Raw genomic sequence first — 45,732 nt, 5'->3', positions numbered from 1 at the left:
AGTTTATTGGCTTAGTACAGCGAGCACTCTCAACTCAAAAACCGGTAACTGTTGCATTTACAGCGCATTGTCGTGTGCGATAACTCAGTTTGAGCACAGTGATACAACACCTAATCACCAAAAAATAGTCTATCAATGGATGCCTTTATGCGAGCAATTTAAGTATTTTCATATTTCTTTGAGACAAACTTCTGATATCAATTCAAAAAGCAGTGGGTGTCATTGATTTGAATAAGCCTATCAATGGATACCTTTATCCGAGTAATTTAAGTATTTTCATATTTCTTTGAGACAAATTTTTGATATCAATTCAAAAAGAAGTGGGTGTCATTGATTTGAATAATTGATTTGAATACTGTCTTAGGTATAGAAGCCACTACTTTGTTGAACGGAGAGGTGGTCGGTAATCGTTACAACAACTTGGTAAAATGCGGTGTTAACTGAGTAGTGAACACCGCTTGGTCAGCTATAAGCTACGGAAATTGAGGTTCAGCCTCTCGTTTGAGAGCTAGTGGTAAAGACACAGTAAACTGGCTGCCAACCCCTTCTTGACTTTGCACTTCAATCTTTCCTTGATGTTCTTTAACTATCGCATGAGTCACAGCCAAGCCCATCCCAGTACCCTCACCTACGGGTTTGGTTGTAAAAAATGGGTCAAATAGCCTAGGGATAACATCAGGGTCGATACCGATCCCATTATCACTAATGCTCAATACAATATTCTCCTCGTGGCCTAGGGCCAGCAATACTTCTATGGCTTTATGCGGTTTATGGCTCATCTCTACCGCATATTTTGCGTTAGCTAATAGGTTAATAATTGCTTGTTTTATTGCACCGTCTTTACATAAAATTGCAGGGACCTCTTCCACTGCAATGGTTAATTCCAACCCCTTTAACTGGCCATTGAGTAGACGAAGAGTGTCTTCAACTATTGGTTTGAGAGGGGCTTTAGCAAAGCTATCGTTGTTTGAGCGGGAAAAGTTCATTAAATCACCCACTATGGTTTTTATGCGCTCACAGCCATGTAAGGTATCATCGATTAGCTCAGGTAAATCCTCTGCCAGATCTCCTAAATTTTTGCTAACATATATGTCGTTAAGCTTCATAGCCAAGGTGTCACTAGTTAACTGCGCTTGTGTCGACACTTTCACCGTGTCAATTAACTCCAATAACACTGGCACGTAATAATGAAGCGCCTCTAGATTTCCTGCAACATAGGCCAACGGATTATTCAGTTCATGTGCTACACCTGACGAGAGAGTACCGAGTGTCGCCATTCTGTCGTTATTAATAAGAACTGCCTGTTGATTTTTCAACTGCTCAAGTTGGCGCTCAAGTGTTTGATTAGCAAGATATAAAGCACGAGTTTTCTCTTCAAGCAAAGACTCAACTTCGTCCCGCGCCCGCTTTTCTCTTAGATACGCCTTTTTATATTCATTATCCTCCTGCATAGGTCAATCCAGATGCAGGATTAATGTGCAATGCTCAGCGCCATTATGCATGCATTGAGGGTGCTCGATTGATAGTTTACGACTGTAATGCTGAGCAGCACCATGCAGCAACCCTTCCGCACAAAAGCATAGCTTCCGTTTCGAGCAATATTCTAGTATGAGTGTCTTATCGTCCTCTTTTACAACATTAATTGACGGCAGGTTAGGTTCATCATAGAGCTTTTTCACTTCCATATGGATCACACTATCAATAGATAAAACTAGCTCCTCAAATGACTCAAACTTAGCCGCGATCCCTTTATGCTTTTCAGCTAGAAAACCAAATAGTGACTGGCCAAATATAGCTAAGACCTCAGTTAAAGGTTTACCCAGCTTAGCCGCCACTCCCTGAGCCAGCGCAAATAACTCTTCATCAGGGTAAGACGTAGGTGAAACATATACTCTCCCCGTTGGTGCGTAAGCTTCTAATAATTCGTCCCATGCCTGCATGCCAAGCGCTTCAATTACTAACTCTTCAAGACCCCTAAATATTACACCTCGCATCATATTCTCCTGAAATCAACCTGCGATGCCGTAATTTCGCAACGAGTTATAATACCAATTGAATTAATTTTCGAATCAATTTGAAGGATGAAATAGCATATTGGCGTCGTTAGAAATTTCTCATTTAGAACGACTAAATAGCAAAATTTTTTGCCTAGCTACTTGCCTAGCTACTAAAACTATTTCTGTGCTTCAAATAGCGCATTTACTTAATACATTTGGTATAACAAGCTCTTGAAATACTTAACTTGTTCAGTTATCAGCTAAGTGTAGAACAATTTTCGCAAAGTGATAGACATTCTATTGAGAACCAGGTGCTTGCTCATCAGGCTTTGATTCTTCAGCCTCAGTTTCATCTAACTCAATCAGCTCAAGCATATCCATGTCGAGAAAGTGATCTAGCTCCTCATTACGCTCAAATATCTTCTCTTTAATATCTCGGTAGTGATCGTCAACAATGCCCGCTAAATTCTTCTCCATCCAGGTCTCAACTGAATCCGAGTGTTTGAAAGCTTCAGGATTTTCTTCAACATCTTCTAAGATAGATAACCACATATTAAGCTGGGTTTTAACAGGCGCCTCTTTGGATTGCTCAAGCACGTCGTTCATCCAACCAACACCTTGGGTCTCATACGCTTTTATAAGTTGCTTATATAGCCGGCTTCTTTCATTATCGTCGGCAGGCTTCCCTTCATATCTTACGTATTCCTGATTATCTGTTTTAAAATACTCAGTATTTTCGGCCTTGTAATTCAGTTTGCTCAGTCGTGAAAACAGGTTATTTGGCTCATCGATATCAACCTCGCTCAACATTTCCATAAAGCTAGTTCTATCACTAGCCTTGACTAAAGTTGCCATATCCAATATCCCTTTACTGGTATCAAAGTCTGCATTAGAGAGAGTTGCATTGAGTTCAAGTAACTCTCCATCTGAGAATTTGTTACCAACGACAAACTGTGCAAAATCATTAAGTAGCTGATTATTCATATTGCCGAAAGCATTTACACCTTCAAAAAAGTCCAAATCTCTCACACTTAAATCAAAATCAGTGTGACCGTCTTTGTCAAGTAAGTAAGGGGGTAAGTTTGGTTCAGCAAACACTTTATTGTCGGCCTGCTCCATCAGTTTTGACATGGTTTTTACTGTGTCTTGCAATACTTCATCTGACATATTGCTGAGCTTATTTATCAGCTCGGTAGAGTAATCATCCTTTTTTTTACCGAATAAGTTGATGGACAACGATTTGACAATAAAATCGGTAAGCTCTCCAAGTTCTTCATCCGAAAGTCTACTGGCGACATCTAAAAGCGCGTCTGTTGGTTTAAAGTGAGCAAATTCAAACTGTTGCTTTTCATCTAACCGATCGAATATCGCCAAAAATTCATCTATTTTTTCACGTCCTTCAAAATCGCCATAGGTGTCTCTATAGATATGACCATTTTCATCCGTGCCGATATGTTCTCGATTAATTCCATAATGGGTTAAGCCCAGCATTCCAAGCTCCAGCCCACGTATTAACTGCTTATTATAGGTGACTGGTGATTGTGTGTAAGAAAAATCAATAGTTAATTCATTGTCTGAACTAGGTAATTGATTGGGCTCATCGTCGGCCCTATTTGTCGCAACTTCTCTGACCTTTTCATGTAGTTTTTCTGACGATGTTGAGTTTACAACATTGCCGTTATTCATTTGATATGGTGGTCTTATATTCATAACCTATATCCTTGTTACAAATTCAATTTACCGCGGAGTTATTAAACGTTATCGACCCACATAGAATAAACTTTACCCAATTTTGCTCCTTGTTTTAGCCTTATCTAGTGTAGCTCGCCAAAATATCAAACCTACTGACGCTATCTTCAAAGTGTCGCGCTTTAACCGCTTCATATTCAGCGTCACTGAAGAAGGATTCCATTGAAGCTTGATCAGGAAAATATATTGTAAAAAGTCGATTTGCTTGACACCGCCCCTCGGTTAGCAAGGTTTCTGCAATGTGGAAATCGTTACTAAATCCACCGCCATATTGTTTTAAGATTGGCTTCATCGCTTTACGATATTTGGCATATCCCTCGCTGTTATGAATTTCCATCGCCACTAACATCTCATACATAATTTAGCCCTTTTAAAGAAATTACTATCTTAACATTGCTCATATAGCTCCAGCGGCAAGCCATCAGGGTCACTGAAGAAGGTAAACCGTTTTCCCGTAAATTCATCGATTCGAACAGGCTCCACAGCAACTTGATGCCGCAAAAGGTGCGCAATACAAGTTTCAATATCTGACACGCTAAATGCTAAATGTCTCAGTCCTTGCGCCTCTGGATATGATGGTCGTTTTGGCGAGTTAGGAAAAGAAAACAACTCAATCTGCCCCCCATCTGGCAACGCAAGATCTAATTTAAAAGACGCTTTATCTTTTCGATAGCTTTCATTGAGTATACGTAAACCAAGTACTTCGGTATAAAATACCTTTGATCTTTGGTAGTCAGAACAAATAACTGCGACGTGATGTATCCCAGATAATTTCAAGCATTTCTCCTAACTAATTTTATGTCTTTCAAATAAAAAAGCGGCAATATGCATTGCCGCTTCACACACTCAAGTAGGAACTTGGAATACACACTGTAAAACCAAGCCTTTTTTCGTTACAGGCGAATGCCACCGTCAATTTCGACGACACGTCCCGTAAAGAAATCGTTTTCAATAATGTATTTTGCTGTATGAGCAATCTCTTGTGCTTCGCCAAGACGCCCAACTGGCTTCATTTTCACCAAGCGCTCTTTTGCTTCAGGCTTCATTGCATCGGTCATTTTGGTGCGGATCACACCGGGCGCAATTGCGCCTACACGAATACCAAAGCGGCCTAACTCTTTAGCCCAGCTGGTAGTCATTGCTACAACGCCTGACTTGGCCGCCGAATAATTGGTTTGTCCCATATTACCAGCTCGTGCAACACTCGACATATTAATAATCACGCCGCCGTTACCCGCTTCAACCATTTTGACAGCAGCTTCGCGACCACAAAGGAAAACACCGGTTAGATTCACATCAATAACGGATTGAAATTGCGACAGCGACATTTTATCGATGACTTGCCCGTCTTTCGCTTTAAGTAGCAAACCGTCACGTAAAATACCAGCGTTATTGATTAACACTGAAATCCCGCCAAAGTCATTCACGATGGCATTAAACACATTTTCTACATCAGATTCTTGACTTACATTGGCAACATAAGTTTTAACTTCTGTGTTAAATTGCGCCAGTTCACTTTTCGCTTCTGCAAGTACATCTTCTTGCATATCTATTAGCGCAAGGTTAGCACCTTGCTTTGCCATTTCAGTTGCCATTGCAAGGCCTAACCCCTGCGCACCACCGGTGATCACAACTGTTTTATTGTTAATATCCATAGTGTCCTATTTCTCTGAATAAAGCTTAAAAATCGCACTAAAGTCTTCACTGCCTTTACCTTGATTCTGCATCAAGTTATACAGATTCTTAGCCAGCGCCCCCATCGGAGTTGCCGAGTTGGTTTGCTGCGCGGACTGCATCGCAAGGCCCAGATCTTTAGCCATTAAGTCAACCATAAAGCCTGGTTTATAACCGTTCGAAGAAGGCACATTTTCTAGTACATCAGGACATGGGTTGTAGAGCTCAAGCGTCCAGTTACGACCTGAGCTATTTAGCATAATTTCGCTCAATACTTTGGGATCTAAGCCATGGTCAACACCCATTTGCAGTGCTTCACTTGTGCCTGCCATAAGTATTGATAGCAGCATATTGTTACATATCTTAGCGACTTGTCCCGCGCCAATATCACCAGCATGGAAGATATTCTTACCCATATTGGTTAGTACCACGTGAGCACGTTCAAAGTCAGCCTTGTTACCACCCACAATAAACGTTAACGTGCCCGCTGCTGCGCCTGCAACACCACCAGAAACGGGGGCATCGACAAATGCAATTCCCGACTCAGCTAACTTGTTCCCAACAAACTGAGCTGATTCAGCATCAATGGTGGAACAATCAATCACTTGTGTATTTTTACCAAGATAATTAATTAACCCATCATCGCCGGTATACACCGCACGAACATGCTTCCCTGCAGGCAACATGCTGATCACATAATCGGCTTCGCGACATACATCGCTCACAACGGTCGCTTTCGTCGCGCCACTTGCTTCTAGCGTCGCAACAGCCTCAGGGTTTAAATCGAATACACATACTTGGTGGCCGGCCTTCAATAGGTTAATGGCCATTGGCCCACCCATATTACCTAAACCGATAAATCCTACTTGTGCCATGTCAGTCACTCCTTATAGGTCACGTAATGGGTGATTATTATCATCCCAACGAGGTGCGAAAAAGCTATCGAGCGCGTCTTGTGTTACTTCAGCCACAGACTTAAAGCGCCAGTTCGGTTGGCCGTCTTTATCAATCAGCAAGGCGCGAACACCTTCTTGAAACTCACCAAACTCCCCAGCTCTTACCGACATCCCTAACTCTTGTTTAAAGCAGTCTTTGAGCGTTTTGCCGTTACTGCGCTTGAGTTGCGCTTTCACAAGGGCTGCGCTTAATGGTGAGCCATGTTTTAATGCAGCTTGCGCTTTTGCAAGCCATTTATTGTCAGTGCTATCCATACTCAGGATAAAATCAACTTGCTCAGATAAAGTGCTAATCTCATCAAGCGCTTCGAATGACTTGATCAGTGGTTTAATTTCACTTTTTGGCGGCGTATGTGATGCTTCATCTAACGACAACAACAGTTGAGTTAACTTCTCATGGTTTAAAACATTGGTTTTACCCCAATTCACTTCAACTAAGTTTTGTAACAGTAAGCTCAACTTTTCTGAGTCCATAAAATGATCGGCGAGGCCGACCAGCTTGGCATCTGCAGCGTTAATGTTTGCAGCTGTGAGTCCCAAGAATAGTCCAACGCCTTTTGGCATTTTATTGAGAAAATAGCTACCACCAACATCAGGGTATAAGCCAATGGTGATCTCTGGCATAGCGATACGTGACGTTTCCGTCATCACTTTATGGCTGGCACCAGCTGTTAAACCCAGTCCACCACCCATAATGATGCCATTCCCCCAAAGAAGAATTGGCTTATCATAGTTATGGATTTGATAATCTAACCGATACTCTTCGCTGAAAAAGGTTTCTATTAACGCGTTACTGGTATCTGATGACATTTCGCGATATAAACTCACTACATCGCCGCCTGCACAAAACGCCTTTTCTCCTGCACCTTTTAACACGACCATTGCGATTTGCGGGTCGTTTGCCCAAGCTGCTAGTTGTGGCTCGAGCAAACGGATCATATCGAGGTTTAATGCATTCAATGCTTTTGGCGCATTAAGTGTTGCTAAGGCTATTTTCATCCCGTTATGGCAAGTGGCCTGCTCGAATATAACCGGCGCCTCTTCATGATTTATTAGCTCAAACTCAACCATTAGCCGTTCACCCAATTTGCTTTACGCTTTTCTAAGAATGCGTTCACACCTTCTTTCTGGTCTTGCGTATCGAATAGTGTTACAAACAACTCGCGCTCAAGCGGCAGTGCACTATTAATTGTGCCAGTACGGCCTTTTTGAATAAGTGCCTTACAAGCAGTCACTGCAACAGGGCTTTGATCTTCTACTTTTTTAGCAAGTTCAAGCGCCGCTTCCAGTGCTTTCCCCTGCTCGACCACTTCTTCAACTAAGCCAATTTGCTGTGCTTTATCGGCTTTTAAGCGTTCACCGCATAAAATCATACGTTTTGCCCAGCCTTCGCCTACAAGCCACGACAAGTTTTGTGTCCCGCCAGCACAAGGTAACAAACCGACTTTCGCTTCAGGAAGTGCCATTTGTGCTTGTGCTTCAGCGATGCGAATATCGCATGCCAGCGCCACTTCTAAGCCGCCACCCATAGCAAAACCATTGATGGCAGCAATAGATACGCCTCTAAAGTCGCTTAATGTTTCAAATGCCTCACCAAACACTTGAGACATATCCGCAGCGACTCCTTTGTCGCCGTCAGCAAATACGTTTAGATCGGCACCGGCTGAAAAGAACTTTTCACCCTCGCCTGTGATCACTAAGGAATAGATTTCTTTATCTGCGTTTAATTCGATTACTAAATTTTTAAGTGCAGTTAATGTGTCTTTAGTCCACGTATTCGCGGGTGGATTTGACATCGTAACAACGGCTGTGTGGCCTTGTTTTTCGAGTTTTAATTGTGCAGTCATGATGCTCTCCTTATAGGACGCTAGCAGCGCCTTCAGCTAAGATCCGACGTGCAATAATTACACGCATGATTTCGTTTGTACCTTCAAGGATCTGATGAACACGTACGTCACGTAAGTGGCGCTCAAGTGGATACTCTTTGATATACCCATAACCACCATGAATTTGCAGGGCATCATCACACACTTTAGTGCCAACATCTGTGGCGAAGCGTTTTGCCATTGCACAGTAAGTGGTTTTTTCCGGGTCATTACTATCCAGTTTAAATGCCGCAAGTCGAACCATTTGGCGCGCAGCCACAAGCTCAGTGTTCATATCTGCGATTTTAAATTGTAGTGCTTGGAACGCCGCTAAAGGCTTACCAAACTGAGAACGCTCTTGCATATACTGTTTGGCGGTATTGAGAGCTTGTTGCGCCGTCCCCAGTGAACAAGTCGCAATATTAATACGACCACCATCAAGGCCTTGCATGGCAAATTTGAAACCTTCGCCTTCCTGACCTAACAGGTTAGCCGCTGGGATACGAACGTTTTCAAGTGTAATAAGGCGTGTAGGTTGGGCGTTCCACCCCATTTTCTCTTCAGCTTTACCATAAATAACGCCGTCAGCATCTGCGGGTACAACAAAGGCTGAAATGCCTTTAGGGCCTGCTTCACCAGTTCTTGCCATTACCACCAAGACGTCAGTTTCACCGGCGCCCGAAATAAACATTTTGGAGCCAGACAATACGTACTCATCGCCTTCTTTTACAGCTTTTGTTTTCAGCGATGCGGCATCTGAGCCAGAACCTGGTTCAGTTAAGCAGTAAGAAGCCAGTAGCTCACCTGTTACTAACTGATCCATATATTTTGCTTTGGTTTCGTCCGTTGCAAAGCTCGCTATCATCCACGTTGCCATATTATGGATAGTTAACATGGCAGTAGTCGCTGTACATCCCATTGAAAGTTGTTCAAAAATAATACTTGAGTCAAGGCGAGATAAACCCAGACCACCTGCCTCTTCTGGCGTATATAGACCGCAAAAACCAAGCTCACCTGCTTTTTGAATTACGTCTTTTGGAAAAATGTGCTCTTGATCCCATTTTGCTGCATGTGGAGCAAGCTCGCTCATTGCAAATTGGTACGCCATATCGGCAAATGCTTGTTGATCTTCGTTTAGGTTAAAGTCCACGCTAGACCTCTCTTGCTGTTCTGACACCCTGAATATGTGTCGGTCATTCTTATCGTTCTGGTAAAAAAATAGCGTGCTCCCCCTGCAGAGCACGCTATACAATATGAGTTATCTTAGGTTGATACTCATATTTGGACCACTAACTGCCTCGTCGTCAAACCAACGCGAGGTAATCGTTTTTGTTTCTGTATAGAAGCGCACGCCTTGCTTACCATAGGTGTGTTGGTCGCCATAAAATGAATTCTTCCAACCCGTGAATGAAAAGAATGGCAATGGCACAGGAATAGGAATATTAATACCAACTTGACCCACTTCGATTTCACGCTGGAACTTACGTGCAGCACCACCACTTGCAGTAAATAACGACGTACCGTTGCCGTAAGGGTTGTTATTAATCAGCGCAATTGCTTCATCTAAGCTATCAACAAATACGCAGCAAAGCACGGGGCCAAAAATTTCTTCTTTGTAAATATCCATCTCTGTTGTGACGTTTGAAAACAGTGTTGGACCTACCCAGTTGCCACTTTCATAGCCCTCAACGGTAAAGTCAGAACCGTCTAGCAAACACGTTGCGCCTTGCTGCTTACCGCTGTCAATCAGTGATAAAATGCGCGCTTTTGCCTGCGGCGTAGTTTGCGGACCATAAGCGGCCTCGGGGTCATCCCAAACACCTGGACGCACCTTTGCCATCGCGTCTTTCAACTCTTCTACCCACTGCTGTGATTGACCCACAAAAACGGCAACTGAGATCCCCATACAGCGCTGGCCACCCGCGCCTACCGAAGAGCCAACCAAATTATTGATCACTTGTTCTTTTTTCGCATCAGGCATGATAACCATATGGTTTTTTGCACCAACACACGCTTGAACGCGTTTGAGATTTTGCGTACCTTTGCTGTAAATGTACTGACCAACACCACAAGAACCCACGAAAGAAATCGCGCGAATTTCCGGCGCTTCAAGGATTTGGTCAACCTGCTCCTTACTACCGTGTACTACCTGTAGTACGCCTTTTGGCGCACCAGCTTCTTCAAACAATTCAACCAAGCGCATTGGCGTTAGTGGATCTTGCTCTGATGGCTTAAGTACAAAGGTGTTACCACATACAATTGCCATTGGGAACATCCACAGCGGGATCATCGCAGGGAAGTTAAATGGCGTAATACCTGCACAAACGCCTAGCGGCTGGGTGTATGAATAGGTGTCGATGTTACGGGCAACGTTTTCGACCGTCTCACCCATCATCATTGAAGGGGCATTGCACGCTTGCTCAACCACTTCAATACCGCGCCATACATCGCCTTTCGCATCTTCGAAAGTTTTGCCTAGTTCATGGCAGATAATAGTTGCGATTTCTTCTTGGTGTTCTTTAAGAAGCGCCGCATAACGCATCATAATTCTTGCGCGTTCCGTTACCGGAACATTACGCCACGTTTTAAATGCTTCTTGAGCAGAATGGATTGCCGCTTGTACTTCTTCGTTAGTAGCACAAGGCACTTTCGCGAGTACTTCTTGGTTGGCTGGATTAACAACGTCTAACCATTTGTCAGACTGAGACTGTGAAAATTCACCGTTGATGTATAAAGGTACTTGGTGCATGAAGCACTCCTCCCCATAAAACGAGTTTATGCGCTGCGTAAGTGATTAGAATTATGGAAAACGCAGCGCCCCTTGAACGAAATAAATTGCAGTAACTTACACTTCCACCGCAAGCGCAACGGCTTCACCACCGCCGATACAAAGCGATGCAACGCCTTTTGATAAACCGCGGTTTTTTAGAGCATGGATGAGTGTAACTAGAATACGTGCACCGCTTGCACCGATTGGGTGACCAAGTGCACAAGCACCACCGTTAACATTAACTTTGCTGCTATCAAGCTGCATTTCATTAATAGCTAGCATAGTCACCATGGCAAATGCTTCATTGATTTCCCAAAGATCAACGTCAGCGGTTGACCAACCTGCTTTTTCAAGCAACTTGTTCATCGCACCGACTGGCGCAACGGTAAATTCTGCTGGCGCCTGTGAATGAGTCGCATGAGCAACGATCTTACAAAGCGGTGTTAAACCGTGTTTTTTCGCTTCTGATTCACTCATTAAAATCAGTGCTGCTGCACCATCTGAAATCGATGACGAGTTAGCCGCTGTGATTGTGCCGTCTTTTTTAAATGCTGGGCGAAGTGATGGAATTTTGTCTGGACGGGCATTACCTGGTTGCTCGTCAATTTGCACTTCAACATCCCCTTTGCGTGTGCTTATCACATGAGGAGCAATCTCGTTGGTAAAGCTACCATTATCAATTGCGGCGTTTGCTTTACTTAGCGAGCCAAGTGCAAATTCGTCCATGTGTTCACGAGTTATGCCATATTGGTCTGCTGTATCTTGCGCAAAACAACCCATCGCTTTGTTGTCATAGGCATCTTCTAAACCATCAGCCATCATGTGATCTTTGATTTCGCCATGACCCATGCGCATTCCACCACGGGCCTTTGGAATAAAGTAAGGTGAATTTGTCATGCTTTCCATTCCACCAGCAATAGCAGAACTAATACTGCCAGAGCGAATAAGGTCATGGGCAAACATCGCAGCTTTTAGACCCGAGCCGCACACTTTATTGATTGTTGTCGCACCAGTTGAACGTGCTAACCCTGCATGTAGCATCGCTTGACGCGCTGGGGCTTGACCAAGACCTGCGGGTAGTACGCAACCCATGATCACTTCGCCTATACTCGCGTCGCTAAGACCTGTTTCATTCATTACTGCTTTAATAGCAGTTGCACCTAAGTCTGTGGCGGTAGCGCCAGATAGGCTTCCCATGAAGCCACCCATTGGTGTACGCTTAGCAGCGACGATGACAACAGCTTCGTTACTCATTGCAAAACTCCTGTTTACAAGCCATGCTTTGGCTCATTAAAATTTAACTCTGTATTCGAGCATACATAATATTTACGTTTACGCCAACGTAAATCTAAAATCAAGGCAAATGAGATCGGTGTAAGTGTAAAGATTAGTTGCACAGATTTATTGCCAACGCTTATTCTGTCTAGCACCAATGAAGGTTTGATGACATTCAAAACAACATATGCCAATGCTTTTATAAGACTAAAGCAGGATCTGGTATTCTTACTTTACCTTTACGTAAACTTCACTTATATTGGTCTAATCAGTGACGTTGTAAGTGTAAATAAAAATGCAAGAAATAAATGAACCTACCTATTCAATCAGCGAGTTAGCTAAGGAATTTGATATTACTACTCGCAGTATTCGTTTTTACGAAGACCAAGGGTTGCTTTCTCCTAAGCGCCAAGGACAAACACGTATCTACTCTAAACGTGACAAAGTTCGCTTAAAACTGATTCTTCGCGGAAAACGCCTTGGCTTTACACTTGCTGAAACTGGCCGCTTATTTGAGCTTTACGACGCCGACAAATCGAGTGAAAAGCAGCTTAAAACCATGTTGCAACTCATAGAAGAGAAAAAAGCCGATCTCAGCCAACAAATGGACGACATCAAGGTTGTCTTAATGGAATTGGTGACGGCTGAACGCCGTTGTCGCGATACCTTACATGAGCTCGAAAAATAAACTCTCACAACAGGATGAATACCGATGAGCACAGTATCTTTATATAAAGAATTAAACTTTGGACTAGGTGAAACAGCAGACATGATCCGTGATCATGTGAATAGTTTCGCTACCAGTGAAATAGCCCCGCTTGCTGAAAAAACAGACCAAGAAAACGCATTTCCAAATCAAATGTGGCCAAAGTTTGGTGAAATGGGCCTACTTGGGATCACCGTCGCTGAAGAATTTGGCGGCTCAAACATGGGCTATCTTGAACACGTCATTGCAATGGAAGAGATAAGCCGTGCGAGTGCATCCATTGGCTTAAGCTACGGGGCACATTCAAACCTATGTGTGAACCAAATTAACCGTAACGGCAACCAAGCGCAAAAAGAAAAATACCTTCCAAAACTTATCAGCGGTGAACATATTGGCGCGCTGGCAATGAGTGAGCCCAATGCAGGTTCAGACGTTGTCTCAATGAAGCTACGTGCTGAAAAGCAAGGTGACAAGTTCATCCTAAACGGCAATAAAATGTGGATCACCAATGGGCCAGATGCCGACGTTTTTGTTATTTATGCGAAAACCGATGTCAATGCGGGCCCTCGCGGGATCACCGCCTTTATCGTTGAAAAAAGCTTCCCCGGTTTTTCAACGGCACAAAAGTTAGACAAGCTTGGTATGCGCGGTTCAAACACCTGTGAGCTGGTATTCGAAAACTGCGAAGTACCTGCAGAAAACATCCTTGGCGAATACAACGAAGGCGTTAAGGTACTCATGAGTGGCCTAGACTACGAGCGTGTGGTATTGGCTGGTGGCCCGCTTGGTATCATGCAAGCTTGTATGGATGTGGTAGTGCCTTATATCCATGAGCGTCAACAATTTAACCAATCCATCGGTGAGTTCCAGTTGGTGCAAGGTAAAATTGCTGACATGTACACACAAATGAACGCTGCGCGTTCATACGTTTATACCGTTGCAAAAGCCTGTGACCGTGGCGAAACCACGCGTAAAGACGCAGCTGGGGCCATTTTATATGCCGCAGAACTTGCAACCAAACTTGCACTTGATGCCATTCAATTACTAGGCGGAAACGGCTATATCAATGAATATCCAACAGGACGCCTACTACGCGATGCCAAGCTGTACGAAATTGGCGCTGGTACGTCGGAGATCCGTCGTATGCTTATCGGACGTGAGCTATTCAACGAAAGTCGCTAGGAGTGCTACATGACGGTACTAAATTCTGCGGTCAATCCGCATGATCCCCAATTTAAGGCAAACAGCGATGCGATGGCATCGCTGGTTGCTGACCTTAAAGACAAAGTCTCCATACTGAGCCAAGGTGGTGGTGAAGCGCTGATTGCCCGTCACCAAAGCCGTGGTAAGTTATTTGTCCGTGACCGTATTGAAACCTTACTCGATGAGGGGTCACCATTTTTAGAAATTGGCCAATTCGCCGCATTCGGCGTTTATGAACAAGATATTCCTTGTGCAGGTGTGGTCGCTGGGATCGGGCGCGTCAAGGGTGTTGAATGCATGATTGTCGCAAACGATGCAACGGTAAAAGGGGGAACCTACTTCCCTATTACCGTAAAAAAACACCTAAGAGCACAAGAGATCGCTGAGCGTTGCCATCTTCCTTGTATCTATTTAGTCGATTCTGGTGGCGCAAACCTGCCAGAGCAAGACGAAGTATTCCCAGACAAGCTACATTTTGGTCGAATTTTCTACAACCAAGCCCGTATGTCTGCTAAAGGGATCCCACAAATCGCTGTGGTAATGGGTTTATGCACCGCAGGTGGCGCTTATGTACCAGCGATGGCCGATGAAAGTATCATCGTTAAAGAGCAAGGCACGATATTCTTAGCAGGCCCCCCGCTCGTGAAAGCGGCTACCGGGGAAGAAGTGAGTGCGGAAGAATTAGGTGGTGCAGATGTTCACTGTAAAACCTCTGGCGTAGCAGACCATTACGCCGAAAATGACGAGCACGCGCTCTCTATCGCAAGACAATGTGTATCGCGCCTTAATCATCAGCGCCCTACTCGCCCGATCCTGCAAGATGCCAAACCGCCCCGTTATGACATTCATGAGGTCTATGGCATTGTTGGCACCGACCTGAAAAAGCCTTTCGATGTACGTGAAGTGATTGCGCGTATCGTCGACGACTCTCAGTTTGATGAATTTAAACGCTACTTCGGCGAAACACTGGTTACTGGCTTTGCTGAAATTTACGGCCATCCAGTGGGGATCGTCGCAAATAACGGTATTCTCTTTTCTGAATCTGCGCAAAAAGGGGCACACTTTATTCAGCTATGTGCTCAGCGCAATATCCCCTTGTTGTTTTTGCAGAACATTACTGGATTTATGGTTGGTCAAAAATACGAAGCGGAAGGTATCGCCAAGCATGGAGCAAAAATGGTTACGGCTGTTTCCTGTGCTGATGTGCCTAAGTTTACGGTATTGATTGGCGGCTCATACGGCGCGGGTAACTACGGCATGTGTGGCAGAGCGTACGAACCAACCATGATGTGGATGTGGCCAAATGCACGGATCTCCGTCATGGGTGGTGAACAAGCTGCTGGTGTATTAACACAGGTTAAACAAGACGGTTTAGCGCGTAAAGGGCTTAGCATGAGTGACGCCGAAGTCAGCGAATTTAAAAAGCCAATTATTGAGCAGTACGAAAAACAAGGCCACCCATATTATGCGAGCGCGAGACTTTGGGACGATGGTGTTATCGACCCTGCAGATACGCGCACGGTACTTGGCCTTGCTTTAGAGGCTGCGAGCAATGCACCGCAAAAAGAGTCTAAATTTGGCGTCTTCAGAATGTAAGGAGCACTTATGCCTGTCACTTTAACGATAACAAAAAGCAAAGTGGCGATTTTAGAGCTAAGTCGCCCAGAAAAACATAATGCCTTCAATGCGGAGGTGATTGCCGAGCTGATTAAAAATATAGAATATGCCAGTGACCTCGATATCAGGGCCCTGGTATTAAAAACCGAAGGCAAACACTTTTCAGCAGGGGCAGACCTGACGTGGATGAAGTCCATGGCAGATAACGACTATGACGAAAACGTCGCTGACTCTTTAGAGCTTGCTAAATTAATGCAAGTGCTTGCTACTTGCCCTCATCCAACACTCTGTTTAGTGCAAGGAGCGGCTTTTGGAGGCGCACTCGGGTTAATCGCCTGTTGCGATATCGCCATCGCAGAGCACAACTCCAAATTCTGTTTAAGCGAAGTCAAGCTTGGCCTTATTCCGGCTGTTATTAGTCCTTATGTCATTAAAGCTATTGGTGAGCGCCAAGCACGACGTTACTTTTTAACCGCCGAAGTATTCGATGGAGAGAAGGCGCTTAAAATGGGCTTAATCCATGAATTAAGCGACGATTTAGCAAAAAGCGAAGCGGATTTTCTCGATACCTTGCTTAACAATGGTCCTGCTGCTGTGAAAAGTGCCAAAGCACTTATCGATGAAGTGGCGGGAACCACAATCGACGACACATTGATAAAGCATACAGCAAAACGCATCGCTGAAATTAGAGTAAGCGAAGAAGGCCAAGAAGGTCTGAGTGCTTTTTTCGATAAACGTGCCCCACGCTGGCAAACTGCCGCGAGCGAATAGGAGTCAATATGCTAACTAAAATTCTAGTCGCAAACCGTGGTGAAATTGCCTGCCGTGTAATGCGCACCGCAAAGAAAATGGGCCTAACCACTGTCGCGGTTTACTCTGATGCTGATGCCAATGCGATGCACGTTAAGGCCGCGGATGAAGCCTACCACATTGGCCCTGCGCCAAGTAAAGAGTCTTACCTTGTTGCAGAAAAAATCCTTGAAGTTGCAAAATCAGCCGGTGTTGACTGCATCCACCCAGGTTACGGTTTCTTATCTGAAAATGAAGTGTTTGCCAAAGCGTGTGAAGCGGAAAATATTGCGTTTATTGGTCCACTGGCAAGCTCAATTGAAGCGATGGGTTCAAAAACCCGTGCTAAGGAAATCATGCATGACGCCAACGTGCCCTTAGTACCTGGGTACTACGGCGACAAACAAGCAGATGATTTCTTGCAAGCAGAAGCAGAAAAAATCGGCTTCCCGGTACTTATCAAAGCCGCTTATGGCGGTGGTGGTAAAGGGATGCGCGTGGTGCGTGACAGTAGCGAGTTTTTATCTGCGCTGCATGGTGCTAAGCGTGAAGCTACTGCCAGCTTTGGCAATGACTTAGTATTGCTTGAGCGTTTTGTTGATAAGCCGCGTCACGTTGAAGTACAAGTTTTTGCCGATAGTCACGGTAACTGTGTTTATCTCGGTGATAGAGATTGTTCACTGCAACGTCGCCACCAAAAAGTAATTGAAGAAGCGCCCGCGCCTGGTTTGAGTGATGACATGCGCAAAGCAATGGGCGAAGCAGCTGTAAGATGTGCGCAAGCGATTAATTATCGCGGTGCAGGCACAGTGGAGTTTTTACTCTGTGGCGATGAGTTCTTTTTTATGGAGATGAACACTCGCCTGCAAGTCGAGCACCCAGTGACAGAAATGGTAACCGGCCTCGATTTGGTTGAATGGCAACTTATGGTAGCTGCAGGTGAGCCACTACCGCTTACTCAAGAGCAGGTTTCGTTATCTGGTCATAGCTTTGAAGCGCGCATTTACGCCGAAGATCCTGAAGAAAACTTTATGCCGTTTTCTGGTGTACTTTCACATCTTAGCTTTCCTGATGCCGAAGATGGCGTAAGAATTGACACGGGCGTACAACAAGGTGATGAGATCAGTCCATTTTACGACCCTATGATTGCAAAGCTCATCGTGCATGGTAAAAACCGTGAACAAGCGTTATTAAAGTTAAAGTCGAGTTTAGAACAAGTGCACCTGTGTGGATTGAAATCCAACATTGCATTTTTACACCACTTAGCTGGCCACCCCACTTTTACGGCAGGAGCGCCTGATACCCACTTTATCGACACGCAAACAGACGTACTAACTCAATCGAATACGCCGCTGGATAAAATGGTGTTATTAGCCAGTGCAGCCTACCTTAGCCACCAACAACCATGTAAAAACACGGTGTGGGGAAACCTAGGCTTTAGGCTTAACCAAACCGCGAAAGTGGATTTACCATTTGCAGATCATGAAGCTTGTGCCTATCAATCTCAAGGTGGTTGGAAGGTTTCGTTTAACGAGCAAATTCACCAAGTTGAATGTGAATTAAATGGACACCAGTTAACAGTGGTGATTGATGGTGCACGGTTACGCGCCAGTGCCATTGTTACCGAAACCGCAATCACTATTATGTATGGCCCGTATCAACATACCGTTGAACTTAAGTCAAAGCATTACATTAGCGATCATGAGCACGAAGCCGCACCGCTGGCAGCGCCATTGAACGGCACTGTGGTTAAACACTTATTAGCCATTGGTACCCAAGTCAATAAAGGTGATGCCGTCGTGATAATCGAAGCCATGAAGATGGAATATACCCTAAATGCACCATTTGATGGCACGCTAACTTCATACTGCTTTGCAGAAGGCGAGCTGGTCAGTCATGGCGATATGCTGGCGATTGTTGAGGAGCAAGACTAATGTCTCAGTATCCGGCTAAGGTCAAAATTGTAGAAGTCGGCGCCCGTGACGGCTTGCAAAATGAGGTCAGTGTTGCCACAGAAGCCAAAATCTCGCTGGTCAATGCATTAAAAAACGCAGGCCTCAAGCACATAGAAGCAGGCGCGTTTGTGTCACCCAAATGGGTGCCACAAATGGCCGATTCTGCAGAGGTAATACAAGGCTTTGAGCGTAGTGATGGCGTTGAAATAAGCGCCTTAACGCCAAACCTTAAAGGCGCAGAGCTTGCACTCGAAAATCAGGTCGACGAATTTGCCATTTTCACTGCAGCCAGTGAGGCATTTACTCAAAAAAACATCAACTGCACGATTGAACAAAGTATTGAACGCTTTCGTCCCGTTGTTGAGCTTGCTCAAAAAAACAACATAAAAGTAAGAGGTTATGTAAGTTGTGTGGTTGGTTGCCCCTATCAAGGTGAAGTACAACCAGAGCAAGTTTTAGCAGTATGTAAACAATTGTTGTCACTTGGTTGTTATGAAATCAGCCTAGGGGATACCATAGGTGTTGGTACACCTAAAAAAGTCCATCAACTGCTGACGCTATTATTGCAACATATACCAGCAGACAAGCTTGCAGTGCATTTCCATGATACCTACGGGCAAGCGTTAACCAACATACATACCGCCTTACAAATGGGGATCGCGACAGTAGATAGTGCAGTTGCAGGTCTTGGTGGTTGTCCTTACGCTAAAGGTGCGTCAGGAAATGTTGCCACTGAGGATGTGGTTTACTTGCTACAAGGACTTGGCATTGAGTGTGGAATTGATTTAGAAAGGCTAGCAAAAGCAGGATGGGCGATTTGTGATGCGCTAAACAAAACACCAAGCAGTAAAGTGTCGTTAGCGCTCAAGCAAACTTGTCAATCTTAAAACAATAACATTATTAGGAGTGGGCTTATGGCCGGTTTCGATAAAGTCGTATCAAGCTACCGTGAAGCGATGGCAGGTCTGAAAGACGGTGATACTATCATTGCAGGTGGCTTTGGTTTATGCGGTATTCCGGAGGGCTTAATTGCAGAAATTAAGCGCATGCAAACAAAAGAACTTACCGTAGTTTCTAACAATTGTGGTGTTGACGACTTTGGTCTGGGGATTTTGCTAAAAGATCGTCAGATTAAGAAGATAATTGCCTCTTATGTTGGTGAAAATGCCCTGTTTGAACAGCAGCTTCTTGACGGCGTTATTGACGTTGAATTGACGCCACAAGGGACGCTTGCAGAGAAGATGCGCGCCGGTGGTGCTGGGATCCCAGCTTTTTACACGGCAACAGGGTACGGTACTCCCGTTGCTGAGGGTAAAGAAGTAAAAGAATTTGATGGCCGTCCATATATCTTGGAAGAGTCAATTACTGGCGAATTTGCCATTGTTAAAGCGTGGAAAGCAGACCGATACGGCAACTTAGTATTCCGCCACACGGCAATGAACTTTAACCCTATGGCTGCAACCGCAGGAAAAATCACGGTAGCAGAAGTAGAAGAAATTGTGGAGCCAGGTGAACTTGAACCAAGCCAAATCCACACCCCAGGTATTTATGTCAATCGCGTGATCAAAGGTGACTTTGAAAAGCGTATTGAACGTGTCACAACGCGCAAATAGGAGGCAGTCATGGGTTTAAATCGTGAACAAATTGCAATGCGCGTGGCGCAAGAGCTAGAAGACGGCTACTACGTTAACTTAGGCATTGGTATTCCTACCTTAGTCGCTAACTATGTTCCCAACGGCATTGAAGTGATGCTGCAATCGGAAAATGGCCTACTCGGTATGGGTCCCTACCCTACTGAAGACCAAGTAGACGCTGATATGATCAATGCGGGTAAAGAAACCGTGACAGCAGCGACAGGTGCAGCTATTTTTAATAGTGCGGAAAGCTTTGCCATGATCCGTGGTGGTCATGTAGACTTGACGGTACTAGGTGCATTTGAAGTTGATCAACAAGGCAATATCGCGTCTTGGATGATCCCGAAAAAATTAATCAAAGGCATGGGTGGTGCGATGGATTTAGTTGCTGGTGCACGCAACATCATAGTGACCATGACCCATGCTAGTAAACACGGTGATTCAAAACTATTGGAGTCATGCACACTGCCACTTACAGGCGTGAATTGTGTGAAGAAAATCGTAACCGATTTAGCTGTGTTAGAAGTAAAAGACGGCGCATTCCATTTGCTAGAACGCGCACCGGGTGTTAGTGTTGATGAAATAATCAGCAAAACTGCGGGTAAGCTCATCGTTGATGGTGAGATCCCAGAAATGCAGTTTGAAGCGTAATAAAGCACACCTGTACGTTTAAATGTACCGACCTCATTCCCAGTGCCAAAGGCGCTGAGTTACCCAAAACCCCTCGCAAGAGGGGTTTTTTTTAGATATCTTTAAACAACCCCATATTCTACACTGCGAAGTGTGTCCAGTTGATGAATGTGATGATTTTTAAATAAAAAATTCAGTAGCCATTTACTTTTCCCACTTAACCCCTAAACTAATAGACATAAGTGATAAGCTGGCTTTGATAAGTAATACCTACTTGCTTAATTAAGTGCGCTATTTTGAGGCGAGAGGATCTTGTCCATAACTAGGCAAAAATTGTTTTTTTATTTGTTCTAAATAATAATTTTTAACGCAGTTAACGTCTGATTTGTGCCCTCAAAGTGAGCAAGCATTAAGTCAAAATGGTATTATTTTGGAGCTAAGTTTAAACTTTACAAGGTTGCTGCTTAGAAGCATCGACTGAATATCAAGTTGAAAGCATACCAACTAGCTGAACCTAGTGTTGAACGGTTGGTAGAGTATATTGATACCATTGCTAAATGATAGAGCAGTTCGGTTGGTTTATCTTAATTACAAGTATTGAGGCAGTATGCTGTCGCTGTAACTAACATAAACCCATCATATACTCAGATACTAAAGTAATCACAGGTGTGCGCATGTGATTACATCAACAGTCTGAGTAATCAAAACTAGATTCAATTGCTATCATAGTTTCATGATTTGCATTCAAAGATGCCGTGGCGCCGTGATAATGCTCAACCACTGGTTGATTATTATTAGAGGATTACCGTCAGACTCTGCTTCACTGTGAGCCTAGTTATTGTCGAAGTGTTATATCGTTTTGCATAACCAACAGTAGCTACTGTTGTGTCAATATATCAGCTTGGTGTCGTATCACGATGAGAACAACAAGAGGATATCATGGGCAATCACCACGATAAGTACAGCATCGATAATACGGACTACACAGTTGGACAAGATAACGTTCAGAAGTGGGGCTTTGACGTGCATAACCCGGTTTTTGGTGTTAGTGCAGGGTTGATATTGGCTTTTTTAGTCGCCGTATTATTAGTTGATGCAAACACAGCTAAAACGACTCTAGACGGTATTAAGTGGGACATCATAGGCAACTTTGATGCACTCTTTATGTGGTCTGGTAATTTCTTTGTTATATTCTGTCTCGCACTCGTCTTATCCCCTTACGGTAAAATCCGTCTAGGTGGTGAAAACGCAAAGCCCAGTTATAGTCGAGCCTCATGGCTGGCTATGCTATTTGCTGCGGGCATGGGTATTGGTCTGATGTTTTGGGGCGTTGCTGAGCCTGTGGCGTATTATACAGGCTGGTATGAAACTCCATTGAATGTTGCAGCTAATACTCCAGAAGCTGCTGAACTTGCTATGGGTGCAACCATGTACCACTGGGGCTTACACCCTTGGGCTATTTACGCAGTTGTTGCACTTTCTCTCGCATTTTTTGCTTACAACAAAGGGCTACCGCTTTCTATTCGCTCAATCTTTTATCCTATCCTAGGAGACAAAGCATGGGGTTGGCCTGGTCACGTTATTGATATTCTTGCGGTATTGGCAACCTTGTTTGGCCTTGCCACTTCACTTGGGCTAGGCGCGCAACAGGCAGGTGCTGGGATCCAGCATGTGTTTGGTATTGAAGCCGGGCTCGGTTTAGAAATTGCGGTGATAATTGGTGTTACAGCGCTGGCAATCATTTCCGTAGTGCGTGGTATTGATGGCGGAGTAAAGCTGCTTAGTAACGTTAACATGCTTATCGCATTTGTATTATTGTTGTTTGTTGCGATAGCTGGTTTTGCCATTGCACTGGGTAACATTCCAACTACAGTGATGGCGTATGTCGAAAATATCATTCCACTGAGCAACCCACATGGCCGCGAAGATGAAGCTTGGTTCCAGGGCTGGACTGTGTTCTATTGGGCTTGGTGGATTTCTTGGTCACCGTTTGTGGGAATGTTTATCGCCCGCGTATCTGAAGGACGTACAATCCGCGAGTTTATTACCGCTGTACTTCTTATCCCAACTCTGGTCACTGTGATCTGGATGTCTATCTATGGTGGTCTAGCTATTGATCAAGTTAAAAACAGCATTGGTGCACTCGGTACTGACGGCCTAACTGAAGTGCCTCTTGCGATGTTCCAAATGTTTGAAAATCTACCTATGAGCGACCTATTGTCATTTACTGCTATTTTGCTCGTGTTGGTCTTCTTTATTACGTCGTCGGATTCTGGTTCTTTGGTGATCGACAGCATTACCGCAGGCGGTAAGATAGATGCACCAGTACCGCAACGTATATTCTGGGCCAGTATTGAAGGCGCAATTGCCGCTGCACTACTTTGGATTGGTGGTAAAGAGGCCATAGAAGCGTTACAAGCAGGTGCGATTTCAACAGGCTTGCCGTTTACCTTCGTACTACTATTGATGTGCGTAAGCTTGATCTTAGGGCTTAGAACAGAGCCTAAAGGCTAGCGGTTATTAATACCGAAAAAGGCGGAGTTCTCTAAGTGCTCCGCCTTTTTTAATTCTTGTTGTTAGCTCCACCAGCCTTTCACCATCTCAGATGGATCCAAGCAATACTGAGCCTGAGCTTGAAGTAATTCCGCCGTTGCTAAGGCATCAGACAAAGCATGATGTGGTTGATAATAAGGTAAGCCATAGCGCTTTCTGCAATCAGCCAAACGAACGGAGGGAATAGGCTTTCGCTTAAGTTTATCAAGCCAACTTCTGCTACGATTAATTGCCGACTTCTCAATTTCCATTGTATCAATCACAGGAAACTCAATCCCCTCTCCAAGCCTTGCTTGCAATGCCGACTTAAAAAATTCCTTTTCAACAAATTGATAGTGCACCACAATGACTTTCCCATTGAGTGAGGCAAACACTTCTTCTAGAATTTCGCTTAAATCTGGCGCACTTTCTACTTGAGAATGAGTGATCCTGTGCAGTACCACCGACTCTTCAGCAAGGGGACTCGTAGGTTTGACTAACCAATGTTTTGCCTGAGCTAAGCGGATCCGATGCAAATCAAACGGCACCACGCCAACACTGACAATATCGTCGGTATTGGGGTCAAGCCCCGTCGTTTCAAAGTCGAGTGCAACAAACTCACAGGCTTGCAATTGTTGGTATGGATCAACAACACCTTGTTGGTAAAATGCCTTTAGGCGCGCATCCTTCACCGTTTCAGCTAAGTGCTGAAAACGATTAGGCCACGACATAATATTACTTTGCATGCCTCACCACTATTTCATCATTGATTTGTTTTGATAGCGAAATTTCAAAAAGCTCTGTGCTTTATCTAGCACACCAAATGCCTCTTTGAGATTACGTTGCTCAAAGTCTGAGAGCGTTTCTGGTGGTAAGCTATTATCTGGCTTTTCTCCTTGTTCTATTTGCCAAGCTTGATGCCGGATACGCATGATAGCAATGTATTCAAGGGCAGCTTGAAGATCCAACACTTTCCCTTTGGGAAGAATATTCGCTTCATCAATATCTTCTAATCGTTCAAAAGAGTTTTGCTTTCTTGAACCAACCCCTAAAGCATGTACTCTAACTAAATCAGAAAGTGGCGCTGTACCACGGCGTTTAATATTCATAGAGCGCCTATGCTCTCCATCTTGTTCAAGTACAAAACCATTAAAGAAGCCAAGTGGTGGCGTTCGTCTCAGTGCATTATGGGCCATCGCAGCCAAGAATTTAGGGGTTTTCTTTGCTTTCTTGCTAATAAAGCTCGTTAGTCTTTCGGCCCACTTAATTTCTCCCCACACACCTTCTAAATCAAAGAATATGGAGCTGTTCAACAATGCCTCAGGGTTTGGGTTGTCCATCCAGTCTTCAAATTGTGATTGCCATTGGCTGTAAGTTAAACGCCAAGCTGGATTGCTCGCCATGATCCCACCATCACAATATTTATAACCACAATTAGCCAGCCCATCGCACACAAACTTAGCCAGCTGTTCAAAATAAACACCATGTTTTGTTGGGTTATAACTATCATCCAAAATAAGTGCATTATCTTGGTCGGTCACAATAAGTTGCTCATCACGAGCCATAGAGCCCAATGCTATAAAACAATATGGAATGGGTGGTGGCCCTAATTTGGCTTCAGCTAGTTCAAGCAGCTTGTGTTTAAAGGTTTTGCCGATAATAGACATCGCTGAGCCTATCATGTGAGAGTTTGCGTCCTCGTTTACCATCCGCGTAAATATTGCTGGGAGCTGCTTTGAATAGCTGCTTAAGTCTTCAACGCTTTGCTGCCCCATTAACCCTCTTACGAAGAGTAAACTACTTTGAGACTCGTAACGTAAGATATCTGAGAGCGCAATAACACCGATTGGCTTGCGTTTATGTACAACAGGCAAATGATGCACATTATCTCTGAGCATAAGCATCATGGCTTCAAACACATAAGCATTGGAATCAACGATGATAAGATCCGTAGACATGATCTCAGACACCGGCGTCTGATAGTCTAATCCTGCTGCAACAACTTTTGTTCGCAGATCTCTATCACTAATGAGGCCAACAACTTGGCCGTCATCTTCGTCAGGATCTTCCACTACGGGTTTGTCTGGATCATAAATCAGCAGCGATGAAACATGCTCATTTGCCATCACTTGAGCGGCTTGCTGAACTGTTGAGTTACGCTCAACATACACCACATCACGTAATAATAATTTACGAACCTTGGCGGTGGTTAAATCATTACTGTCAGCTTGCTCTGACACGGTAATCTTTAACCTAGCATTATCATCAGCCTCGAAATAATCAGCGAAGGGCTCATAGACATCACAGTATTTATCAAAAATACCAACTGGTATGCAGTAAACTAAGGTATCTTCTAAGCTTTGGGCGCCAAAACGCACCTTACGATTCATCAATAAGCCACGCTGACCAAATATCCCACCTGCGGATATACGGTTATACAATTCGCCTGAGCGTCGATATAATTCAACAGCCCCAGAGCGGATCACATATAGATAAGTGATCTGCTCACCGTAAACTAAAATTTTGCTGCCTTCTCGGTAGTAACCTACTTCCACTTGACTTGCCAGCTGGTTCAATGCTTCTTGAGGTAAATCCGTAAACGGCGGATAGGCCGCTAAAAAATTGGCAATTTCCTGATGTTCAACTTCCATGACTTGCCTTGATTTGGATAGAATTTAATTCTATTGTGGGCAACAGGCGCTAAATTTGCAATGAAAAGCCTAGCAGATCTTTGAATGCAAGGTGGTGTAATATTGCTTGTTCAAGATACTGAACAACTTGTTCTGGATTGGCTTATCTTCCTTGAGAAATTATCTCAACGATTTTTGATTTATATCTCGATCGTCTTTTAATGTAAAATCCCATTGCCTTGAAACTTATCCATAAAATCTTCAATTGAATATGGACTTGCGAGTGCTTATTTGACCTATGTCACTTTAAAAATTTTTGAAACCGCCTCATACTAGTTGTCTATAACTATTCGCAACAGGAATCGCAATCATGGCTTATGAAGTCAATTTTGATGGTCTGGTTGGGCCAACTCACAACTATGCAGGCCTCTCATATGGCAACGTCGCCTCCCTTTCTAACGCAGCTAGTATCTCTAATCCAAAAGAAGCGGCTTTACAGGGACTAGAGAAAATGAAAGCCATGCATGATATTGGCTTAAAACAAGGGATCTTTGCGCCTCACGCTAGACCAAGCTTGGCGCCTCTGCGTAGAGTGGGCTTCTCTGGTACTGACGCACAAGTGTTGGACAAAGCCTATAAACAGGAACCCATTTTACTCCGCGCTTGTTACTCAGCGTCCTCCATGTGGACAGCAAACGCCGCAACGGTATCCCCTTCTATTGACTCAAATGACGGTAAAGTGCATTTCACTAGTGCTAATTTAAACTGCAAGTTTCACCGCTCTATTGAGCCTCAAACCACCACTAATTTATTACGTAGCATGTTTGCTAATGAGCAGCATTTTGCCCATCATCAACATTTACCCGAGCAGCCTTTCTTTGGCGATGAAGGTGCGGCCAATCATACTCGACTTACAGACTCTCACGGCAGCACAGGACTACAGCTATTTGTCTACGGCGCGAGCGGTTTTAACAGTGAAATAAAAGGCCCGACTAAGTATCCAGCACGTCAAACCCTTGAGGCAAGTAAAGCAATAGCGAGATTGCATCAGCTCAATGATAAACAGGCACTATTTATCCAACAAAACCCCAATGTGATTGACCAAGGCGTATTCCATAATGATGTTATTGCTGTGGGCAATGAAAACGTGCTGTTTTGCCATGATCAAGCTTTTATTGATCAAACCAATAGTCTGACCAAAATTAGACAAGCATATATCGGAGAAAAGCCATTACATATTGTTGAAGTACCGAGTCATGCTGTCAGTGTTGAGGATGCTGTCAAAAGCTATTTATTTAACTCACAGCTTATCACCCTACCGTCAGGTGAAATGATGCTTGTAGCACCTGAAGAGTGTGCAAAGAACGACAATGTTGCAGCATATATTGAATACATGCTAAGCGCTAATAATCCGATTTCACAAGTGCGCTTTTTCGATTTACGTCAGAGTATGCAAAATGGGGGGGACCTGCTTGTTTACGTTTACGCGTTGCACTTAGTGATACGGAGCTAAATGCAGTAAACCCCGAAGTGATGATGAGTGAGGAAAAGTTCGCGCAACTTAATGCTTGGGTGAATAAGCATTATAGAGACCGCGTGACTGAGCAAGATTTAGCAGATCCTAGCCTATTAAACGAATCTTATACTGCACTGGATGAACTGACGCAATTGCTTAATTTAGGCAGCGTCTATGAATTCCAGCAATAACTTAAAGTCGGGATAACCGCTTGTTTTCTTGCAGCTGTTATCCCTTTCTACTGCTTTGAATTTGCCTGTATTGAGAAATAACTTTTGGCTAGCGTGATATTGTACCAATTGAATTAATTATCTTATCAATTTGAAGGATGAAATAGCTCATTTACTTAATACCTTTGGTATTACAATTTTTAGCTTATGCTAATTAGCTGGCTAACTCACTTCTGCCCTGAGTTTAGGTTAGTTAATTTAATTGCATATCCAAGAAAAATAATGGAGTGTGCTGCGCTCCTTTATTTTTGTGCCAGCAAATTTATAGCCCATTTTTCAATCATGCCGTCGCTATTTAATGTCACTAGCGTGTTAGAATCAGGCACGTACATATCTACAACGGTTGCACCTTCACTTGCAGTGTGGATTGACCAAGTACCGAGCTCTTCCCCACTTTCGTACCGCCAAATTGACAGGTGTGACTTTGATGAAGAAGTGGCGAGCAAGCCCGAGCCTGAAATAAATTTAGCTTTTCTGAACATTTTAAATCGAGCCATATACTTTAGCTCACTGAGCAATTTACCGGACTCAAAGTCTAAAACATGCTGGGCATTTAACCCATCAGAAACAAACAAACGCTGACCATCCGAACTTACGGTTAAGCTCGTCACTCTGTGGTTGAATTGATGTTCATAAACCGGTTCTGGCGAGGCGAACTGCCACATTGCTACTAACCCATCTTGAGCGCCAGTAACAAAATACTCGCCAGTTTTGTCAAATGCTAAATGTTCAATAGGTCTAGAGTGAGGCATAAAGCGATTGTTTAACTTAGTGAATAAGTCAGCCATGTTGAGTGACCCATCATCCATGGCTACAAGCAATCGTTGATTATCATGAGACAGTGCTAATGAAGATATCGACGCAAGCGGGCTGACACCGGCAAAAGGCACATTAGTAATTAACTTTTGTTTAGGCACGGACCAAATTGAAATAAGATTTTCACCCGCTACAATCAGCATCTTCTTGTCGTCGGATAAAAGCAATGCTTTTACCGGTGTTTTGATTTTATCCTTGGGAACAGAAAATAGTATGGATTGATCCGAGTTGTCGAATATGTTGATATCTGCATTGCTATCTAAAGTGACCGTCCACGCACCATCATTAGAAAAATGTCCGATAATAATCCCGTTTTGCGTCAGCTGACTTGTCACCCCTTGACTGATCTGGGGCTGAGCACCACAACCTATTAGAAAACAAGCTAAACAAGCCAGTGATAGTAAGCGAGACATCTTAAACCCTTTGTTCATAATACATTTATTTCAATCACTGCCTTTACATATCGACCATTAGCAGACAAACTTAAGCTATTGTGAATAATTGTAGATTGCATATGATGTATTTTAGCATGACAAAGTCACTTTTAAGGCAAGCTTTTGTCATAATAGCAGCAATGCTGCTCCTTTCGGCATGTGGTTCTGATGAAGACGCAGCTAGGGGCGACAAAGATACCCCAGGCTTCGCTGCCACTATGTATTTTGACGCCTTGTATAATCAGAAAAACTTCGATGCGGCGATAGCAATCGCAACGCCACGACACGCCCGTATCATGCGCTCTTACGGCACAGCATCTCAATTTGCTAGAAACCTCGTTAACATGCAATACGATGAGGTAACCATAGAAGTTGATATGACGAACCAAAGTCTCAGAGAACAATACGGTAACACCGCAAAAATTAATTTGATTTTCACCGGTCAACTTCGTGGTGAACAGGTTGATGATATGCGCAGCGTTAGTATGGTCCGTAAAAAAGGCAAATGGTATGTAGACAAAATCCTAGCCGATCCTTTTGCACGTTAAATTGATTTATAAATAACCCCGAATGCATTAACCGTTCAATCAATTTGAAGGATGAAATAGCATAGTTAGCGTCGTTAAAAATTTCTCATTTAGAACAACTAAATAGCAAAATTCTTCGCCTAGCTACTAAAGCTATTTCTCCACTTCACATAGCGCATTTACTCAATACATTTGGTATAGTCCGCTTTTGAACTTATCAATCGCACCTATTTTAAATACTAAGATTCCTTCTCATCCTTCTGCGCTTTTGCATCTACCGCGCAAGCTTTAGCTACTAGGGTTTCTATACAAAATATTGTCTCTGATGCTTTGTCATCAATGACCTTCTCTCGCGTTGCTATATTTAGTTTCTCATTAAGAGACTTCCCAACTAAGCTCGCTGTATTTTGTTTGCACCACTTACGATATTTCGCCATTAACGGTCCATGTGCCTTCTCCAGCATATACGCATGTTCAACGGTGTCTACTGCCGAGTGTTTGACTACTGAGCACAAATGTGAGATCCGCTCTCGAGTCGTATTATTCTCAGTGACATGATTACAGACCTGAACTGCTAAGGTGTCGCTTGGCGCCTTTAACCAATTCCCAAAAGGAAATGCTAAACGTTTTAGTAAAAATGCCAACGGTGCCATGGTAAAATTATCGCAAAACGCGTAGACAGCTTTGCTGGCCTCATATAAACAATGATCCAGTGCAAACTTCACCAAAGGCAAGTCGCCCTGTTGATGGCCATCATCTTCATATTTTTTTAGTACACACGATGCCATGTACAAATAACTCAATACATCACCGAGTTTGGCAGAGAGCATTTCGCGCCGCTTGAGCGAGCCACCTAGCTTTAACATGGCAATATCACTGTATACCGATAGCGCCTGACTTAACCAAGTTAAACGTCGGTAGTAAGGTGCCACATCGCCACTCACCGGTGAGCGTTCAAAGCGAGCAAGGGTTAGGCCATTCAACAATGCCTTAACCCCATTTACTGAAGTATGTTGTAAATGCTTACACAACACCTCATCAAACTCTTTTAATGCAATAAGTTGATCGTCTTGTTGTACAATGCTCATTTCTTTGAGGATAAACGGGTGACAACGGGTCGCGCCTTGGCCAAATATCATTAAACTGCGCGTCAGGATGTTTGCTCCTTCAACGGTAATTGAGATAGGCATCCCCATGTAGTTATAGGCAAGATAGTTCATCTCGCCCATTTGAATAGCTTTGCCACCATGGATATCCATGGCATCATTTAATGCTACTCTGGCATGTTCAGTTAAGTGATACTTTGCAATCGCAGTGACAACTGACGGGCTTTGTTTTAAGTCTATTGCTAATGCGGTCGTTTGCCTCACGGCTTCAATCAAGTAGGTATAGCCGTAAATCCTTGCTAAAGCGCTTTGCACCCCTTCAAACGCAGCGATTGGAACGCCAAATTGGCGTCGCACATTGGCATAAGCAGAACTGGTTCTGGTACTCAGATGTGCCGTACCTGCACTTAACGCTGGTAGTGAAATTCCCCGCCCTGCGCTTAAACAAGATACCAGCATGCGCCAGCCTTTACCGATCCCAGCCTGCTCGCCGATCACCCAAGACAAAGGAATAAACACATCTTCGCCGCTTGTCGTACCATTCATAAACGCTTGCCCAAGCGGTTGGTGTCTGTCACCAGTATTGACTCCTTCATGGGCCGTTGGGATGAGCGCGCAGGTTATACCTCGCTCAACTTGATTCGAAAGCAACTGCTCGGGATCATAAACCTTGAATGCAAGTCCAAGCACATCCGCCACAGGCGCCAGTGTGATATAGCGTTTTTGCCAGGTCACAGCCAAACCGACTTGCTTTTCCCCCTCAAATTCTCGCTCACATACAATTGCATAATCCTGAATGCTACCAGCATCGGAACCCGCTTCTGGGGATGTTAATGCAAAGCAAGGTAGCACCTCTCCGGAAGCCAGTTTTGGCAACCAGTGCTCCTGTTGTGCATTCGTCCCGTAATGAAGTAACAGCTCCGCAGGGCCTAAACTATTGGGTACCATAACTGTCACCGCGGTTGACAAGCTGCGACTGGCTATCTTGGCCACAATTGTGGAATTAGCTTGGGCACTAAATTCACGTCCACCGTATGACTTAGGAATAATAAACGCAAAAAAACCTTTCTCTTTTAGATATTGCCAAACCTCTTTCGGTAAATCGTTCGCTCGAGCAATTTTCTCTTCATCTAGCATGTTAAGTAAGGTATTGAGCTCATTGTCAATAAAGGCTTGTTCCTCATCACTGAGTTTTGGTTTATCGTTACTGAGCCACTTGCGCCAATTAGGTTTACCAGAGAACAAGGCACCATCCCACCAAATGGTGCCCGCTTCCATCGCTTCGCGCTCAGTTTGAGACAATTCGGGCAAAGAAGTTTTAAAATAGTTAAACAACGGCTTAGTGATCAGCTTAACCCGGATATCACGAACACAGAAAATCACCACAATGGCCAGTATCACCAGTAAAATTAACGTCATATACACTCCTTTTGCAGCCCCAAGTTGGACCTTTAATACAGTCGACAGTGTTAATTATGGTTAATAATCACACTAACTCAACTTTTATCTACGTCTTCATGCTTGTGTTTGTTTATCGCAAAATTGTCGTTTTCAAGTCGTCTTGCTATTATCCTGCCATACAGAGAAAATCTAGCTTTCCTGTACCATAACAATTGAATAGATATACTGCTGTGCAGTGAGCAATTCAATTGATTAAAAAAGCATTGCTCCATAGGTCGTTACTATACGCAGCGACGTGTGTATTAATTAAAACAACAAGTGAATCACTATGAAACCAAGATTTAAACTTAGTGTTGGCGCACTCATTGTGGCCGGTACTTTTGCACTTTCAGCTTGTAAATCTACCGATGTAAACAATAAAACGCTAACAGAAGCCGATGCTGTTGCATTTTTAGATAAAGCCTCCGAACAGCTGGTCGACCTTAACTTCCGCTCGAGCCGTTCAGCTTGGATTTACGCAAACTTTATCACTCATGATACGGCTTCATTAGCGGCAGACGTTAATGAAGAATACACAGCAGCGCTAGTTGAGCTTGCAAATGAAGCGGCACAGTTTGATGGCCTAACTCTAAGCGAAGATACTCGCCGTAAACTAGACAAACTAAAGCTAAACCTGACACTACCAGCACCAAAAGATGCTGATAAAACCGCGGCACTGGCTAAATTAACGGCTGAATTAGACGGTATGTACGGTAAAGGCAAATACTGCAAAGACGATGGTACTTGCTTAAGCTTAGGCGACATGACCGCAAAAATGGCCAATAGCCGTAACTATGAAGAGCTACTAGATATATGGCAAGGTTGGCGTGAGGTTTCTAAGCCAATGCGTCCTCTTTATGAAAAACAAGTTGTGCTTACTAACGAAGGGGCGAACGAGCTGGGTTACGCAGACACGGGCGCAATGTGGCGTAGTAAATATGACATGCCTGCAGATGACTTTGCCAAAGAGCTAGACCGTATTTGGGGTCAAGTAAAGCCACTTTACGACTCACTACATTGTCATGTCCGTGCCAAGCTTGGCGAAAAATATGGTGAAGATAAAGTACCTCAAGATCAGCCTATTCCTGCGCACCTATTGGGGAATATGTGGGCACAGAGCTGGGGCAATATTTACGACCTAGTTGCACCTGAAAATGCAGATCCGGGTTATGATGTGACAGCCCTTCTTGCAGAGCATAATTACGACGAAATCAAAATGGTAAAAGGTGCGGAGAAATTCTTCACCTCAATGGGCTTTGCACCGCTACCGGACACTTTCTACGAACGCTCTTTGTTTACTAAACCAAAAGATCGTGATGTACAATGCCATGCTTCAGCATGGAACCTAGATGCAAAAGACGACTTACGTATCAAAATGTGTATCCAACGCACAGGTGAAGAATTCTCAGTGATCCATCACGAGCTGGGCCACAATTTCTATCAACGTGCATACAATCAGCAACCGGTTTATTATCAAGAAAGTGCCAATGATGGTTTCCACGAAGCTATCGGTGACACCATAGCACTGTCAGTCACACCTGGTTATCTTAAGCAAATCGGCCTATTGGATAATGTTCCTGACGAATCGAAAGATATTGGTCTACTCATGAAAATGGCACTAGATAAGGTCGCCTTTATTCCATTTGGCCTACTAGTTGACCAATGGCGCTGGAAAGTATTTTCCGGTGAAATTTCACCTGCTGAATATAACCAAGCATGGTGGGATTTAAGAGAAAAGTATCAAGGTGTTACTGCGCCAGTTTCACGCAGCGAAGCTGACTTTGATCCGGGCGCTAAATATCATGTGCCGGGTAATGTACCTTACACTCGCTACTTCTTAGCACATATTTTACAATTCCAGTTCCACAAATCTCTATGTGAAATTGCTGGTAGCAAAGAAGCTATCCACCGCTGCTCAGTTTACAACTCTAAAGCTGCTGGTGAGCGTCTCAATGCGATGCTAGAAATGGGTAGTAGCAAGCCTTGGCAACAAGCACTTAAAACGCTAACAGGTAAAGATGAAATGGATGCAACAGCGGTACTTGACTACTTTGCACCTCTACAAAAGTATCTAGACGAGCAAAATAAGAATCGTAACTGCGGTTGGTAATTGTTTGTTATTAAATAGCCTGAATTCGGGATAACCACTTGTTCTCTAGCAGCTGTTATCCCTTACTACTGCGTTAAATTTGCTTGCAATAGGCCAGGTTAAATACTTCATAGCGGGCGCTGAGCGCCCGTTTTTTATTGGTTTAATTTTGTTACAGTTCAATAACTTCCTTTTTTAACGCCAATCATATAGTCTCAAAGACAGTCGCAATACCCATGCTGATTTACCGCGAGGGTCAAGGTGCTCTACACCGTTGAAGTAGTAAGGATCCATATGAATATAAAAAGAATAGGTCTAATCGCCACCTTTGAGTTGCAACGTTTGTTTGCAACAAAACGCGGGTGGATAGCCATCGCCGCTTTTGTTTTAGTGTGGTACGCCATTTTGAGGTATGCCATCGCCGAAGCGGTGTCCATTGTTGGCGACCCCGACTTTAAACAAATGATTCAAAGTTTTTCCGGTGTTGTAGGCATGCAGAAAATTGCCCTATGGCCCGAAATGGAGTTGGCACTTTATCTCGTGTGGTCCATTTTTTTATTTCCGCTATTTGTCATATTTTCTAGTGCAGATCAAACTGTAGAAGACCGCACTAGAGGTACTCTTAGGTTTTTAACTCTGCGTACTACCCGTGCAGAGATTGTCGTCGGTCGGTTTGTTGGGCAACTGTTTAATACGCTTTTACTAATCGCTATCTCGGCTTTGGGGGCATGGATCTTAATGGTAATGCGAGAGCCTAGCCTATGGCTAAGTGGCCTAAGTAGAGCCGCGCTTATGGTATTAGAGCTCACTCTCATCACTGCACCGTTTATTGCTCTGATGTCGGTGGCAAACCACTTTGCAAACTCCAGCAAGATGAGCATGATATACGCTATTTTGACCTACCTAACACTCGCAACCATTGTAGCATTCGCCTTAGAGTACAGCCCATACGCAGAATACCTCTTTTATCTATTCCCAGGATACCAAGGTGCTGAAACCATAGCTCAAAACGTTAATCTAACTCGCTTTGCAACACCACTGATCCACAGTGTGGTGTTAATAGCGATTAGCTGTGAATTATTAAGAAGGCGCGCACTATGAGTATGATAATTGAAGTAAACAACTTAGTTAAAACATACGGCAAAAAACGTGCTCTGGATGATGTGTCATTTACGCTCAATGCTGGTTCGCCAATTGCACTAGTAGGCCCTAATGGCGCTGGCAAAACAACGCTGTTTAGCACGCTTTGTGGCTACCTCAATGCCGACTCGGGAAACGTCAGTATTCTTGGCCATAAACCTGGAAGCGAGGGGTTATTTGGCCGTCTTGCAGCGCTCCCCCAAGATGCCCAACTTGACCCAAGGTTTTCTGTTAGTAATCAATTGCGCTTATATGGACAGCTTCAAGGCCTAGATACGAAAACAGCTGAGCGCGAGACTCACCGCGTACTTGAGCTGGTCGACCTCAAAGACTGCTATGATTCCAAACCCCATGAATTGTCTCATGGAATGCGCAAACGCATCTGTATTGCACAAACGCTGCTTTCTCATCCTGAGGTTGTCCTTTTGGATGAAGCAACAGCTGGCCTTGACCCCGTAAATGCTCGGGAGATCAGAAATCTAGTTCGAACGCTCCAGTCTGACACAACCTTTATTTTAAGCTCTCATGATTTAGTCGAGCTGGATGATTTGTGCGATCAGGTCCTGCATCTACAGCAAGGAAAATTAACCGCGGTTGACCGCATTGCTCAGGCAGAACTCGCCACATTAACCGTTAAACTAAAAGAAGCTGGCACCAGCCACCATATTGAACAATTAAAAACACTGCAAGGTGTGGAAGGGGTATCAGTCAATGCAAGCGGCGCACTGCTCATTGAATATCGAAGCGGCCAACAAGTCGATATTGACGTACTGCAGCTATGCCGAGCACAGGGCTGGCATTACAAGTCTCTAGTGAATGGCAAAACATTAGAAGATGAGCTATTTGGTTAACTCAAGACTGAGGGTCTGCACATAGCAGGCCTTCTATTTATCTGTATACGGTTGTGTATGACTGCTTGATGATCGTCGCATCCAATATTTTAGCAAGACCATATTGCTTACTCTCCCCCTGACAACACTTGATACCAATCAACACATCTGTGCATTCAGGCTGATATGCTTGCTCCCCTGAACTCGGGCTAAGAAGTTAGTCAACTAAAATACATAAGATCAAAAGTGTAATATTACGCTAGCCAGAAGCTATTTCTTAATACAAGGCAAATTTGCACAGCAATAGCTGCTAGAGAACAAATTGCTATACTCAGTTCAGGTTATTTATAATTATTCACTGTCGGTGCAAATTACCCCGTTTCAAGGAAAAGGAATGAAAAACACCTACTCCATTAGTTATTTTTTACAAAAGAAGATGCTTTGGCTACAAATTGTTGTGGCTTTGATCTTGGGTATTACGGTGGGTATTTTACTCTCACCAAAAGGGGTTGGGCTGGTCAGTCCTGAGTTGTCGCTTCAAATAGCACAATGGGTTGCGCTGCCCGGCAATATGTTCTTGGCTTTGATCCAGATGGTTGTTATTCCCCTAGTACTTTCCTCTATCATTCTTGGAGTTGCGGGCAACAAAGATACGGCATTTTTAAAACAAGTTGGGCTGAGGATTTTCCCTTATTTTATAATGACCACCTTTATTGCAGTCATTATTGGTTTAGTCGTTGCAACATACATTAAACCAGGGAACTATGTGGATAGTCAGCTGCTTGAGAATCTAGATAGCCAACATACCACAACAGTTACAGCCACAGTTGAGTTAAAAAGTATCCCTGAACGCATGGTAGCCATCATTCCGTCTAATATCACTCAATCCACACTTGATAAAGACATGTTTGCCATCGTGATGTATGCCATTTTTATTGGTATTGCCATTACCGCGCTCAATCAAAAACAAAAGTCACTACTCCTTGAGCTCACTACAGCAGCGCAGACATTATCATTACAAATAGTGAATTGGGCCATGTTATTGGCGCCATTCGCGGTGTTTGGATTACTTTGCGATATTACCATACGAATTGGTATTGATGCCCTCTTAGGCGTTTCAGCCTACGTTGCGGCTGTGCTGTTAGGGTTACTACTACTGATGTTTGTCTACCTGTTTTTGGCCGGTTTCGCAGGAAAAATCAGCCCTCGGCGCTTTTTATCGGCTATTAAAAGTGCACAATTATTAGCTTTTTCGACCTCTAGCTCAGCTGCGGTAATGCCGCTCTCAATGCGCACAGCTGAGCAGTCACTCTTCGTTAAAAAGCCAATTGTTCAGTTTATTATTCCCCTCGGCGCTACCATCAACATGGATGGCACCGCACTCTATCAAGTTATCGCTGCACTATTTTTAACTCAAGTATTTGGTATTACCTTATCAGATAGTCAAATCATGTTGCTTATACTTACTACTGTCGGGGCATCCATCGGCTCCCCGAGTACACCCGGTGTTGGCATCGTTATTTTGGCTTCAGTTTTAACCAGCTTTGGGATCCCTGCCGCTGGTATTGCTCTTATTTTAGGAGTAGATAGGATCTTAGATATGTGCAGAACCGTGCTCAATGTCACCGGAGACTTAACTGCGTGTGTAGTGATGGAGCGCCTGATAAAGCTAGATAAACCTGTTCAAGAAGCTGTCGAAGACAATACTAAAGTGTCACTGTAATGCTAAGTGACAAACCAAGCTCATAAATTTAACCTTTTATTAACCATGATAGGCATAAAGTTCCTGATGAACTGTTTCACTCATGAGGAGCGCTATTATGAAACGACTATATGGATATATTGCCTTAACACTAAGTGCCTTAGCCAGCTGCTGTGTACAGGCAATTCCAATACCAGACAACCTTGACGACGCTTTACAACAGCTAATACAACAACATGGTTTAACAGGCGAGCCAACAAAGGGCATTACCATTCCTGACATACACTCTTCTGAAGCGCAATTGGGTAAATTGCTTTTTTTCTCTAAAGCACTCAGTGGTAACCAAGATGTTGCCTGCGCAAGTTGCCATCATCCCTATTTAGGTGGAGGTGACGGCCTAGCCTTGGCGGTTGGCACCTTGGCCATCGACGAGGATATTATGGGACCCGGCAGACAAACAACCACAGGCGAATATTACGTGCCGCGTAACACGCCCAGCATTTTTAACTCGGCACTTTATCAGCGTGGTCTGTTTCGCGATGCTCGGGTAGAGTTTTTAGATTGGTTAAAACCAGAGAAAGGGATCAGTACGCCTGATGTCCCCTACGGGGAAGCTGACCCGAATGCTGGAGAAACACTCGTCGCTGCCCAAGCGAGATTTCCCGTGGTAACTGAGTCTGAAATGCGGGGCTTTGACTTCATGCAAGGCTACAGTAATCAAGCTGTTCGGGCTCACTTGGCCGCTAGAATTGGTGACTATGACAGCGCACAAGGTGAGCTTATTCAAAACCGCTGGTATCCGCTATTTGCATCCGTATATGGCGACAAACCCGCTAAAGAGATAGTCACTTTTGCGAATATAACCCGTGCTCTGGCCGCTTACCAACGCTCGATGAATTTTGTAAATAATCCTTGGAATGCCTATGTTAAAGGCGATAAGGACGCGATATCGGAATCTCAAAAACGAGGGGCTTATCTATACTTGTTTATGCCTCCCCCTCCCTCTGACGGCGGAACAGAACCAGATTACTTGCCAACGCAATGTATCGGTTGTCATAACACAGATAGCTTTACCCAGACCAAAGGGTCTAATTATCATCGCCTCGCGTTTCCACAGATAGGTCCTGGCACCGGCACCTTAGATCAACCAAGTAACGATTTAGGCCGAACTCAACGAAACAACAACAATGACGGCCTCTATAGCTTCCGCTCAGGGACGCTATTAAATATTGAAGTCACGGGCCCATACGGACATGCGGGTAGTTACGATACATTAATGCAAGTCATTGAGCATTATGATGACTACCACCAAGTGCTTGATGATTACATTGACAATCAAGGCTGGTGCCAACAACCGCAATTTAAGTCAATTGCTCGCTGCCAAGATCTTTTTCCCGATGCACGTTACAACACAGACTTAGCTGCTAAGATCATTGATGATGAAATTGAAGATGGTGCACCCGTATTACAGAAACTCTACCTATCAAGGCAAGCAAAAGAAGATCTAGTGAATTTTATGAAAGCGTTAACCGATCCCTGTGTGAAAGATGCTCGCTGCTTAGCACCTTGGATCCCAAGCCGTGAAGACATAGACCCAGACGGACTACGATTACAGCCTCTTAATTATCAACAAGTACCACTCTACCTTCCCAAAAAGTGTAACCAAGTTATGCCGCTTAGCTCAGGTTCAGAGCTGCAACCAAATCAAGGCGAGTGTATCTCTGGTAGCACTGTGTATCTCTATTTCGATGTTGAAAAAGACAACTCGAATATATTTATAAGCACTCGAGACGGTTCAGGAAACTTAACCTTATATTACCACCCCAATACCTGGGCAATGCCAGATAATGCCGTTACCCAGTCGGCTGGGGCAGGCACCGAGCAAAAGCTGGTACTCACCTTGAATAAAGGTCGCCATTATGTGAGCGCGGTAAGTAGGAGCCAGTTCGATAAGGTATCTATTGCCGTGGGGGTTTTGGATGCACGAAAACCGAATAAGCCAAGTGACATGGCTGTACCAAACGCATGCCTTACCCAGCAAGCTCAGTCTTTTGCTGAGTTACACAGTGGTAAACCAGTTTGTTTAGCAGCCAATGACAGCTACTTCTATATCAAGATAACGGAGCCAAACTCCACATTAACACTAAAAGCTCGCCATGGTGTTGGCAATACAGATTTACTTGTTGGAACCTACTGGCCAAGTAGAGGTGATTATCAGTTCTCTTCTCAGTCAGCCGACAATGCTGAGTATTTAAAACTACACTTGTCTCGACCGGGGTGGTATTACGTGTTAGCAACCGGTGAAGGCACGAATCAAGGTGTTACTTTGCAAGCAGATATTAACTAACCTGTTTGCTAGGCAAGATAGCAAACACAAACGCTATCTTGCCTTATCGCAGGGCGTTTAAAATAGGTAACCCAAATCTCGGCTAAAAGTATTGCTCTTGAATTGTGCTAACTAACCTGAACCTAAGGTAATCCCCTCTTTGTAGCAGCCGGCGTTGGCGCTTGCGACATTAACCCTTGTTTAACCCCCCTTCGCCTATGATGAGCACTCTATAGCCATTCCTGCGGTACAAAAAGGGTGTATGTATGCACGTTAAAGTTAATAAGTCTTTGGTTCTATTCTCAACTTTCATCTTACTTGTCGCCTCAATTTATTCAGCTATCCCAGCAGCTTCCCCTTCTGCACCTGAATCATCAGAGGTGACTACACCGGCTCCTGTGCAAGTAAGTACACAACTAATATCACCATCTACATATCAACTCACCGTGCGCGGCTATGGCGAAGTACGCTCACCTCAACAGCTAACACTGCGTGCTGAAGTATCGGGTCAAATCGTCGCTATGGATACACAATTTAAGATTGGTAACCTTGTTGCGGCAAAAGAGCAATTAATAAAAGTCGATGACACTGCGCTACAAGCAAAGGTAGCTGCAGCTGAGGTTGCAATAAAAGAAATCAAGCTGTCCCTCGCTGAAGAAGCGCTTGAAACATCCGTAAACAGTCGTTATCTCTCCAGCTCTGCTGAAAAAAGCATCCAAAGTCCGTTGCGAGCCCCGAAAAAAGCGTTACTAGAAACTCAATTAACACATGCTGAGGCAGAGCTAAATGCAGCCAAACATCAACTTGCCAGTACAAACATCAGCGTGCCATTTAATGCATTGATCGTTGCAAAAGCCGTTTCTGAAGGGAGTTATCTACAATCAGGTAACGAAGTTGCGACCGTATACGGCACCAATCAAGCAGAAATTGAAATACCCCTCTCGGAGTTACAATGGCAAATGCTGGCGTCTCAAGCGTCGCTTCCTTGGCACACAACCCTGAGCAGTGTTAAGGGAGGTAAAAGCTGGTCAGCGCAAGTTACCCGAGTAGCTCATCATATTGAACAAGAAACGCGAAAACGCGCTGTTTATGTCACATTAGACACTCCGCTTGAACAGACACCTCAATTATCATTTGGCAGCTTCGTCACCGCCGAAATCGCAGGTCGAACGCTTTTTGATGTGTGGCAAGTTCCCACCAGCGCAATCACCTCAGACGGCCTAATTTGGTTTGTACAAGACAATAGGCTTCAAGCTTATAAACCTCAATTACTCGCTCAACACGGTGGCATGAGTTACCTCCAACCATCAGCAAAAGACGCCAGCTTACAGTTAGTAACCAAGCCACTTAGTCACTATAGCGTGGGGATGGCAGTCACCCTAATTAATTCAGGAGCCGATAATGTTTAAGCAGTATTCATTGATCAGTTGGTTTACCAAAAACCCTGTTGCAGCTAACTTACTGATGGCTATCGTGATAGTAATGGGTATAAATAGCGCAAGTTCATTGCGTAAAGAGGCTTTTCCAAATAAAGCGCCAGATACGGTCGAAGTATCGGTGCATTACCCCAGTGGTAGCGCACAGCAGGCAGAACAAGGAATTGCCCTGGTGATAGAAAGTGCCCTACAGTCCGTCACTGGAGTTAAGCGGATCACCTCATCCTCTAACGCTCAAGGCACTAGCGTGATGATAGAGAAAACGGCGGAGCATGACCTTAATCAACTACTGCAAGATGTAAAAGCGCAAGTAGATGCCATTCATAACTTTCCCACAGACGCAGAAAAGCCATTGGTGAAGGCCGCTCTGCGCGAAGAGCAAGTGATCCGCGTACAGTTGTTCGGTGATGTACCCCATCAAACTTTACAACTTTATGGCGACAAAGTCGCCAATGCGCTCCTGGCCAAACCCGCTATCGGGAAGGTGGTTAAGCCTGACCATCGTGAGCCTTTAATCGCTATCGAAATCGATGAAGCTGTATTGAAAGCATACCAATTAACCTTTACTGAGGTCGCAAAACAAGTTAATGAAGCGTCAGGTGTATCGGTAACCAAAAGCCTAAGAAACCCAGAGAAAGTGCTTCGCCTCAGTGCCAACACCCAAGCTATGACAGTTCAAGACTTCGCCCAGCTCGTTGTAAAAAGCAATCAAGTAAATAGCTATGTCACGCTCGCCGATATCGCCACGATTACCGATACCTATAACGATGAGCAATATTTTCTATCGCGCTTCGATGGCCACAACGCATATACCATCAAGTTAGTTATGGATGAATATGGCGATATAGAGCAAATTGTTGCACAAGCTCAGCAAGTGGTAGCCCAATTTCAATCCACTTTGCCCGACACCATACAATTGGCGACTTGGTACGACAAAAGCGAGTTAATTCAAGAACGCTTAGCTTTACTTTCAACCAATGCAATGACTGGAATTGCATTGGTATTCGTAGTACTTGCGATTTTTTTAAACCTACGAGTGGCTTTTTGGGTTGCCGCTGGTCTGCCTTTTATTTTATGTGGCACGCTGTATTTCATGACCGAACCTTTTGCAGGCTTAACACTCAATGAAATGACGACATTTGGGTTTATCATGGCGCTTGGGATCGTGGTGGATGATGCCGTTGTGGTTGGAGAGAGTGTCTACAGTACCAAAAAACAACTTGGAGACACCGTAAGTAATACCATCACGGGGGTGAGCATAGTTACAATTCCTACATTGTTTGGGGTACTAACAACTGTGGCGGCATTTGCTGCACTGGCGAATGTATCTGGGGGGTTAGGCGTTCTTTATGCACAGTTTGGTACAATCGTGACGATTTGTTTGTTACTTTCCGTTGTTGAATCTAAACTGATTTTACCAGCACATTTGGCACACCTAAATACCCGTCAAGTCAACCGTTCACCTGTTATGGTGAAGTGGAGTAAGGTGCAAGGCGTTGCAGATAAACTGCTTACTCAATTAAATTACAGGTACTACAAACCTTGCTTACTTGTTGTATTAAAACATAAATATGCTGCACTTATTGCGTTTGTCTCCATATTAATATTGGCGGTCAGCCTACTTTCAAACGGTTATGTCCGTGTTGGGTTTTTCCCAAGTTTACCAGCTGATACGATATCAGCGTCTATCACCCTAAGAAATGACGCTAGCTTTGGTCAAACTGCCAGCAATTTAACACATCTAGAGCGCTCGTTATTTACTGCTGAGCAATCATTACTACACTCAGCTGAGCAACTTGATACCAGCTATATTGACCATGTAGCAATCAGCGCTGATAGCGACCTTAGTGGTCAATTAGATGTGTCAGTCGAAGAAAACCCTTATTACACCTTGAAAGAGCTTGCGGCTGCATGGCAACAAACCACAGGCTTACCCGAAGCGACCAAGCAAATCAATATTCGAGCTGAGTTGGCCATGGTGTCTAATTTTAAAGTAGAGATCAAAACAGACAACGACACGGCCATGCAACAAAGTGCACAAGCTATTGTGTCGTATCTACAAAATATAGATGGGGTATCCGCAATTGATAACTCTCTTGCTCCGGGTGAAGCCCAACTCGACTTTACCTTATCCGAACAAGGTAAAGCATTGGGCATGACACCTAGCGCACTGTCAAGGCAGTTGCTACAAACCTTCGGGGGCGAAGTGGTACAGTCATATATGAGAGGAAGCGATGAAGTTAAAGTTAGAGCTAGAGCGCCGTTATCACAAAGAAGTGATATGTTCGATGTGCTCAACTCCGACATTTCCTTGCCCAATGGTAAAGTCGTGCCATTAAGCGCAGTTGCAACGATTCAGTATTCAGATCAGGTGCAGAGCATAACTCGTATTGGTGGCGTCAGAGCAGTGACAATTTCAGCTGCTGTTGATAAGTCAAAGTTAACTCCTGTAACCTTGGTTTCTGATCTGAAAGAAACACTTATTCCAGAGCTCACATCAAGTTATCATGACTTAACCATTCATTTTGCAGGCGAGGCTGAACACCAAGCTGAAACCACAGCGTCAATGAAAAGTGCTTATTTGCTCGCACTATTTGCGATTTATGCCTTACTGGCGATCCCGCTGAAGTCTTATTTTCAACCACTAATCATCATGGCAATTATTCCTTTTGGGTTTATTGGTGCCATCTTAGGTCATTGGTATCTCGACCTGACCGTCAGCATTTTATCACTAAATGGGATCCTCGCGCTAAGCGGTGTGGTCATCAATGATAGCCTGTTACTCGTCAGCCAGTTTAACCGCTATCAAAAAGAAGGAAAGCCAACTACAGAGGCTATTGTCGATGCAGCGACTGGGCGGCTTAGAGCAATTTTACTAACATCGTTAACAACATTCGCAGGCCTCTACCCTATTTTGGGTGAGTCGTCACAGCAAGCGCAGTTTTTGATCCCCGCAGCCACATCGCTTGGGTATGGTATTTTATTTGCCACGCTTATCACCTTGTTTATGACGCCCATTTTGCTGATGATTTCTCAACAAATAAGTGCAGTCTATACTAAAACAGGTAAATATCTCGGGGGAGAAAAGGTAAATGATCCGCACTATTCTCGTTGAAGATGACCGTGCGCTAGCTGGTAATATCATTGATTACTTAGAATTAGAAAACATCACATGCGACCATGCCAGTGACGGCGTCTTCGCACTAAACTTGCTACAACATAATGAGTATGATGTGGTCATTTTAGATATCAATTTACCACGGTTAAATGGGCTAAAAGTCTGTGAGACGCTAAGACAGGCTGGCGTCACTACATCTATTATTATGCTCACGGCGCAAGGTCAACTCGAGGATAAGCTCGCAGGGTTTGCCGCTGGCAGCGATGACTACCTCGTTAAACCCTTTGCAATGGCCGAACTCGTTGCCCGTGTCCAAGCCCTATCCACCAGAAAAAGTGGCCAAGTTCGCCAGTTGAAACAGTACAACCTGACGCTACACCTTGATACCAAAATAGTGACTATTAAAGATGTTTCACTTAAGCTCGCCCCCACCGCATTCTCTATACTTGAAGCACTCATGAGGGCCTATCCTAGCCCTATTTCTCGTACAGCTTTGCTAGGAAAAATCTGGGGGGATGAACAACCCGACAGTAATTCGCTGAAAGTACATATTCATCATATTCGTAAAAAGCTAAGGGACAACTCACGCATTACCATTAAATCAGATGGCAAGCAGGGTTTTTTACTGTGTTTCAGTGAGGAGAACAATAAATGCGAGAAATAGAGATCAGCCTCAGGCGCTATATACTTATCGCCCTATTTTTACTTGCAACCGCAATCATCGCGTTGCTTTCCTATTTTTGGACACAGCAATTTTTCAAAGGGTTAGATGGCATGATGCGAGGAACTATGCTCAATTTAGCAAGCAATTACTCGGTTTCAGATGGCGAACAAATAAAGGTCCACAACTTTTTGATAGCCAAACATTGGCAGGCACTCCCCCTTGAAGTTCAACAGGCTTTCTCTCCCACTGAGATGGAAGATAATCAATTGTATAAAAAAGTGTTTAGGGAAAACTTATGGAATAGACCGAGTGCCGCCATATTTGTGATGAAGTTTCGACAAGGTGAGCAAACGAGTTTTATTTCCCATCAATTTTC

Annotated in this window: 35 protein-coding genes and 1 pseudogene (1 of these 36 cut by a window edge); 20 read left to right on the top strand and 16 right to left on the bottom strand. The window is 44.1% G+C overall.

Translation table 11 applies throughout. The annotated features are described in order from the left end of the window. Window positions 1-473: 473 nt before the first annotated feature. The 12 genes from CEX98_RS20715 to CEX98_RS20660 all read right to left on the bottom strand — a co-directional run bounded on the left by CEX98_RS20715 (window position 474) and on the right by CEX98_RS20660 (window position 12,265). Window positions 474-1,451: a sensor histidine kinase gene (locus CEX98_RS20715; RefSeq protein ID WP_099643887.1), complete on the bottom strand. Its 978-nt coding sequence runs from the start codon at window positions 1,449-1,451 to the stop codon at window positions 474-476. Window positions 1,452-1,454: 3 nt separating this feature from the next. Further along, complete coding sequence (locus CEX98_RS20710; protein WP_099643886.1) at window positions 1,455-1,994, bottom strand: heme NO-binding domain-containing protein; 540 nt, start codon at window positions 1,992-1,994, stop codon at window positions 1,455-1,457. A gap of 300 nt (window positions 1,995-2,294) precedes the next feature. Beyond that, window positions 2,295-3,707: a hypothetical protein gene (locus CEX98_RS20705; RefSeq protein ID WP_099643885.1), complete on the bottom strand. Its 1,413-nt coding sequence runs from the start codon at window positions 3,705-3,707 to the stop codon at window positions 2,295-2,297. A 100-nt stretch (window positions 3,708-3,807) separates the two neighbouring features. Continuing rightward, a complete protein-coding gene (locus tag CEX98_RS20700; RefSeq protein WP_099643884.1) occupies window positions 3,808-4,104 on the bottom strand; it encodes a DUF1330 domain-containing protein in 297 nt (98 codons plus the stop codon). Between the two features lie 29 nt (window positions 4,105-4,133). Next, a complete protein-coding gene (gene gloA2 / locus CEX98_RS20695) occupies window positions 4,134-4,523 on the bottom strand; it encodes an SMU1112c/YaeR family gloxylase I-like metalloprotein (protein WP_099643883.1) in 390 nt (129 codons plus the stop codon). 116 nt (window positions 4,524-4,639) lie between these two features. Beyond that, entirely contained in the window at window positions 4,640-5,401 is a 762-nt protein-coding gene (locus CEX98_RS20690) for an SDR family oxidoreductase (protein WP_099643882.1), read from the bottom strand. 6 nt (window positions 5,402-5,407) lie between these two features. Next, the gene (mmsB, locus tag CEX98_RS20685; protein WP_099643881.1) at window positions 5,408-6,295 is read right to left on the bottom strand and encodes a 3-hydroxyisobutyrate dehydrogenase; all 888 of its coding nucleotides are present in this window, start codon (window positions 6,293-6,295) and stop codon (window positions 5,408-5,410) included. A 12-nt stretch (window positions 6,296-6,307) separates the two neighbouring features. Then, window positions 6,308-7,447 (bottom strand): enoyl-CoA hydratase/isomerase family protein, encoded by a 1,140-nt coding sequence (locus CEX98_RS20680; RefSeq protein WP_099643880.1) that lies wholly within the window; start codon window positions 7,445-7,447, stop codon window positions 6,308-6,310. Beyond that, window positions 7,447-8,223: an enoyl-CoA hydratase gene (locus tag CEX98_RS20675; protein WP_099643879.1), complete on the bottom strand. Its 777-nt coding sequence runs from the start codon at window positions 8,221-8,223 to the stop codon at window positions 7,447-7,449. Before CEX98_RS20675 ends, CEX98_RS20680 begins: the two co-directional genes overlap by 1 nt. Window positions 8,224-8,233: 10 nt before the next feature. Further along, window positions 8,234-9,391: an acyl-CoA dehydrogenase family protein gene (locus CEX98_RS20670; RefSeq protein ID WP_099643878.1), complete on the bottom strand. Its 1,158-nt coding sequence runs from the start codon at window positions 9,389-9,391 to the stop codon at window positions 8,234-8,236. Window positions 9,392-9,499: 108 nt separating this feature from the next. Next, complete coding sequence (locus CEX98_RS20665; RefSeq protein WP_099643877.1) at window positions 9,500-10,990, bottom strand: CoA-acylating methylmalonate-semialdehyde dehydrogenase; 1,491 nt, start codon at window positions 10,988-10,990, stop codon at window positions 9,500-9,502. A 96-nt stretch (window positions 10,991-11,086) separates the two neighbouring features. Then, window positions 11,087-12,265, bottom strand: a complete 1,179-nt coding sequence (locus CEX98_RS20660) for a thiolase family protein (protein ID WP_099643876.1) — start codon at window positions 12,263-12,265, stop codon at window positions 11,087-11,089. Window positions 12,266-12,581: 316 nt separating this feature from the next. Between CEX98_RS20660 and CEX98_RS20650 the strand changes: the two genes are divergently transcribed. The 9 genes from CEX98_RS20650 (at window position 12,582) to CEX98_RS20610 (ending at window position 23,334) form a co-directional block, all read left to right on the top strand. Next, on the top strand, window positions 12,582-12,974 hold the full coding sequence (locus CEX98_RS20650; RefSeq protein WP_099643874.1) for a MerR family transcriptional regulator: 393 nt from the start codon (window positions 12,582-12,584) through the stop codon (window positions 12,972-12,974). 24 nt (window positions 12,975-12,998) lie between these two features. Further along, window positions 12,999-14,174, top strand: a complete 1,176-nt coding sequence (locus CEX98_RS20645) for an isovaleryl-CoA dehydrogenase (RefSeq protein WP_099643873.1) — start codon at window positions 12,999-13,001, stop codon at window positions 14,172-14,174. 9 nt (window positions 14,175-14,183) lie between these two features. Next, on the top strand, window positions 14,184-15,791 hold the full coding sequence (locus CEX98_RS20640) for a carboxyl transferase domain-containing protein (RefSeq protein WP_099643872.1): 1,608 nt from the start codon (window positions 14,184-14,186) through the stop codon (window positions 15,789-15,791). Window positions 15,792-15,800: 9 nt separating this feature from the next. Next, window positions 15,801-16,583 carry an enoyl-CoA hydratase/isomerase family protein gene (locus CEX98_RS20635; RefSeq protein ID WP_099643871.1) on the top strand — a complete coding sequence of 261 codons (783 nt, stop codon included), beginning with the start codon at window positions 15,801-15,803 and terminating at the stop codon, window positions 16,581-16,583. Window positions 16,584-16,591: 8 nt separating this feature from the next. After that, entirely contained in the window at window positions 16,592-18,535 is a 1,944-nt protein-coding gene (locus CEX98_RS20630; RefSeq protein ID WP_099643870.1) for an acetyl-CoA carboxylase biotin carboxylase subunit, read from the top strand. Continuing rightward, window positions 18,535-19,443 carry a hydroxymethylglutaryl-CoA lyase gene (locus CEX98_RS20625; protein WP_099643869.1) on the top strand — a complete coding sequence of 303 codons (909 nt, stop codon included), beginning with the start codon at window positions 18,535-18,537 and terminating at the stop codon, window positions 19,441-19,443. Before CEX98_RS20630 ends, CEX98_RS20625 begins: the two co-directional genes overlap by 1 nt. Window positions 19,444-19,470: 27 nt before the next feature. Beyond that, on the top strand, window positions 19,471-20,169 hold the full coding sequence (locus tag CEX98_RS20620) for a CoA transferase subunit A (RefSeq protein WP_099643868.1): 699 nt from the start codon (window positions 19,471-19,473) through the stop codon (window positions 20,167-20,169). A 9-nt stretch (window positions 20,170-20,178) separates the two neighbouring features. Further along, window positions 20,179-20,841 carry a CoA transferase subunit B gene (locus CEX98_RS20615; RefSeq protein WP_099643867.1) on the top strand — a complete coding sequence of 221 codons (663 nt, stop codon included), beginning with the start codon at window positions 20,179-20,181 and terminating at the stop codon, window positions 20,839-20,841. A gap of 918 nt (window positions 20,842-21,759) precedes the next feature. Next, window positions 21,760-23,334 carry a BCCT family transporter gene (locus CEX98_RS20610; protein ID WP_099643866.1) on the top strand — a complete coding sequence of 525 codons (1,575 nt, stop codon included), beginning with the start codon at window positions 21,760-21,762 and terminating at the stop codon, window positions 23,332-23,334. Between the two features lie 62 nt (window positions 23,335-23,396). Here CEX98_RS20610 and CEX98_RS20605 read toward each other — a convergent pair whose 3' ends face one another. Beyond that, window positions 23,397-24,098 (bottom strand): 3'-5' exonuclease, encoded by a 702-nt coding sequence (locus CEX98_RS20605; protein WP_172439816.1) that lies wholly within the window; start codon window positions 24,096-24,098, stop codon window positions 23,397-23,399. 9 nt (window positions 24,099-24,107) lie between these two features. Continuing rightward, on the bottom strand, window positions 24,108-26,003 hold the full coding sequence (locus CEX98_RS20600; RefSeq protein WP_099643865.1) for a DUF294 nucleotidyltransferase-like domain-containing protein: 1,896 nt from the start codon (window positions 26,001-26,003) through the stop codon (window positions 24,108-24,110). A gap of 346 nt (window positions 26,004-26,349) precedes the next feature. Between CEX98_RS20600 and astB the strand changes: the two are divergent. Then, window positions 26,350-27,689, top strand: a pseudogene (astB, locus tag CEX98_RS20595) (N-succinylarginine dihydrolase). 281 nt (window positions 27,690-27,970) lie between these two features. Here astB and CEX98_RS20590 read toward each other — a convergent pair. Then, window positions 27,971-28,957, bottom strand: coding sequence for a WD40 repeat domain-containing protein (locus CEX98_RS20590; protein WP_099643891.1), 987 nt, complete (start codon window positions 28,955-28,957; stop codon window positions 27,971-27,973). A 116-nt stretch (window positions 28,958-29,073) separates the two neighbouring features. Between CEX98_RS20590 and CEX98_RS20585 the strand changes: the two genes are divergently transcribed. Beyond that, the gene (locus CEX98_RS20585) at window positions 29,074-29,526 is read left to right on the top strand and encodes a hypothetical protein (RefSeq protein ID WP_099643890.1); all 453 of its coding nucleotides are present in this window, start codon (window positions 29,074-29,076) and stop codon (window positions 29,524-29,526) included. A gap of 218 nt (window positions 29,527-29,744) precedes the next feature. Here the strand turns inward: CEX98_RS20585 and CEX98_RS20580 are convergent, their stop codons facing one another. Continuing rightward, window positions 29,745-32,030: an acyl-CoA dehydrogenase gene (locus tag CEX98_RS20580; protein WP_099643864.1), complete on the bottom strand. Its 2,286-nt coding sequence runs from the start codon at window positions 32,028-32,030 to the stop codon at window positions 29,745-29,747. A 310-nt stretch (window positions 32,031-32,340) separates the two neighbouring features. Here CEX98_RS20580 and CEX98_RS20575 point away from each other — a divergent pair, with 310 nt between their 5' ends. From CEX98_RS20575 to CEX98_RS20535, 9 genes are all read left to right on the top strand, one after another. Beyond that, on the top strand, window positions 32,341-34,161 hold the full coding sequence (locus CEX98_RS20575) for a M2 family metallopeptidase (protein ID WP_099643863.1): 1,821 nt from the start codon (window positions 32,341-32,343) through the stop codon (window positions 34,159-34,161). Window positions 34,162-34,434: 273 nt separating this feature from the next. Then, window positions 34,435-35,241, top strand: a complete 807-nt coding sequence (locus CEX98_RS20570) for an ABC transporter permease (protein ID WP_099643862.1) — start codon at window positions 34,435-34,437, stop codon at window positions 35,239-35,241. After that, entirely contained in the window at window positions 35,238-36,131 is an 894-nt protein-coding gene (locus CEX98_RS20565) for an ABC transporter ATP-binding protein (RefSeq protein ID WP_099643861.1), read from the top strand. The genes CEX98_RS20570 and CEX98_RS20565 overlap by 4 nt, the downstream gene beginning before the upstream one ends. A gap of 373 nt (window positions 36,132-36,504) precedes the next feature. Then, entirely contained in the window at window positions 36,505-37,833 is a 1,329-nt protein-coding gene (locus tag CEX98_RS20560) for a dicarboxylate/amino acid:cation symporter (RefSeq protein WP_099643860.1), read from the top strand. A gap of 97 nt (window positions 37,834-37,930) precedes the next feature. Continuing rightward, entirely contained in the window at window positions 37,931-40,159 is a 2,229-nt protein-coding gene (locus CEX98_RS20555; RefSeq protein WP_099643859.1) for a cytochrome-c peroxidase, read from the top strand. 245 nt (window positions 40,160-40,404) lie between these two features. Then, window positions 40,405-41,547 (top strand): efflux RND transporter periplasmic adaptor subunit, encoded by a 1,143-nt coding sequence (locus CEX98_RS20550; RefSeq protein ID WP_099643858.1) that lies wholly within the window; start codon window positions 40,405-40,407, stop codon window positions 41,545-41,547. After that, complete coding sequence (locus CEX98_RS20545; RefSeq protein ID WP_099643857.1) at window positions 41,540-44,689, top strand: efflux RND transporter permease subunit; 3,150 nt, start codon at window positions 41,540-41,542, stop codon at window positions 44,687-44,689. Before CEX98_RS20550 ends, CEX98_RS20545 begins: the two co-directional genes overlap by 8 nt. Further along, complete coding sequence (locus CEX98_RS20540; protein ID WP_099643856.1) at window positions 44,667-45,356, top strand: response regulator transcription factor; 690 nt, start codon at window positions 44,667-44,669, stop codon at window positions 45,354-45,356. Before CEX98_RS20545 ends, CEX98_RS20540 begins: the two co-directional genes overlap by 23 nt. Continuing rightward, a protein-coding gene (locus tag CEX98_RS20535; RefSeq protein ID WP_099643855.1) for a sensor histidine kinase crosses the window boundary here: on the top strand, window positions 45,344-45,732 show its 5' portion. Its footprint extends 874 nt past the window's final position; the window shows 389 of its 1,263 coding nt (coding positions 1-389); its start codon is at window positions 45,344-45,346; its stop codon lies beyond the right edge, outside the window. The genes CEX98_RS20540 and CEX98_RS20535 overlap by 13 nt, the downstream gene beginning before the upstream one ends.

The sequence above is a fragment of the Pseudoalteromonas piscicida genome (assembly GCF_002744175.1).
Lineage (GTDB): Bacteria > Pseudomonadota > Gammaproteobacteria > Enterobacterales > Alteromonadaceae > Pseudoalteromonas > Pseudoalteromonas piscicida_B.
This window is presented reverse-complemented; position numbering and strand designations above follow the sequence as displayed.

Bases quoted from the DNA above. Each gene is read 5' to 3' on its own strand.
- CEX98_RS20675 (WP_099643879.1), bottom strand. From the start codon at position 8,223: ATGACTGCACAATTAAAACTCGAAAAACAAGGCCACACAGCCGTTGTT.
- CEX98_RS20690 (WP_099643882.1), bottom strand. From the start codon at position 5,401: ATGGATATTAACAATAAAACAGTTGTGATCACCGGTGGTGCGCAGGGG.
- CEX98_RS20620 (WP_099643868.1), top strand. From the start codon at position 19,471: ATGGCCGGTTTCGATAAAGTCGTATCAAGCTACCGTGAAGCGATGGCA.
- CEX98_RS20590 (WP_099643891.1), bottom strand. From the start codon at position 28,957: ATGTCTCGCTTACTATCACTGGCTTGTTTAGCTTGTTTTCTAATAGGT.
- CEX98_RS20700 (WP_099643884.1), bottom strand. From the start codon at position 4,104: ATGTATGAGATGTTAGTGGCGATGGAAATTCATAACAGCGAGGGATAT.
- CEX98_RS20605 (WP_172439816.1), bottom strand. From the start codon at position 24,098: ATGCAAAGTAATATTATGTCGTGGCCTAATCGTTTTCAGCACTTAGCT.
- CEX98_RS20560 (WP_099643860.1), top strand. From the start codon at position 36,505: ATGAAAAACACCTACTCCATTAGTTATTTTTTACAAAAGAAGATGCTT.
- mmsB (WP_099643881.1), bottom strand. From the start codon at position 6,295: ATGGCACAAGTAGGATTTATCGGTTTAGGTAATATGGGTGGGCCAATG.
- CEX98_RS20650 (WP_099643874.1), top strand. From the start codon at position 12,582: ATGCAAGAAATAAATGAACCTACCTATTCAATCAGCGAGTTAGCTAAG.
- CEX98_RS20575 (WP_099643863.1), top strand. From the start codon at position 32,341: ATGAAACCAAGATTTAAACTTAGTGTTGGCGCACTCATTGTGGCCGGT.
- CEX98_RS20565 (WP_099643861.1), top strand. From the start codon at position 35,238: ATGAGTATGATAATTGAAGTAAACAACTTAGTTAAAACATACGGCAAA.
- CEX98_RS20635 (WP_099643871.1), top strand. From the start codon at position 15,801: ATGCCTGTCACTTTAACGATAACAAAAAGCAAAGTGGCGATTTTAGAG.
- CEX98_RS20705 (WP_099643885.1), bottom strand. From the start codon at position 3,707: ATGAATATAAGACCACCATATCAAATGAATAACGGCAATGTTGTAAAC.
- CEX98_RS20615 (WP_099643867.1), top strand. From the start codon at position 20,179: ATGGGTTTAAATCGTGAACAAATTGCAATGCGCGTGGCGCAAGAGCTA.
- CEX98_RS20680 (WP_099643880.1), bottom strand. From the start codon at position 7,447: ATGGTTGAGTTTGAGCTAATAAATCATGAAGAGGCGCCGGTTATATTC.
- CEX98_RS20625 (WP_099643869.1), top strand. From the start codon at position 18,535: ATGTCTCAGTATCCGGCTAAGGTCAAAATTGTAGAAGTCGGCGCCCGT.
- CEX98_RS20660 (WP_099643876.1), bottom strand. From the start codon at position 12,265: ATGAGTAACGAAGCTGTTGTCATCGTCGCTGCTAAGCGTACACCAATG.
- CEX98_RS20585 (WP_099643890.1), top strand. From the start codon at position 29,074: ATGACAAAGTCACTTTTAAGGCAAGCTTTTGTCATAATAGCAGCAATG.
- CEX98_RS20710 (WP_099643886.1), bottom strand. From the start codon at position 1,994: ATGCGAGGTGTAATATTTAGGGGTCTTGAAGAGTTAGTAATTGAAGCG.
- CEX98_RS20545 (WP_099643857.1), top strand. From the start codon at position 41,540: ATGTTTAAGCAGTATTCATTGATCAGTTGGTTTACCAAAAACCCTGTT.
- CEX98_RS20550 (WP_099643858.1), top strand. From the start codon at position 40,405: ATGCACGTTAAAGTTAATAAGTCTTTGGTTCTATTCTCAACTTTCATC.
- CEX98_RS20715 (WP_099643887.1), bottom strand. From the start codon at position 1,451: ATGCAGGAGGATAATGAATATAAAAAGGCGTATCTAAGAGAAAAGCGG.
- CEX98_RS20600 (WP_099643865.1), bottom strand. From the start codon at position 26,003: ATGGAAGTTGAACATCAGGAAATTGCCAATTTTTTAGCGGCCTATCCG.
- CEX98_RS20580 (WP_099643864.1), bottom strand. From the start codon at position 32,030: ATGACGTTAATTTTACTGGTGATACTGGCCATTGTGGTGATTTTCTGT.
- CEX98_RS20540 (WP_099643856.1), top strand. From the start codon at position 44,667: ATGATCCGCACTATTCTCGTTGAAGATGACCGTGCGCTAGCTGGTAAT.
- CEX98_RS20555 (WP_099643859.1), top strand. From the start codon at position 37,931: ATGAAACGACTATATGGATATATTGCCTTAACACTAAGTGCCTTAGCC.
- CEX98_RS20645 (WP_099643873.1), top strand. From the start codon at position 12,999: ATGAGCACAGTATCTTTATATAAAGAATTAAACTTTGGACTAGGTGAA.
- CEX98_RS20610 (WP_099643866.1), top strand. From the start codon at position 21,760: ATGGGCAATCACCACGATAAGTACAGCATCGATAATACGGACTACACA.
- CEX98_RS20630 (WP_099643870.1), top strand. From the start codon at position 16,592: ATGCTAACTAAAATTCTAGTCGCAAACCGTGGTGAAATTGCCTGCCGT.
- CEX98_RS20665 (WP_099643877.1), bottom strand. From the start codon at position 10,990: ATGCACCAAGTACCTTTATACATCAACGGTGAATTTTCACAGTCTCAG.
- CEX98_RS20570 (WP_099643862.1), top strand. From the start codon at position 34,435: ATGAATATAAAAAGAATAGGTCTAATCGCCACCTTTGAGTTGCAACGT.
- CEX98_RS20640 (WP_099643872.1), top strand. From the start codon at position 14,184: ATGACGGTACTAAATTCTGCGGTCAATCCGCATGATCCCCAATTTAAG.